This window comes from Paenibacillus puldeungensis, from assembly GCF_042678945.1.
In the GTDB taxonomy this organism is placed as follows: domain Bacteria; phylum Bacillota; class Bacilli; order Paenibacillales; family Paenibacillaceae; genus Fontibacillus; species Fontibacillus puldeungensis.
Genome location: NZ_JBHTLM010000004.1, coordinates 230,686 through 286,686, shown reverse-complemented (window position 1 = coordinate 286,686; position 56,001 = coordinate 230,686). Strand labels below are relative to the sequence as shown.

General features: G+C 48.0%; 66 protein-coding genes (2 of these 66 cut by a window edge). 6 read left to right on the top strand and 60 right to left on the bottom strand.

Going from position 1 to position 56,001, the window contains the following annotated elements:
• From spoIIAB to ACFQ3W_RS08185, 13 genes are all read right to left on the bottom strand, one after another.
• Window positions 1–424: the 5' portion of an anti-sigma F factor gene (gene spoIIAB, locus ACFQ3W_RS08245; RefSeq protein WP_379318658.1), read on the bottom strand. Its footprint begins 5 nt before the window's first position; only the first 424 of its 429 coding nucleotides appear in the window; it begins with the start codon at window positions 422–424; its stop codon lies off the left edge, out of view.
• Between the two features lie 20 nt (window positions 425–444).
• The gene (gene spoIIAA, locus ACFQ3W_RS08240) at window positions 445–798 is read right to left on the bottom strand and encodes an anti-sigma F factor antagonist (RefSeq protein WP_379318483.1); all 354 of its coding nucleotides are present in this window, start codon (window positions 796–798) and stop codon (window positions 445–447) included.
• An 88-nt stretch (window positions 799–886) separates the two neighbouring features.
• Window positions 887–2,077 (bottom strand): D-alanyl-D-alanine carboxypeptidase family protein, encoded by a 1,191-nt coding sequence (locus ACFQ3W_RS08235; protein WP_379318481.1) that lies wholly within the window; start codon window positions 2,075–2,077, stop codon window positions 887–889.
• 181 nt (window positions 2,078–2,258) lie between these two features.
• Window positions 2,259–3,593: a pyrimidine-nucleoside phosphorylase gene (locus ACFQ3W_RS08230; protein ID WP_379318479.1), complete on the bottom strand. Its 1,335-nt coding sequence runs from the start codon at window positions 3,591–3,593 to the stop codon at window positions 2,259–2,261.
• Between the two features lie 17 nt (window positions 3,594–3,610).
• The gene (locus tag ACFQ3W_RS08225) at window positions 3,611–4,438 is read right to left on the bottom strand and encodes a purine-nucleoside phosphorylase (RefSeq protein WP_379318477.1); all 828 of its coding nucleotides are present in this window, start codon (window positions 4,436–4,438) and stop codon (window positions 3,611–3,613) included.
• Between the two features lie 19 nt (window positions 4,439–4,457).
• On the bottom strand, window positions 4,458–5,642 hold the full coding sequence (locus ACFQ3W_RS08220) for a phosphopentomutase (RefSeq protein WP_379318475.1): 1,185 nt from the start codon (window positions 5,640–5,642) through the stop codon (window positions 4,458–4,460).
• 6 nt (window positions 5,643–5,648) lie between these two features.
• On the bottom strand, window positions 5,649–6,590 hold the full coding sequence (xerD, locus tag ACFQ3W_RS08215) for a site-specific tyrosine recombinase XerD (RefSeq protein WP_379318473.1): 942 nt from the start codon (window positions 6,588–6,590) through the stop codon (window positions 5,649–5,651).
• A 125-nt stretch (window positions 6,591–6,715) separates the two neighbouring features.
• Window positions 6,716–6,955 (bottom strand): DUF4227 family protein, encoded by a 240-nt coding sequence (locus ACFQ3W_RS08210; protein ID WP_379318471.1) that lies wholly within the window; start codon window positions 6,953–6,955, stop codon window positions 6,716–6,718.
• Window positions 6,956–7,143: 188 nt separating this feature from the next.
• A complete protein-coding gene (fur, locus tag ACFQ3W_RS08205) occupies window positions 7,144–7,614 on the bottom strand; it encodes a ferric iron uptake transcriptional regulator (RefSeq protein ID WP_379318469.1) in 471 nt (156 codons plus the stop codon).
• Window positions 7,615–7,851: 237 nt separating this feature from the next.
• Complete coding sequence (locus ACFQ3W_RS08200; RefSeq protein ID WP_379318467.1) at window positions 7,852–8,070, bottom strand: hypothetical protein; 219 nt, start codon at window positions 8,068–8,070, stop codon at window positions 7,852–7,854.
• A 56-nt stretch (window positions 8,071–8,126) separates the two neighbouring features.
• On the bottom strand, window positions 8,127–8,753 hold the full coding sequence (gene spoIIM, locus ACFQ3W_RS08195) for a stage II sporulation protein M (RefSeq protein ID WP_379318465.1): 627 nt from the start codon (window positions 8,751–8,753) through the stop codon (window positions 8,127–8,129).
• Window positions 8,754–8,868: 115 nt separating this feature from the next.
• Window positions 8,869–10,062 (bottom strand): endonuclease Q family protein, encoded by a 1,194-nt coding sequence (locus ACFQ3W_RS08190; RefSeq protein ID WP_379318656.1) that lies wholly within the window; start codon window positions 10,060–10,062, stop codon window positions 8,869–8,871.
• Window positions 10,059–10,625, bottom strand: a complete 567-nt coding sequence (locus tag ACFQ3W_RS08185) for an NUDIX hydrolase (RefSeq protein WP_379318463.1) — start codon at window positions 10,623–10,625, stop codon at window positions 10,059–10,061. The genes ACFQ3W_RS08190 and ACFQ3W_RS08185 overlap by 4 nt, the downstream gene beginning before the upstream one ends.
• A 114-nt stretch (window positions 10,626–10,739) precedes the next feature.
• Between ACFQ3W_RS08185 and ACFQ3W_RS08180 the strand changes: the two genes are divergently transcribed.
• On the top strand, window positions 10,740–10,907 hold the full coding sequence (locus ACFQ3W_RS08180; protein ID WP_379318461.1) for a Z-ring formation inhibitor MciZ: 168 nt from the start codon (window positions 10,740–10,742) through the stop codon (window positions 10,905–10,907).
• 59 nt (window positions 10,908–10,966) lie between these two features.
• On the top strand, window positions 10,967–11,533 hold the full coding sequence (locus tag ACFQ3W_RS08175) for a tetratricopeptide repeat protein (protein WP_379318459.1): 567 nt from the start codon (window positions 10,967–10,969) through the stop codon (window positions 11,531–11,533).
• 58 nt (window positions 11,534–11,591) lie between these two features.
• Here the strand turns inward: ACFQ3W_RS08175 and ACFQ3W_RS08170 are convergent, their stop codons facing one another.
• Entirely contained in the window at window positions 11,592–12,716 is a 1,125-nt protein-coding gene (locus ACFQ3W_RS08170; RefSeq protein WP_379318457.1) for a M20/M25/M40 family metallo-hydrolase, read from the bottom strand.
• 68 nt (window positions 12,717–12,784) lie between these two features.
• On the opposite strand from ACFQ3W_RS08170, the gene prli42 reads away from it, so the two are divergent.
• Window positions 12,785–12,883 carry a stressosome-associated protein Prli42 gene (gene prli42 / locus ACFQ3W_RS08165; RefSeq protein ID WP_379318455.1) on the top strand — a complete coding sequence of 33 codons (99 nt, stop codon included), beginning with the start codon at window positions 12,785–12,787 and terminating at the stop codon, window positions 12,881–12,883.
• Here the strand turns inward: prli42 and lipB are convergent.
• From lipB to lpdA, 5 genes are all read right to left on the bottom strand, one after another.
• Window positions 12,873–13,586 (bottom strand): lipoyl(octanoyl) transferase LipB, encoded by a 714-nt coding sequence (gene lipB / locus ACFQ3W_RS08160; protein WP_379318453.1) that lies wholly within the window; start codon window positions 13,584–13,586, stop codon window positions 12,873–12,875. The genes prli42 and lipB overlap by 11 nt on opposite strands.
• Before the next feature lie 72 nt (window positions 13,587–13,658).
• Window positions 13,659–15,002: a dihydrolipoamide acetyltransferase family protein gene (locus ACFQ3W_RS08155; RefSeq protein WP_379318451.1), complete on the bottom strand. Its 1,344-nt coding sequence runs from the start codon at window positions 15,000–15,002 to the stop codon at window positions 13,659–13,661.
• A gap of 18 nt (window positions 15,003–15,020) precedes the next feature.
• The gene (locus tag ACFQ3W_RS08150; protein WP_379318449.1) at window positions 15,021–16,007 is read right to left on the bottom strand and encodes an alpha-ketoacid dehydrogenase subunit beta; all 987 of its coding nucleotides are present in this window, start codon (window positions 16,005–16,007) and stop codon (window positions 15,021–15,023) included.
• 2 nt (window positions 16,008–16,009) lie between these two features.
• Window positions 16,010–17,035, bottom strand: a complete 1,026-nt coding sequence (locus tag ACFQ3W_RS08145; protein WP_379318447.1) for a thiamine pyrophosphate-dependent dehydrogenase E1 component subunit alpha — start codon at window positions 17,033–17,035, stop codon at window positions 16,010–16,012.
• Window positions 17,036–17,179: 144 nt separating this feature from the next.
• Entirely contained in the window at window positions 17,180–18,601 is a 1,422-nt protein-coding gene (gene lpdA, locus ACFQ3W_RS08140; protein ID WP_379318445.1) for a dihydrolipoyl dehydrogenase, read from the bottom strand.
• A 186-nt stretch (window positions 18,602–18,787) separates the two neighbouring features.
• Between lpdA and ACFQ3W_RS08135 the strand changes: the two genes are divergently transcribed.
• Entirely contained in the window at window positions 18,788–19,075 is a 288-nt protein-coding gene (locus ACFQ3W_RS08135; protein WP_379318443.1) for a DUF2627 domain-containing protein, read from the top strand.
• Between the two features lie 71 nt (window positions 19,076–19,146).
• On the opposite strand, the gene ACFQ3W_RS08130 is transcribed toward ACFQ3W_RS08135, so the two are convergent.
• From ACFQ3W_RS08130 to ACFQ3W_RS07965, 34 genes are all read right to left on the bottom strand, one after another.
• Window positions 19,147–19,356, bottom strand: coding sequence for a hypothetical protein (locus ACFQ3W_RS08130; RefSeq protein WP_379318441.1), 210 nt, complete (start codon window positions 19,354–19,356; stop codon window positions 19,147–19,149).
• Window positions 19,357–19,489: 133 nt separating this feature from the next.
• Window positions 19,490–20,452 carry a cation diffusion facilitator family transporter gene (locus tag ACFQ3W_RS08125; RefSeq protein ID WP_379318439.1) on the bottom strand — a complete coding sequence of 321 codons (963 nt, stop codon included), beginning with the start codon at window positions 20,450–20,452 and terminating at the stop codon, window positions 19,490–19,492.
• Window positions 20,453–20,464: 12 nt separating this feature from the next.
• Window positions 20,465–20,773 (bottom strand): ArsR/SmtB family transcription factor, encoded by a 309-nt coding sequence (locus ACFQ3W_RS08120; protein WP_379318437.1) that lies wholly within the window; start codon window positions 20,771–20,773, stop codon window positions 20,465–20,467.
• Window positions 20,774–21,007: 234 nt separating this feature from the next.
• On the bottom strand, window positions 21,008–21,814 hold the full coding sequence (gene spo0A, locus ACFQ3W_RS08115; protein WP_379318435.1) for a sporulation transcription factor Spo0A: 807 nt from the start codon (window positions 21,812–21,814) through the stop codon (window positions 21,008–21,010).
• A gap of 239 nt (window positions 21,815–22,053) precedes the next feature.
• Window positions 22,054–23,385, bottom strand: a complete 1,332-nt coding sequence (gene spoIVB, locus ACFQ3W_RS08110) for a SpoIVB peptidase (protein ID WP_379318433.1) — start codon at window positions 23,383–23,385, stop codon at window positions 22,054–22,056.
• Window positions 23,386–23,484: 99 nt separating this feature from the next.
• Complete coding sequence (gene recN, locus ACFQ3W_RS08105; protein ID WP_379318431.1) at window positions 23,485–25,224, bottom strand: DNA repair protein RecN; 1,740 nt, start codon at window positions 25,222–25,224, stop codon at window positions 23,485–23,487.
• Window positions 25,225–25,255: 31 nt separating this feature from the next.
• On the bottom strand, window positions 25,256–25,705 hold the full coding sequence (gene ahrC / locus ACFQ3W_RS08100) for a transcriptional regulator AhrC/ArgR (protein WP_379318429.1): 450 nt from the start codon (window positions 25,703–25,705) through the stop codon (window positions 25,256–25,258).
• Between the two features lies 1 nt (window position 25,706).
• Window positions 25,707–26,207, bottom strand: a complete 501-nt coding sequence (locus ACFQ3W_RS08095; protein ID WP_379318427.1) for a hypothetical protein — start codon at window positions 26,205–26,207, stop codon at window positions 25,707–25,709.
• Window positions 26,208–26,362: 155 nt separating this feature from the next.
• Window positions 26,363–27,226 carry a TlyA family RNA methyltransferase gene (locus ACFQ3W_RS08090; protein ID WP_379318425.1) on the bottom strand — a complete coding sequence of 288 codons (864 nt, stop codon included), beginning with the start codon at window positions 27,224–27,226 and terminating at the stop codon, window positions 26,363–26,365.
• A 60-nt stretch (window positions 27,227–27,286) separates the two neighbouring features.
• Window positions 27,287–29,197, bottom strand: coding sequence for a 1-deoxy-D-xylulose-5-phosphate synthase (gene dxs, locus ACFQ3W_RS08085; RefSeq protein WP_379318423.1), 1,911 nt, complete (start codon window positions 29,195–29,197; stop codon window positions 27,287–27,289).
• A gap of 101 nt (window positions 29,198–29,298) precedes the next feature.
• Window positions 29,299–30,174, bottom strand: a complete 876-nt coding sequence (locus tag ACFQ3W_RS08080) for a polyprenyl synthetase family protein (RefSeq protein WP_379318654.1) — start codon at window positions 30,172–30,174, stop codon at window positions 29,299–29,301.
• Between the two features lie 25 nt (window positions 30,175–30,199).
• Entirely contained in the window at window positions 30,200–30,439 is a 240-nt protein-coding gene (gene xseB / locus ACFQ3W_RS08075; RefSeq protein WP_379318652.1) for an exodeoxyribonuclease VII small subunit, read from the bottom strand.
• Between the two features lie 88 nt (window positions 30,440–30,527).
• Complete coding sequence (gene xseA / locus ACFQ3W_RS08070; protein ID WP_379318421.1) at window positions 30,528–31,907, bottom strand: exodeoxyribonuclease VII large subunit; 1,380 nt, start codon at window positions 31,905–31,907, stop codon at window positions 30,528–30,530.
• Window positions 31,908–31,986: 79 nt separating this feature from the next.
• Window positions 31,987–32,844: a bifunctional methylenetetrahydrofolate dehydrogenase/methenyltetrahydrofolate cyclohydrolase FolD gene (folD, locus tag ACFQ3W_RS08065; protein ID WP_379318419.1), complete on the bottom strand. Its 858-nt coding sequence runs from the start codon at window positions 32,842–32,844 to the stop codon at window positions 31,987–31,989.
• Between the two features lie 24 nt (window positions 32,845–32,868).
• Window positions 32,869–33,321, bottom strand: a complete 453-nt coding sequence (gene nusB, locus ACFQ3W_RS08060; protein ID WP_379318417.1) for a transcription antitermination factor NusB — start codon at window positions 33,319–33,321, stop codon at window positions 32,869–32,871.
• Window positions 33,322–33,588: 267 nt separating this feature from the next.
• Window positions 33,589–33,822 (bottom strand): DUF2273 domain-containing protein, encoded by a 234-nt coding sequence (locus tag ACFQ3W_RS08055; protein ID WP_379318415.1) that lies wholly within the window; start codon window positions 33,820–33,822, stop codon window positions 33,589–33,591.
• A gap of 15 nt (window positions 33,823–33,837) precedes the next feature.
• Complete coding sequence (gene amaP, locus ACFQ3W_RS08050) at window positions 33,838–34,377, bottom strand: alkaline shock response membrane anchor protein AmaP (RefSeq protein ID WP_379318413.1); 540 nt, start codon at window positions 34,375–34,377, stop codon at window positions 33,838–33,840.
• Between the two features lie 111 nt (window positions 34,378–34,488).
• On the bottom strand, window positions 34,489–34,896 hold the full coding sequence (locus ACFQ3W_RS08045) for an Asp23/Gls24 family envelope stress response protein (RefSeq protein ID WP_379318411.1): 408 nt from the start codon (window positions 34,894–34,896) through the stop codon (window positions 34,489–34,491).
• Between the two features lie 113 nt (window positions 34,897–35,009).
• The gene (gene accC, locus ACFQ3W_RS08040; RefSeq protein WP_379318409.1) at window positions 35,010–36,353 is read right to left on the bottom strand and encodes an acetyl-CoA carboxylase biotin carboxylase subunit; all 1,344 of its coding nucleotides are present in this window, start codon (window positions 36,351–36,353) and stop codon (window positions 35,010–35,012) included.
• 72 nt (window positions 36,354–36,425) lie between these two features.
• Complete coding sequence (accB, locus tag ACFQ3W_RS08035; protein ID WP_379318407.1) at window positions 36,426–36,923, bottom strand: acetyl-CoA carboxylase biotin carboxyl carrier protein; 498 nt, start codon at window positions 36,921–36,923, stop codon at window positions 36,426–36,428.
• A 165-nt stretch (window positions 36,924–37,088) separates the two neighbouring features.
• Complete coding sequence (locus tag ACFQ3W_RS08030) at window positions 37,089–37,889, bottom strand: SpoIIIAH-like family protein (protein ID WP_379318405.1); 801 nt, start codon at window positions 37,887–37,889, stop codon at window positions 37,089–37,091.
• A gap of 135 nt (window positions 37,890–38,024) precedes the next feature.
• Entirely contained in the window at window positions 38,025–38,669 is a 645-nt protein-coding gene (gene spoIIIAG / locus ACFQ3W_RS08025) for a stage III sporulation protein AG (RefSeq protein WP_379318650.1), read from the bottom strand.
• 21 nt (window positions 38,670–38,690) lie between these two features.
• Window positions 38,691–39,488, bottom strand: a complete 798-nt coding sequence (spoIIIAF, locus tag ACFQ3W_RS08020; RefSeq protein ID WP_379318403.1) for a stage III sporulation protein AF — start codon at window positions 39,486–39,488, stop codon at window positions 38,691–38,693.
• 41 nt (window positions 39,489–39,529) lie between these two features.
• Window positions 39,530–40,726, bottom strand: coding sequence for a stage III sporulation protein AE (gene spoIIIAE, locus ACFQ3W_RS08015; RefSeq protein ID WP_379318648.1), 1,197 nt, complete (start codon window positions 40,724–40,726; stop codon window positions 39,530–39,532).
• 20 nt (window positions 40,727–40,746) lie between these two features.
• Window positions 40,747–41,136: a stage III sporulation protein AD gene (gene spoIIIAD, locus ACFQ3W_RS08010; RefSeq protein WP_379318401.1), complete on the bottom strand. Its 390-nt coding sequence runs from the start codon at window positions 41,134–41,136 to the stop codon at window positions 40,747–40,749.
• A gap of 11 nt (window positions 41,137–41,147) precedes the next feature.
• Window positions 41,148–41,351 (bottom strand): stage III sporulation protein AC, encoded by a 204-nt coding sequence (gene spoIIIAC, locus ACFQ3W_RS08005; RefSeq protein WP_009225775.1) that lies wholly within the window; start codon window positions 41,349–41,351, stop codon window positions 41,148–41,150.
• A gap of 62 nt (window positions 41,352–41,413) precedes the next feature.
• Complete coding sequence (spoIIIAB, locus tag ACFQ3W_RS08000; RefSeq protein WP_379318399.1) at window positions 41,414–41,932, bottom strand: stage III sporulation protein SpoIIIAB; 519 nt, start codon at window positions 41,930–41,932, stop codon at window positions 41,414–41,416.
• Window positions 41,925–42,923 carry a stage III sporulation protein AA gene (spoIIIAA, locus tag ACFQ3W_RS07995; RefSeq protein WP_379318397.1) on the bottom strand — a complete coding sequence of 333 codons (999 nt, stop codon included), beginning with the start codon at window positions 42,921–42,923 and terminating at the stop codon, window positions 41,925–41,927. The genes spoIIIAB and spoIIIAA overlap by 8 nt, the downstream gene beginning before the upstream one ends.
• A gap of 93 nt (window positions 42,924–43,016) precedes the next feature.
• Complete coding sequence (locus tag ACFQ3W_RS07990; protein ID WP_379318395.1) at window positions 43,017–43,283, bottom strand: YqhV family protein; 267 nt, start codon at window positions 43,281–43,283, stop codon at window positions 43,017–43,019.
• Window positions 43,284–43,514: 231 nt separating this feature from the next.
• Window positions 43,515–44,768: an aspartate kinase gene (locus tag ACFQ3W_RS07985; RefSeq protein WP_379318393.1), complete on the bottom strand. Its 1,254-nt coding sequence runs from the start codon at window positions 44,766–44,768 to the stop codon at window positions 43,515–43,517.
• 216 nt (window positions 44,769–44,984) lie between these two features.
• Window positions 44,985–45,542, bottom strand: a complete 558-nt coding sequence (gene efp / locus ACFQ3W_RS07980) for an elongation factor P (protein WP_379318391.1) — start codon at window positions 45,540–45,542, stop codon at window positions 44,985–44,987.
• A 155-nt stretch (window positions 45,543–45,697) separates the two neighbouring features.
• Entirely contained in the window at window positions 45,698–46,771 is a 1,074-nt protein-coding gene (locus ACFQ3W_RS07975) for a M24 family metallopeptidase (protein WP_379318389.1), read from the bottom strand.
• A 60-nt stretch (window positions 46,772–46,831) separates the two neighbouring features.
• The gene (gene aroQ / locus ACFQ3W_RS07970; RefSeq protein ID WP_379318646.1) at window positions 46,832–47,272 is read right to left on the bottom strand and encodes a type II 3-dehydroquinate dehydratase; all 441 of its coding nucleotides are present in this window, start codon (window positions 47,270–47,272) and stop codon (window positions 46,832–46,834) included.
• Between the two features lie 74 nt (window positions 47,273–47,346).
• On the bottom strand, window positions 47,347–47,970 hold the full coding sequence (locus ACFQ3W_RS07965) for a YqhR family membrane protein (RefSeq protein WP_379318387.1): 624 nt from the start codon (window positions 47,968–47,970) through the stop codon (window positions 47,347–47,349).
• A gap of 147 nt (window positions 47,971–48,117) precedes the next feature.
• Here ACFQ3W_RS07965 and ACFQ3W_RS07960 point away from each other — a divergent pair, with 147 nt between their 5' ends.
• Window positions 48,118–49,116, top strand: a complete 999-nt coding sequence (locus ACFQ3W_RS07960) for a DUF1385 domain-containing protein (RefSeq protein ID WP_379318385.1) — start codon at window positions 48,118–48,120, stop codon at window positions 49,114–49,116.
• 7 nt (window positions 49,117–49,123) lie between these two features.
• Window positions 49,124–49,441, top strand: coding sequence for a hypothetical protein (locus ACFQ3W_RS07955; RefSeq protein WP_379318383.1), 318 nt, complete (start codon window positions 49,124–49,126; stop codon window positions 49,439–49,441).
• 49 nt (window positions 49,442–49,490) lie between these two features.
• On the opposite strand, the gene ACFQ3W_RS07950 is transcribed toward ACFQ3W_RS07955, so the two are convergent.
• The 7 genes from ACFQ3W_RS07950 to ACFQ3W_RS07920 all read right to left on the bottom strand — a co-directional run.
• A complete protein-coding gene (locus ACFQ3W_RS07950) occupies window positions 49,491–50,477 on the bottom strand; it encodes a patatin-like phospholipase family protein (RefSeq protein ID WP_379318381.1) in 987 nt (328 codons plus the stop codon).
• A gap of 89 nt (window positions 50,478–50,566) precedes the next feature.
• Entirely contained in the window at window positions 50,567–52,198 is a 1,632-nt protein-coding gene (locus ACFQ3W_RS07945; RefSeq protein ID WP_379318379.1) for a family 10 glycosylhydrolase, read from the bottom strand.
• Between the two features lie 138 nt (window positions 52,199–52,336).
• Window positions 52,337–52,762, bottom strand: coding sequence for a transcriptional regulator MntR (mntR, locus tag ACFQ3W_RS07940; RefSeq protein WP_379318377.1), 426 nt, complete (start codon window positions 52,760–52,762; stop codon window positions 52,337–52,339).
• 110 nt (window positions 52,763–52,872) lie between these two features.
• Window positions 52,873–53,586, bottom strand: a complete 714-nt coding sequence (locus tag ACFQ3W_RS07935; RefSeq protein ID WP_379318375.1) for a cytochrome c biogenesis CcdA family protein — start codon at window positions 53,584–53,586, stop codon at window positions 52,873–52,875.
• Between the two features lie 66 nt (window positions 53,587–53,652).
• Entirely contained in the window at window positions 53,653–54,456 is an 804-nt protein-coding gene (locus tag ACFQ3W_RS07930) for a metal ABC transporter permease (protein WP_379318373.1), read from the bottom strand.
• Window positions 54,457–54,564: 108 nt separating this feature from the next.
• Entirely contained in the window at window positions 54,565–55,332 is a 768-nt protein-coding gene (locus ACFQ3W_RS07925) for a metal ABC transporter ATP-binding protein (RefSeq protein ID WP_379318371.1), read from the bottom strand.
• A 34-nt stretch (window positions 55,333–55,366) separates the two neighbouring features.
• Window positions 55,367–56,001, bottom strand: partial view of a metal ABC transporter substrate-binding protein gene (locus ACFQ3W_RS07920; protein WP_379318369.1) — the 3' portion only. The gene runs 337 nt beyond the window's last position; the window shows 635 of its 972 coding nt (coding positions 338–972); its start codon lies beyond the right edge, outside the window; the stop codon is at window positions 55,367–55,369.

Here is a 56,001-nt window from a genome sequence, read left to right as displayed (position 1 = left end):
TGTATAAAGCTTTCTTAGATACAATCCTTTTCTTCATCCGAATGCGGGTTCCCCCGCCGATCTCACTAGTCACATCAAACTCATCCATGAAGTTCTCCATAATTGTAAAGCCCATTCCGGACCGTTCCAACTCAGGTTTGGAAGTATACAGCGGCTGTTTAGCCAGCTCTACATCTTCAATTCCTCGCCCTTGATCCTCGATGACTAACGTCACCGTATCTCCCTCAATGGCAGTTGAAATAGTGACAATTCCTTCCGGATTCCCGTCATACCCATGAATGATGGAATTGGTTACCGCCTCAGAAACGACGGTCTTCAAATCCGTTATTTCGTCCATGGTCGGATCAAGCTGGGACACGAATGCTGCGACCGTCACGCGGGCAAAAGACTCGTTTTCCGACTTGGCCGCAAACTGCAGCGACATGAAATTACGGTCATTCGTACTCACAGGGCCACCTCCAAATCCGTAAGCGCCAGTTCCTCATTGTCGTAAATGGACATGATTTTAAACAAACCCGACATCTCGAACAATCGGTAAACTGAAGGATTTGCGCCAGAAAGAATCATTTTCCCGCCTTTTTGCTTGATCAGTTTGTATCTCCCGAGTATAACGCCAAGGCCGGAGCTATCCATGAACTGCAGCTCACCCAGGCTCAAGATCAGATTACGGCAGTTCCCACGGCCGATTTCCTCATCCATCCGTACCCGAACCCCATCAGCCGTATGATGATCCAATTCGCCGCCCAAACGCACAATGAGCGTATCGCGAAGCCTTTCCATTTCTAAATCCAACTTCATGTCTGTTCACTCTCCTCCCTGACATGAACACACATTTCTACGCACCAAAGCCCGATTCCTGCCTATTGACAAAACTAGAAGAAAAGCCCTATGAATCTACAAAAAACAAGTGTGCCGCGGTTCGTTTAAATAATGTCCACCAGCCTGCCTTATCCACATCAGCGGGAGCAGTAAGCTCGAACTCCGTCAATACGCGTCCATCCTGGTAAACGACAAGCTTGCCGACAGGTTGCCCGGCTTTTATCGGAGCCGCCAGTTTTTCCGGCAAAACAAGCTTGTGCGTGATATTTTCCGCCGACATCCCTTTCTTGACCAGAACGTTCAGTGTCTTCCCTGCGGCCAATTCGATTTGCGGGGTTTTCCCTTTTTGCACCTTCACTTTTCCGATCATTTCCCCAGCTTTATAAATCGGCTGCAGTGCATATTGAGAGAAGGCATAATCAAACATGCCAGAAACTTCGCTGTTGCGTGTTTTCGTATTCGGCTCGCCAAGAACGACGGCGATCACACGCAGGCCGTCACGCTTTGCCGTTGCGGCCAGACAGAATTTTGCCTCCGAAGTGTATCCCGTTTTGAGTCCGTCCGCTCCGCTGTAGAACCGGACTAACTTGTTCGTATTAACCAGCCAGAACGGCTTTTCCGAGCCTTTCCGTAAATGGTCTTGATAGGCTCCGGTATACTTTGTAACGCCATCATGCTTCAAAAGCTCCCGGCTCATAATTGCGATATCATGGGCCGAGCTGTAGTGATTTTCTGTCGGCAGACCATTGCAGTTCGCAAAGTGCGTATCCTTCATCCCGAGCTGTTCGGCTCGTTGGTTCATCATCTTGATAAAGGCCTTCTCCGAACCCGCTAATTTCTCAGCTAGCGCTACAGACGCATCATTTCCCGATGCCATAGCTACACCCTTCAGCATTTCGTCCACGGTCATGCTTTCACCGGGCTCCAGAAAAATTTGTGAACCGCCCATCGAAGCGGCATATTCACTAGCCGTCACCTTGTCGGTGAGCTTCAGTGTCCCTTTGTCGATAGCTTCCATGGTTAGCAGCATGGTCATAATTTTTGTAATGCTTGCCGGTGGCAGCTGCTCATGGGATTTCTTCTCATAGATAACCGTTCCGGTATCTGCATCCATCAGCACCGCCGAGCGGGCATTTTCCGCTAAGGCAATCTCGTCGTCACCATCATGAGGCCCCCCGTCCTCAGCCTGTATATAGGTAGGCCAGACCGAAAAGGCTAATGCCAATGCGGTGAACCAGATCAATACCTGTCTTTTCAAGATTAGTCCCCCTTTTTGACATAAAACTGGATTCTGCTAACCTAGTATCGGTCACAATGTGGGAGTTTATTCCTTTGTCTGCAAAAAAAAGCGTATCTTTAGATCGTCATCGAACGATCATAAAGATACGCTTTAAGCTAGATATTTATTTGTCTTGGCTATAAGCTTACAACGCCCTACGCTATAAAAAGCGCTTCACACCATCTTTTGTCACCAGTGCAAACACAAGAGGTCTTTTGGGCGGCTTTGTTTCGGAAATGCCATACGCACCCAAAATTCTCTGCTCCGCCTCGCCTTTGCCTTCACGATGCTCAGGATTGAAATGTAATACGGCGAGAGCTTCCCCGGCAACTACGGGATCGCCTATCTTTTTCCGCAGCTCCACGCCGGCGGCAAGATCAATTTTGGAATCCTTCGTCTCCCGGCCTGCGCCGAGCACCATAGCGGCAATGCCGATTTCCTCGGCCTGAATCGATTCTATAAATCCACTGCGCTCAGCCAGCACCTCGACCTGTATCTCGGCTTGCGGCAATAGTTCGGGATTGTCGATTTGCGTCGTATCCCCTCCTTGGGCAGCCACCATTTTCTTGAGCTTTTCCAGTGCTTCTCCGCTGCGAAGATGCTCAAGCAGTATAGCTTTGGCTTCTTCCTCGGAGGATGCTTTCCCGCCTAGAATTAGCATGTGTGATGCCAGAATGAGGCAGACTTCCTCCAGATCGGCTGGGCCTTCCCCGCGCAGAGTATCGACTGCTTCGCGGATTTCAAGCGCGTTTCCGATAGCGTAGCCCAGCGGTTGATCCATATCGCTGATAACAGCTACCGTCTGCCGCCCGACCTGAGTGCCGATCTCAACCATCGCTTTTGCTAGACGAATTGAATCTTCCAGCGTTTTCATGAATGCACCGCTGCCGGTTTTGACATCCAGCACGATCGCATCAGCGCCCGCGGCGATTTTCTTGCTCATGACACTGCTCGCGATGAGCGGAATCGAATCGACCGTAGCTGTTACATCCCTCAGAGCATAAAGCTTCTTGTCGGCAGGCGTCATATTGCCACTTTGCCCAACGACCGCAATTCCAATGTCGTTGACCTGGCGGAAAAACTGCTCCTTGGCCAATTCGACGGAGAAGCCGCGGATCGCTTCGAGCTTGTCGATCGTTCCTCCGGTATGGCCGAGGCCTCTGCCGGACATTTTGGCAACTGGTACTCCAGCGGCTGCTACCATCGGACCAAGCACAATGGTCGTTTTATCGCCAACTCCACCTGTAGAGTGTTTATCAACCTTTATGCCATGGATAGAGCTTAAATCGATGGTATCTCCGGAGGACGCCATCTGCATCGTGAGGTCCGCCGTTTCGCGCGCACTCATGCCCCTATAAAATACGGTCATGGCCCAGGCGGCCATTTGATAGTCCGGAATCTGGCCCTCGCTATACCCTCGAACCAGGAAGCTGATCTCTTCAGTCGTCAGCTCTTGGCCGTCCCTTTTTTTACGGATTAGATCCACAGCTCTCATCGTTCTTCCCCCCTCCTTTACAACTCAGGAATAATGGACAGAACTAGACTTAGAAACTTTTCACGAACGCGGTCGGTCGTTTCAATAACTTCATTATGCGATAACGGTTGATCCAAAATACCTGCGGCCATGTTGCTGATGCAAGAAATTCCAAGAACTTCAAGGCCGGCGTGTCTAGCCACAATTACCTCTGATACAGTAGACATGCCTACCGCATCAGCACCGAGCGTGCGTAGCATCCGGATTTCCGCAGGAGTTTCGTAAGTAGGGCCAAGCAGCCCGGCATATACACCTTGTTGGAGGGAGATGCCTTTTTCGCCCGCAATGCGATTCGCTAATTGACGTAGGTTCCGGCTGTAAGCCTGGGACATATCCGGGAATCGAACGCCAAGCTCGGCATCATTAGGCCCGATCAGCGGGTTTTTGCCGGTAAGATTGATGTGATCCGAAATCAGCATCAAATCACCAGGCGAATAAGACATATTAACTCCGCCAGCGGCATTCGTAACAAGCAGCGTCTTGACGCCAAGCTCCTTCATCACACGTACAGGAAAAGCCGTTAATTCCGGGCCGTATCCTTCATACATGTGAAACCGCCCTTTCATTAGAACGACCGGTGTATTTTGGACTGTCCCGATCAGCAGCTCGCCGGCATGCCCTTCAACCGTGGATTGAGGAAAATGCGGAATATCGTGATACGGGATGCTAACCGCCTGCTCAATATGATCGGCAAGAACGCCTAATCCCGAGCCCAGAATCAACCCAACCTTAGGCGAAACCTCCGACCTGGAGCGAATATACTCAGCGGCCTCTCTAATCATGCTTATCGTTAATGTTGTTGTCATTTCGTTATCCTCCGTTTAATTAAATCAGCTCTCGCAAAAAGCTGCGCCCATGCTCAGTTGCGTGTACTCCAAAATTGTCCGCGATCGTCGCAGCAAGATCGGCATAGGTGGCTCTCACGCCCAGGCTTCCCGGATTTTTGAGGCTCGGCCCGTAAACGATAAGCGGCACGTATTCGCGCGTATGATCGGTCCCGGCATGTGTCGGATCGTTCCCGTGATCCGCAGTAATTACCAGCAGGTCATTTTCTCCCACTTTATCAAGAAGTTCTGGCAAAGCAGCATCAAATTCCTCCAGTGCACGGGCATAGCCTTCAGGGTCGCGCCGGTGGCCGTATAGGGAGTCGAAATCAACCAGATTTGTAAACAAGAGTCCAGAGAAGTCTTGGTCCAAATGTGCTAATGTCTCCTGGATGCCATGCTGGTTGCTCTTAGTCGGGTGAGAAGCGGTAATTCCCTCTCCTGAGAAAATATCCCCGATCTTGCCGACGGCAACGACTTCTTTCCCCGCATTTTTCAGAGCGTTTAGCACGGTAGGCTCCGGTGGCTTAACGGCATAATCGTGCCGATTCGGCGTACGCTGCCAGTTGCCTGGCTTGCCAATGAATGGACGGGCGATGACACGGCCCACGGAGTGCTCCGGCTCCAGCGTGAGCCGTCTTGCAACTTCACAAGCCCGGTACAGTTCCGGAAGTGGAATCACTTCCTCATGCGCAGCAATTTGGAACACGCTGTCTGCCGACGTGTAAACAATCCATGCTCCCGTCTTCATATGCTCTTCCCCGAGCTCAACTAAAATTTCCGTGCCGGAAGCTGGCTTATTACCGATGATCTTGCGTCCGGTTTCCTGTTCAAAACGGGCGATTAAGTCTCGAGGGAATCCGTTCGGATACGTTTGGAACGGGGTTTCGGTTTTCAGACCCATCAGCTCCCAGTGTCCGGTCATGGTGTCTTTGCCCGAAGAAATTTCATTCATTTTGCCGAAATAAGCGGCAGGATTTGATACTGGGCTCATTTTCGGTAAATCGGCAATATTGCCTAGCCCAAGCCGCTGCAAATTCGGCAGCTTCGTATCCACAGTTCCTAAAATGTGACCGAGCGTATGCGCTCCCTCGTCTCCGAATTCTTTAGCATCAGGCAATTCTCCAATACCGACACTGTCCAGCACGATCACGGAAATTTTTCTGAATTTGTTTTCAACTTGCATCTAATATCACTCCTTTTTCAATGGATCATCTGTATTGCGAATAGTCGCATCCTGCGGCTCGCCAGCCCTAGGATGAAATGCATCATAAACAGTTTTTAGATTTGGCCTTGAGCGGTTCAAATACATTTGAATGTTTGATATATCGGCGATTCCTAGCATCTCCTGCACCGACCTCACATCAGCCCCCCGATCCAGCATGTGGACGGCAAAGGAATGTCGCAGCGTATGCGGCGTAATATCCTCAGGAATTCCCGCTTCAAGACTATACTTCTTAATCGTTTTCCAGAAGCCTTGACGACTGATCCGTTCCCCCCGCCGATTCGGGAACAGTGCTCGGTTCTGTGGAACCCTGACGAGTTGAGGTCTGCCTTCGTTTAGATAGCGCTCTAACCACCCGGACGTAACCGTTCCGAACGGAATTATGCGCTCCTTTCCAGCCTCCCCGCAGCAGCGGAGAAATCGAAACTTCGTATCGACGTGATCAACATCCAGCGCGATTAGCTCAGAAACGCGAATGCCCGTAGCATACATAAGCTCCAGCATCGCCTTATCCCGAAGACCCAGAGGTGTTTTAGAATCTGGCGTATCAAGAAGCTTTTCTGTCTCTTCAACGGATAGAATTTGTGGAGGCTTTTTGTCGAGCTTGGGCATATCCAGCATGAGAAAAGGGTCCTGCTCAATGACCCGTTCCCGCTGTAAATATTGAAAAAAAGAGCGGAGCGTCACCGATACGCGTATGACGGTCGCAGGAGCTTTGCCTTTTTCCTTTAATGCCGAAAAGTACAGTAGGATGCCCGCCCGGGTTACCTCCCGGAAGTCATAAATTTGCCGCTCCTGCAAATAGGCTATGTACTGCCTTAAGTCTCGCGCATAGGATTCCCGAGTCGCGCTGCTTAATCCCCGATGCTCTGCTGCAAACGAAATAAAAGAGGCCGCAAATTGCTCCATGCTCCGCGCCTCCTCCCTTGTCGAAAATTGTGCCTTTGGAATAAGAAAAATTCCTTAAGTATACATATTCCACATTCCCCGTCCTTTTCCCTGCAATTTTTAAGGATTTGAGAAAGTTAACTGCCTTATTCCCCGTACCAGAAAAATAACTTTAGCCGTTCAGCTATCGATCCCATTTCACGGCTTCCGTCCATCTCAGCATGGAACACTTTAACCGCAGAACCCTCTGGAATCCGATATTTATTCTCTCTTAGAAGATAATTATCCATGACGCCCAGCACTCTATACAAAGTATAAGCAAGAGCTACAAACAGGAGCAAATATTTGGCTGCGCGCAGCCATTGACGAATCGATATGATCATCATAATACCACCTTTTCAACATACTAATTCATAGGACGGACAAACTCTCTGGCGTCTCTCTTATTAGTATATAGGTACAGATGGACGAGTATGCGGCAGAAGGCTTTTTCTGAATTAGTTTAGAACATAAGGTGGGAGTAAAAAAGCCTCACACGGCTAATAAACCGCATAAGGCTTTGATTTCACACGTTCTACTTATCTTCAGTCCCTGTCGGGTTGTTGTTCTTGTCTTTGCACCGATAACATATACCTTGAAAATCCAACCGATGATCCAGTACCTTAAAGTTGAACTCCTTCTCCAGACGTTCTTCTAAAGGTCCTAGCCAATCCTCTCGAATTTCATCCATAGCCCCGCACTGCACACAAATCAAATGATGATGATGATGTTTGGTTGTATCTGTTCGCAGATCGTAACGAGCCACGCCATCGCCGAAATTGATTTTCTCAACCACATGAAGCTCACTAAGCAGCTCCAAAGTCCGATAAACGGTCGCCAGACCAATTTCAGGCGCCTTGTCCTTAACGAGCATAAATACATCTTCCGCACTTAAATGGTCGTCTTCGTTCTCGAGCAACACGCGTACCGTGGCTTCCCGCTGGGGCGTCAATTTGTAACCGTGGGATTGTAACTGCTGTTTGATTTTTTCGATCTTTGCTTTCATGTTCTCCCTCCCCCAGCCATCGCCGCACATCCAAAAAATGTTCAATGACCACTTCTTTCATTATAGGGGGATAGAATCGTTAAAGTCAAACATTTTGGTAGAGTCTATATCGTTGGTAACAATCTTTTACGCAAAAACACCTTCAAGTTTATCTGCATATCATCCGACATACCTCGATTTTCTTGAAGGTGTTTTGATTTGTCTCACGGTATATGATTCAACTTAGGGAATCCAGAATTAAACTGCCTTGGCTTTCGGTCTGGGCTTGGCCTTGGCAACGCCTTCGGTAATATTTACAAAAAGCACATTCTCAGAATTAATTACTTTATTGTCATTGCCAAACCATTTTGTATCCTTAGACTTAATATCCCTAGCAATTTCAGCTGCTGAATCTGCCTCTCGTATAAAACTAGCTTTCTTATCCCCAACAAAATGAACGGTAACTGTAAATTTCATGATATATTTCATCTCCTTATATCATAATTCGACATCAGGAATGATTTTCCTGCCCTTCACGCAACTAAAGGTGTAACCCAGCTCATCATCACCGGAGTCACCCATGTTTCAAACGAAGATATAGCAAGCAGCACGACGGCCATGGCCAGCGTAAGCCCTGTATAAGATAGAAATGGGCGGGATATGCCTCCGCTTCTCCCGAGCAAAACCCTGGATCTGATCATGTTCAGCGAAAATCCGACAGCCGCCACGCTAGTGATCAATAACGCCGGAATGACGATCAAATTATGCGGAGCTACCGAAACGAGGGCGAATAACAGCCCTTTCCACGTATACTGGCCAACAAGGCACCCCACGGTAAAGCCGATCAAGACCCCTTTCAGAAAATCCAGGATTAATATGCCAGGAAGCCCGATGACGGACAATCCCAGCAGCCAAATCAAACCGAGCCATTTCAGATGAAGGATCGCGACCTCCCAATAAGATTGGCCTAGAAATTCCGTTCCACCTTCATTGAGGGAAATAAAAAAGTTACCGAAATAGCGTCCTAAATCCTGCTGCTGCTCAAGGGTTAATGCATTGACCATCAAGGCCCCAAACACGACGCCCATGAGAAATAGCGCTGAAACGAAGACATATAGCGGTGTTTGATCCTTTAACGCATGACGAAACGGTTGAAGCATATGGAAGGTCCCCCCTGCTTGTTCATCGAAAGAGGATGTGCGAGACAAAGTTGTCTTAAGAAAACATATGAACAAGCAGTCAGCGTTATGCGTTATAAATCATTCTACCGAAATATCATTTTTTTACCTTGCCGTAAACCCCGCCGCCCCCGGCAGCCAGCTCCAGTTTACCAGTACGGGCATCACAAATGCGCTCTGCCAGCTCGGCCCCAACCGCTTCTGCAAGCGCCTCGCAAGACATTTGATTCAGCACGTTCATTTCCGTACCAAAGGTACGCAGCAAAAGCTCAAGCTTGGCCGGTCCCAGACCCGGAATGAATTCCAAAGGCACTTGATAATGATAAGGTGGCCGATGCGCAGGAATTACCGGTTCTTTACGGTCCGCAATCGAACGGATTCGATCAAAAACACCGCGCACCAATTTTGGACTGCCGCAATATGGGCATCTTTCTACCGAAATTTCCGCCTCGTCAATACTGTAGCTGCAGCCGCTGCAGTATGTCCGGTGATATTTGCCGAGCCTTGGGTTCAGCCCATAGTTTCCGATCACGCCCCGGCCATCCTCACGGTTTAGCACCTTGGCAAATTCCCTGTAGGTTGGCTTCTTCAGCAAAAGCTCATTATACTCTCTACCGATCTTGCCGAGCGAATGGGCATCCGAGTTGGTCAAAAATGTATAGTGATCGAGCTCGCTGATAAGCCCCGCCATCTCGCTGTCCGCGCTTAGTCCAAGTTCAACGGCGCTGATCAGTGCCGTATCCAGCACGTCCGCCATTCGCGGAGCACAGCTTCCGTAAATGCTTCGATGAGGGGTGAAAATATGCGCAGGAATAATCATCCCACCTCTGGCGTAGACCTCTTCCTGGAGCGCTTTTGCCGGGGAATACACCCGCTGCGAGCTAAGCGATACATTTTTCATCCTCTTTTCAAGCCAGCCTGTAAAGGATCTAATCGTGTCGAAAAACGGGAAGAAGGCCAGCAAATGCGCCGGCCCCATTTCTGGCTCGCGAATTTCGAGCTCTGTACCAAGCAGAAGGGTCGTCCCCTTATACGCGATTCCGCCATCCTCCAGTTCATCCATCTCCCCACGTCCAAGGCACTCTGCTATATCTTGCTGAACGCCGGGGGAGTGGCAATCGATAATACCTAAAAGCCCAATTCCCTTTCGATCATGAGCCTCCTTGGCGATGTTGGAGAATGTTAGATCACGGCTTCCGCTGATTTTTACCGGTTCTCCCCGCCCGGTCCGGCCGATATGAATATGAAGATCCGCATAACAAGGCACTAATTCCTCGGCTCTTTTCTTCATACTTCCCGGTCTGCCGCCTCTTTGGCGAGACGCTGCTGCCATATGTAGACCGCCATAATCGTTTTGGCATCGGCAATTCGGCCTTCAATGATATATTGCTGCGCTTCCTCCAAAGTAACTTCGTATACTTCGATAAATTCATCCTCGTCCAGCGCCATCTCACCTGCGGTTAATTGATCCGTCCAGTACAGGTGAATGATTTCGTCCGCAAAACCCGGGGAAGTGTAGAACGAATGCAAATGAGTTATTTTATCGCACCGATAACCTGTCTCTTCCTGAAGCTCGCGTTTTGCCGCTTCCATCGGATCTTCCCCTTTTTCCAGCTTCCCGGCAGGGATTTCAAGCTCACAGCGTCCCATGGCCTGACGGTATTGATCCACGAGCAGTAAACGATCGTTACGTAACGCCAGCACGGCGACCGCTCCAGGATGCTTCACGATCTCCCTTGTAGCTAAAGCCCCGTCTGGAAGCTGCACTGTATCAATTTGCAACGAGATAACCTTTCCCGTGAAAACGGGCTTTGTTGACACAGTCGTTTCTTTTAGTTTGTCAGTCGATTTCATGATCCAAACCTCCTAATTAATAACCAACCCAGAATGAATGTTCGCTCATAACTTGTCCATGGCGGACATATGGTGTTATTATATCAAACCTTCCTACAAAAGGAGCAATCCGTGATGAAAAGCTACTTTACTCCAAGCTGTATCCGTGCACAAGGCAAAGCATGGCAAATCCGCATTCTTCTCTCCCAATGGCTGCATGAAGCCGGCGCTACCGCTAAGGTCACCGACCTAATCCATATTCGCATGCTGCCTGAATCATCTGCTGCAGGAGCCCATCAATAACAAAAATAACATTTTCTAATTCAGTTGTATGTATTCCGGTTAATGAAAGGAGGGGGTGAATGATGCGCGGCGTGGTGGAACAAACTCAAGGCATAAACCAAAAAATAGAACTGATTCAAAATGCGGTATTAGCGGGACAAATTGATCAAGCCGAGCTGTTGGCAGGAGAAAACGATATGTATCTCCTCAGCGTACTCGTTCAGGCTCTGTATAAAGAGGGCTACGTTACTGTTGCCAAGGAACGGCTGTCCCGAATGGATTCCGGCTTACTTAAAAAACCTGTCCGACCGTTTCTAGAGTTAAGCTATATTTGGGCGGAAATTTGCTATGATGAAGGGCGTTTCGCGGAAGCTGCTCCGATCTTTGAAGAAATTGCATCACAGAGCCCTGTCATGGCCTCTGCCAGGTATGGAGCTGCATCCTGTTACTTGCAAGAAGCGATGTACAATCTACAGAGAAGAATCGAATTATACCATCCACCCCAAGCTGAACAAGAAAAAATATACAAGTACATAAGGGACTACAACCAAGCCCTTCATATCATTCAAGCTTCGGGTTGGCATACGGAATGGTCTTCTACTCAGGCCCAAAATTTGCCTTTGCACAAATCAATCTTAGTTCATTAATAAAGCCCGGATAGCCTTAAATAGGCACCCGGGCTTGTATCAAGTGTGGTTAATTTAATCAAGACAGCGATTGTCGGATGATCTCCAGAACAAATTCCGTCGTTTTAATAATATCGTCTTTTTTAATTCTTTCCTTGGTCGTATGAATATCTTCGTATCCAATAGCCAAATTAACAGTAGGGATCCCTAGACTATTGAAAACATTGGCGTCACTCCCGCCGCCCGACACAAAGGTTTTTCCCGACAAGTTCAAAGCGGCTGCAGCTTTACGGGCGAGCTTCAAAACAGGCTCATCATCCGAGATGTGAAATGCCCGGTACAAAACTTCGCTATGGAATTCGCCCCGCGCTCCAAAAGCTTGGCAGACCGACTCGAGGGCCTCTTTCATCTCAAGCAATTGTTTATCCACTTTCGCTTGGGACATGCTGCGCGCTTCGCCATACAGCTTCGCATGATCGGGAACGATATTCGTGGCGCCTCCACCTTCGAATTTCCCAATATTGGCGGTGGTTTCGTGATCAAGTCGTCCAAGATTCATACGTGCAATCGCTTTGCCGGCGACTTGAATCGCACTGATTCCGTCCTCCGGATTCACCCCGGCATGAGCAGCTTTGCCAAAAATTTCGATTTCAACCTTCGCTTGAGTCGGAGCACCTACGCAAATGGTGCCGACCTCACCGTTTGTATCGATGGCAAGACCAAATTTTGCTCGCACATACTTGGACTCCAAAGCTCGGGCCCCTCGCAGACTGGATTCTTCTCCAACCGAAATTACGAATTGGATTTCTCCGTGGGGAAGGTGCTGATCGTTGATGGTTTGAATCGTCTCAAGCAGCACAGCAATGCCCGCCTTATCATCGGCACCAAGAATCGTTGTGCCATCGCTGCGAATCCATCCGTCTTCACCAATAACCGGTTTTATTCCTTTCCCCGGCGTTACCGTATCCATATGGCAGGTAAACAAGAACGGATCTACCGTGACGCCTTCCGTGGCCTTCAGCGTAGCAATTAAATTGCCGGCTCCATGTCCCGTCTCGGCTTGAGAAGCGTCCTCCACCACATCAAGTCCTAATTCGCTGAATTTGTTTTTCAAATAATCTGCGATTTGGCGTTCATGTTTCGTCTCGCTATCGATCTGTACGAGCTCCACAAACTGTCCGATGACTCTTTCCTGGTTAATCATTGGACTTTCCTCACTTTCTTTTTTACGATAATATATACAATATACGTCTATCCGAAGGAGTACAATGTATGCGAAAAAAATGGCTAAAAATCGTTGTTTATCTCATGTTGTTCGCAATGGTCGCTTCCACACTTCTTGCGTTTTTGGAGCCGTTGTTCATTCGTTAATCAGGGTCGAGAACGACCCTTCTAACCCTTCAAAGGATTTGATTCCGAACACCTCGCAAAATAACGGAACGATATCTCTCGCTACCTGTTCAACCATAAACTTTAGTCCGGTAATATCCTCCAGCGATGTAACCCCATACTCCTGAATACCGCAAGGGATGATGCCTTGAAAGCCATCGTTTTGGATGCCTGACTTCACATTAAAAGCGAAGCCATGGCTCGTAATAAACCCTCTTTTGCCTCGGCATTTATTGAACTTCACGCCGATCGCGCATATTTTAACGTCCCCAACCCAAACGCCGGTATATTCCGGTTTTCTTGACCCCTCAATACCGAACCGGGCTAAATAGTTAATAATCACTTGCTCTATACTCCGCAAATAGCCGTGAAGATCGAGTCCTCGTCCGGCATCCAGCCAAATGAGCGGGTAACCGACCAGCTGCCCTGGTCCATGGTATGTAATATCTCCGCCACGGTCGATTTCAAATATTGAGATTCCTTGCTCCTTCAGCTCCTCCGGACTTAACAGTAAATGCTCGGGGTGGCGCTGGGATCCTATCGTATATGTCGGCGGATGCTGAAGCAGCAGCAGGTGCTCCTGCTGCTGCTCTCCATCAATCGCCTTAACCAGTTGTTTTTGCAAATCCCAGGCTTCCCCGTATTCCATCATAGGATAATAGCAGACTTTTAAGCTTGCATTCATTGCTTTTTCGCCTCTTCCTTTACTTGTTGGAGTACGCCGCCTTCCTTATCGGTTCGTTTTCCCGCAAGGCTATTAATACACCTGGGTTTCCAGATTATAGCTCTCCATGTTATCTTTCACACGCTGCATGAACCGACCGCAAATAACGCCGTCCAAGATGCGGTGATCAAGCGACAGGCAGATATTGGCCATCGAGCGAACGCCGATCATATCGTTGATGACAACCGGCTTTTTTACAATGGACTCAAAGGTTAAGATAGCAGCTTGCGGATAGTTGATAATCGGCTGCGACAAAATAGAGCCAAAGGACCCTGTATTGTTGACGGTAAATGTCCCGCCCTGCATATCCTCAAGCTTCAGCTTGCCGGAGCGGACTTTAGATGCCAGCTCTTCAATTTCGCGAGCCAAACCGGCGATGTTCTTCTGATCGGCTTTCTTGATGACCGGAGTCAGCACGGAATCCTCTGTTCCGACGGCAAGCGAAATATTGATATCCCGTTTGACGATGATTTTATCGACCGCCCAAACCGAGTTCATAATCGGGTAATCCTTGATAGCGCCAACGACGGCTTTCAGTAAGAAAGCTAGATAGGTCAGGTTGACGCCTTCTTTTTTCATAAAATCGTGCTTCAGCTTGTTGCGCAGTTGGACGAGATTCGTCACATCGACCTCGATCATCATCCAGCCATGCGGAATTTCCGAAACGCTTTGTCGCATATTCTTTGCAATCGTATTGCGGACCGGGGTGACATCGATGAAGTATTCAGACCGATCACCTTCCACTTCGATCGTCGGAATCCGTGGCGTCTCCGTCAAGTGAAGGCCGGAGTGGCGTACTGGCTCGGCGGCCGCACGGCTCATCTCAGCTTGAATCCCTCCATGCACCGGAGAAGGAGCCGCAGGCTGTACTGGAGCTTGGGAAGCAGTTAATGCAGCCGGCTGTCCACCCTTTTCTAGGTAAGCCAGAACATCCTTCCGCGTAATTCTTCCACCAAGCCCGGTACCTTGAATCTGACGCAGATCAAGACCATGCTCGGCGGCCAGCGTTTGAACCGCTGGTGAATACCGGCTACGCTGGGACTGGTCCCCTGCTGGGGCCGCCTCACTAGCTTCTTGTGTAACAGCGGAAGAAGCGGATTGTCCTTCTGGCGTCGCTGCAGCTGAAGCTGTCTCAATCCGACATATGACTGTGCCAACCTGGATTTCTTGACCTTCTTCGGCCAAAATTTCACCCATAACCCCATCTAACGTCGAAGGGATTTCGGCATTTACTTTATCCGTGATAACCTCGCAAATCGGCTCATATTGCTCGACTGGATCCCCCGGCTTTTTGAGCCATTTTCCGATCGTCGCCGAGACGAGCGATTCCGCAAGCTGAGGCATAACAACATCGGTTAACGTTTTATTCGATGGCATCGCTGAACTCACTCCCAATTAATAAAGCGCCAATTGAAGCATCGCTTCTTTGACTTTATCTTTGCTTAGCATAAAGAATTTCTCCATGGGCGGACTAATCGGCATCGCCGGAACGTCAGGTCCGCACAATCTTTGAATCGGCGCATCGAGTTCGAACAGGCATTCCTCGGAAATAATCGCCGACACTTCGGCACCGATGCCACCCGTTTTGTTGTCTTCATGGATGATTAGCACTTTGCCTGTTTTCCGAGCAGCATCTACAATAGCCTCGCGATCCAAAGGCTGGAGGGTGCGAAGGTCCAAAATGTGAGCACTAACACCATGCTCGGTTGCCAGCTCTTCAGCCGCCTGCATCGCAAAATGCAGCGGAAGACTGTAACTGATAACGGTAATGTCATTACCTTCACGCAGCACCTTCGCTTTGCCGATCGGTACGACATAATCGTCCTCAGGCACATCCTCTTTGATGAGCTTGTAGCACTTTTTATTTTCAAAAAATAACACAGGATCCGGGTCGCGAACGGCAGCTTTTAGCAATCCTTTAGCATCGTAAGCCGAATAAGGCGCAACGATCTTCAGCCCCGGGGTGCCGAAGAAAATCGATTCAGGGCACTGCGAGTGGTACAATCCGCCGAAGATCCCGCCGCCAATTGGCGCACGAACGACGACAGGGCAGCTCCAGTCATTGTTGGAGCGGTAGCGGATTTTTGCCGCTTCACTGATGATCTGATTCGTAGCCGGCAGCATAAAGTCGGAATACTGCATTTCCGCAATTGGCTTTAATCCATACATAGCTGCACCGATCGCAACGCCGGCAATCGCCGACTCCGCGAGCGGCGTATCGATGACGCGCATTTCGCCGAACTGCTCCTGCAGCCCTTTTGTTGTCGTAAACACGCCACCTTTTACCCCGACGTCTTCCCCCATGACAAACACGTTTTCATCGCGTTCCATTTCTTCTTTCATCGCCAAGCGAATCGCGTCGATATATTCCATAACCGGCATGATTAATGCACCTCTCCTTCGCTGGCGTATACATGAAGCAGCGTATCTTCCGGTTTAGGGAAAGGCGCATTGTCCGCTGCCTCAACGGCTTCCTTCAACTGCTGCTTCATATCGTTTTGCAGCGCGATGTCTTGTTCTTCGCTCCACAAACCGTGTTCGATTAAATAAGACTTCATTTTCGGAAGCCCATCTTTTTTCCAGTTCTCGTCGACTTCTTCTTTGGTACGGTAAGCCAAATCATTATCTGAGGTCGAGTGCGGAGACAGTCGGTACATCATGGATTCGATCAACGTCGGTCCTTCGCCCCGAACGGCTCGTTCGCGCGCTTCCTTCACGACGCGGTACACCTCAAGTGCATCGTTTCCGTCCACACGGATTCCCGGAAAGCCGTAGCCCTGGGCCCGGTCGCAAACTCTACCGCCCAGCTGTTTACTGACGGGCACGGAAATGGCATATTGATTATTCTCGCACAAGAAAATGACCGGAAGCTTTTGTACGCCGGCAAAGTTCAAGCCCTCATGAAAATCGCCCTGATTGCTTGAGCCTTCACCAAACGTAACGTAAGAGACGATGTCTTTCTTTTGCATCTTTGCCGCCAAGGCAACACCTACGGCGTGCGGAACCTGGGTCGTTACCGGGCTTGAACCAGTGACGATGCGCAGCCGCTTGCTGCCGAAGTGCCCCGGCATTTGACGGCCGCCGCTGTTCGGATCATCCGCTTTGGCAAACGCCGACAGCATAAGCTCCGTAAGTGTCATGCCAACCGTCAGTACAAAGCCGTAATCACGATAGTAAGGCAGGAAATAATCTCGCTGCCGATCCAGCGCGAATGCAGCAGCTACCTGAGTAGCCTCCTGCCCAACACCGGAAACATGAAAGTTGATTTTGCCAGCTCGCTGGAGCAGCAAATTACGCTCATCGAATTTGCGCGCGAGCAGCATATATTTGTACATTTCGATTACTTCGGCATCTGATAATCCAAGCTGCTCATGTTTGGGTTTCGTTTGTAATGAACTTTTTGCGTTCATGGGAGTTACCTCCTTCATTTAAGGCCCTCGTCTTTGTATTAAAAGTTTATTCTTACTTAATCTTAAAACCTGGTACTAAGACTTGGGATAACCTTATTATAATCGCTTTTACCGTAAAAGGAAAACGGTTGTTCACCATACCCATTAAGTGGCTAAAGACAAGCCGTCTACCGCCAATGCTGCCTCACCTAAAATTTCAGAAAGTGTCGGGTGTGCAAACACGGCCTGACCGATTTCCCAAGGGGTTGCATCTAGAAGCTGGGCGAGCGCAGCTTGTCCGATTAGCTCCGTTACATGTGGTCCAATCATCTGAACACCGAGAATATCGTTAGTGTGAGCGTCCGCCACCATTTTTACGAATCCTTCTGTTTCCCCTTGTACCAGCGCTTTTCCGACCGCCGAAAACGGAACTTTTCCCTCTTTAACCTCATATCCTTTGGCCCGAGCTTCTTTGGCCGTAAGTCCGACAGAAGCGACCTCCGGGCGGGTGTATACGCAGCGCGGCACCTGGTTCGCGTGATATCCATAAGAAGCTTCCCCAGCCAAATGATTCACAGCTGTGATTCCTTCATGACTTGCTGCATGTGCCAGTTGAAGGCCTCCGATGCAATCACCGATGGCGTAAATATGCGGTTCCGTCGTCTGCATAAATTCATTAACGCGAATAAATCCGTGCTCCAATGAGACATCCGTATTTTCGAGCCCAATGTTCTCGACGTTAGCCTGACGTCCGATAGACACCAATAGTTTGTCTGCCAGGAGCTCCAGCACTTCATCGCCACGCTGGGCCGAAATGTGTACTTGTTCATCATTTATCATAAAGGTATCTGGCTTAATCGAAACGTTGGTCATGACAGTGATGCCGCGTTTTTGCAGCTGTTTCAGCAGCCCGCGCGCCACCTCTTCATCTTCTGCCGGCAGCAACTGATCCGCCGCTTCGACGATGGTCACTTGAACCCCAAAATCGTTAAGGAGTGAAGCCCACTCTACGCCGATAACGCCGCCTCCAACGATGATCATCGAGCTTGGAAGCTGCTCCAGAAGCAACGCTTCATCACTGCTAAGCACGTATTTTCCGTCTGGAGTAAGGCCAGACAATGTCCGCGGCCGAGATCCTGTTGCAATGATCAAATTCGTCGGCACGATCGTTTCCATTTCCCCATCATTTAATTCAACGGCAACAGCTCCGCTTTTGGGGGAGAAGATCGATGGCCCGATAACCCGTCCCTTGCCTTGAATAACTTTAATTTTATGCTTGCGCATCAAATACTGGACCCCTTTGTGGAGCTGGTCTACGATCCCTTGCTTTCTTTCCTGTACTTTAGGAAACACCAGCGACAAGCCGCTCGTCTCAATGCCAAAGCTTGCACTATTTTTCATTTGATCGTACAGCTCCGCACTGCGCAGCAGTGCTTTACTTGGAATGCATCCTCGGTGTAAACAGGTGCCGCCAAGCTTGTCCTGCTCGATGATCACTACTTCTTTACCGAGCTGGGCTGCGCGTATTGCTGCTATATAGCCCCCCGTTCCTCCTCCAAGTATCGCAACATCGCATGTTACCGCCATATCAAATCTCCACCCATTCATCAATATTGCTAATTCATACTTTCTTAATCAATCATGCCTTTTTCATACAACTCTTATTTTACCTTGTTTTGTCGCGATTACAAATGCAGGTACAAATGGACATCGCGAGCTGAAAAAGGTATGATGGATGTGATAATTGTTATGGAAAGGACGAATCGGATCCTTATGAAATTATTGTTTTCCCGGTTCATTGCAATCATACTGCTGGTCATTCCTGGGATTGCTGCGACAATCGGTTTTCTAAAAATGAAAGACGCGCTTTTTGAATATCTTTCCAAGTATGGAGCTGGTTCGCATTCGCAAATTTCATTCGATTGGCTGCATTTTGGGATTGGTTTATTATTATTTGCTGCAGGCATCGGTTTTTTAGGTGGCTGGATTTTCTTCCGCGACCGTAAACGAAACTATATTGGTCCAAGATTTCGAAGTAAAAAGGCATCTGCAGCAGAGTAAGGTAATCCACACTTTCACGCCAAAAAAAAACCTCTTCCCGCAGATTAGCATTGGAAGAGGTTTTTGTTTTTTTATTCGTATAAGGCATCCTTCAATTTTGTCGACATTCTCGAGCCACTATGAGACGAGGCTCGCAGGAGCGCCTTGCGCAGCCGGATATTTTCAGCAGCAAGCTGCTCTATCTTTACGACCAGTTCCTCGATTCGGACTTTATCGTTCTCCTCAAAACCTGCCTTCGCAAGCCACTCCCTGTATTCTTTACAATCAAGGTCACTATTCATTTCTTACTCATTCCTTCCACTCTACTACCTGCAAATGAATTCTGCGTTTCTATTTTAGCACAGATTTCAGATTACAGATTGCTGGACTTGGAATTCGAAATATATGAGCTTATCTTTAATCGTTAATCCATGTTTAAACCAGCAGCTTTTCATGTTGAATTAGCGATGTCTCGACTTGAATCGTCGAATGCGATATCTTAAACGTTTTCTCCAGAATTGTAATTGCAGCTTGCAGTACGGATTGACTATCGTGACCTTCTTCGATTATAAGATGACAGCTTAATGCATCCATACCCGAAGTGATTGTCCAAATATGGAGATCATGTACATTAAGTACCCCAGGGATAGCTACCAAGCTCTCCTTGACTTCCACTTGATCAATTGAAGCCGGAGTCCCTTCCATAAGGATATGAACTGATTGCGAGATGACTCCCCAAGCCCCTCGTAAAATAAGCAGGGCAACAAAAACTCTAATGATTGGATCAAAAATATACCATCCAAACAGTGACATTACAATCCCTGCAGCTATAGCACCTACTGATCCGAGCGCATCCCCTAGTACATGTAAATAGGCGCTTTTCAAATTCACATTACCTTTGACATCACCTTTTTTGATTAAGGCCGCCGCGCTGGCCAAATTGGCGATTAAGCCAATGATAGCAATAACAATCATTATGTTGCTGGACACGGTCGGCGGGTTAAGGAAACGTTGATAGGCTTCCCAAATGATTAATCCAGCTATAACAAATAAGGTAACTCCGTTAAGCAGGGCGGCCAATATTTCAATGCGGTAAAAGCCGTACGTTTTCCGCCCGGAAGCAGGCCGAGCTGCAAACCAAATGGCAAACAGGCTAAATAGGAGCGAGCTCGTATCGCTTAACATATGACCGGAATCAGAAAGAAGTGCCAAGCTATTCGTAAATAATCCGCCGAAAAACTCAAGCACAGCAATGCATGCCGTGATGAGTAGCGCGATCAGTAGGCCCTTCTTATTTCCGGAACGGGCGTCAAAATGCTGGTGCCCTAAACCATGAGAATGTCCGTGATGATCATGATGGTCGTGGTCTTGATGTTCATGCTCGTGTTTGTGATCCATAGCAAACCCTCCCTAATCGCATTTCGCGTGTTGAACAGCCTGATTTAGTAAAGAAATAACATGCCCGTCATCGCAGCTATAGTACAATGTGTTAGCCTCTCTTCGATATTTGACAAGCCTGAGATTCCTTAATAGGCTGAGTTGATGAGAAACCGCAGATTGGGTTATGCCGAGTACCTCGGACATATGGTTCACCGAACACTCTTCCTCGGAAAGCAAATACAAAATACGAATTCGTGTAGGATCAGAAAGAGCCTTAAATGTAGTTGATACTTTCTCCATCGTTTCAGGGTTTAGAAAGGAATGTAAATCTTTTTTCATGATTAGTTGCCCCTCTTTGAAAACTGTATATGATCATATGCTCATATGCAGAATAATCTCACCGGTACAATTTGTCAATGTTTGAATGAAATTTGTAGACATAAAAAAACGGCCACTCATCGGCATGGAAGGCCGAGAGGGACCGCCTCTTGCTACATAGCATATGACTGAATTCAACGGTAGGGTGCACTAACATTAAAATAATCATCGTTATTTCCGTTATTCTTTACGCTTTCACGATACTTTATGCTCAATTCTGAGCTTATCCGCCACCATCGCGATGAATTCGCTATTGGTCGGTTTGGATTTGCTGATGTTGATTGTGTAACCGAACAGGTGGCTGATGGAATCAATATTGCCTCGTGTCCAGGCTACTTCAATCGCGTGACGAATAGCACGTTCCACACGGGACGGTGTCGTTTTAAATTTTTCTGCAATGGCTGGATACAGGGTCTTGGTGATTGCTCCAAGGATTTCAATGTTGTTATAAACCATTGTAATCGCTTCACGTAAATACTGATATCCTTTAATATGAGCTGGGACTCCAATTTCATGAATTATGGAAGTGATGTTAGCATCCAAATTTTTCCCTTTGCCCAATGGTACTACATTTGATTTGACAAAAGAGGAGGATGGGGTTCCACTGGTCATCAAATTCTGTACACCAACCAGTTGACGGATTCGGTTGGCAAGTACCTCCATATCAAAAGGTTTCAAAATGTAGTAAGAAGCGCCAAGCTGAACGGCACGCTGTGTAATGTTCTCTTGGCCGAAAGCGGTCAGCATGATGATTTTAGGCTGCGGAGACAAATTGAGCTCCCGTATCCGTTCCAATACTCCGAGTCCATCCAGATGAGGCATAATAATATCCAGGATGAGCACATCAGGAACTCTGGTCGCATTTTCGATCATCTCCAGCACTTCTTCGCCATTATAAGCTATTCCTGAGACGATCATATCGTCCTGCTCCGAAATGTATTCCGCAAGCAAATTTGTAAATTCTCGATTATCATCAGCCAACAACACTTCGATTTTTTGCACTGCTTACTTCCTCCTTCAAATAAATGGATAGGTTTTTTATAATTTCTCCTCTTCCAGAATAAGGATTCGACACAAAAAAGTAAATTCCTTCTGTCGAAAATTATTTTCTTTATTTTTTTACTTTGTTAAGTTATAATTATTTATTTGTTTACATAAAGCGATGTAGTTCGTAACAATTCGACAAATGTATACATCTCCTCTTTAGCGATCAGGATTAACATAAAAAAATCTTAAGGCACTTAGCTCGCCTTAAGATTTTGGTTAGCTCCTTGATGGCTTTCTAAAATGCCTGCATCCTGCAGCATCCATTCGATAAAACATCCGTAACCCGATCTCGGATCATTTACAAACACATGGGTAACAGCACCGATCAGCTTGCCGTTTTGTATAATGGGGCTACCGCTCATGCCTTGAACGATGCCTCCTGTTTTCTCCACCAGCCGTGGATCCGTTATGCGAAGCACAAGCCCCTTGGTTTCGGGAGCACTTTGTTTCGATACATGAACGATTTCGACCTTAAACCGTTCAACCCGCTGGTCCTCGACCACAGTTAAAATTTCAGCTGGACCTTCCTTAACCTCTTCAGAAAAAGCAACCGGTATTGGCTGTTGGTACACGCTATGGTCAGGATTCTCCTTCATTTTTCCAAAAATTCCGAAGTGCGTATTACGTTCGATATTTCCAAGCATCTTGCCTTCTTTCAGAAAATGAGCCCGCTTTTCGCCAGGTTCCCCGCTTTCGCTCTTGGAGATGGAGGTAACACTAGACTGTAAAATTTGCCCGCTTCCCACAACGATCGGGGTCTGCGTATTCATGTCTGTGATGATATGACCTAAGGCGCCGTACACCCCTTGATCTGGAGCATAAAACGTTAATGTTCCTACTCCTGCAGCTGAATCGCGAATGTAAAGCCCCAGTCTCCATGCGCGGTCCTGTTTATCGAAGGCAGGGCTTAACGTTGCGGTAAATTCTTTATCGTTTCGTTTGTAAGTAACTTGCATCGTTTGCTTGTTTTTCCCTGCTTCTGTAGCAATATCAGCAACATCTCTGACATCATTTAGCTTGATTCCATTAATATGCGTAATTAAATCTCCAGCTTGAATACCTGCTTCTTCTCCAGGGGATATTTTTTGGCTATCGGTCATAACTTGGTGATGACCGACCACTAAAATCCCGGCGGATTTTACTTTAACGCCAATCGTTTGACCGCCGGGAATCACTTTCAAATCAGGAATTACATTGACCTTAACTGTCTTTAGAGGAATTTGACCGAATAATTTCATGCGGAGTTTTGCTTCTCCGCTCCGAAGCGATGAAAGCTCAAGCGGATGGTCCAAAGACACTTTCATGGAAGGGTTAGCTTGACCATTCACCATTACAACATCCGGTCGATCGACACTGACTTCTGCTTGTACAGGTAATGCTAAACGAATTTGAGTTCCCTGTCCCTGAAACAGACGCAGCTCGTCCGGCAGAACTGGCGTATGGCCTTTAGCTACGGAAGTACCGATGAAACAAAAGAAGAAGGCAAGAAAAAGACCCAGCATTCTTTTCCTGAGGTTCGGGTTCAATGGCTGTCACGCTCCCTTTGCTTCTTTCGCTTGACGAAAAGGTGGTCGCCAATTGCGTACCTATAAGATACCCCGGGGTGGGTCTTTTATTACTGTCAATCATTGTGCCGGACTTAACAAACCATCCTTTTGTGCCTGTGCAAGCTTGAGCATTTCTTGAGCGTGATGCTGCGTTTTCTCTGTAATTTCAACACCGCCAAGCATGCGTGCCAACTCATTAATTCGCCCTTCATCATTCAAATGCTCGATATGTGTCATTGTACGACCATCTTCAACCACTTTCTCAATCAAGTACTGCCAATCCGCCATGCAGGCCACTTGAGGAAGGTGAGTAATGGAAAACACCTGGCATGTATCTGACAGCCGGGACAGCTTATTCGCGATGGATTGGGCTGCCCGTCCACTTACTCCAGTATCAACTTCGTCAAAAATAAGTACAGGAACCTCATCATGTCTTGCGAAAATACTCTTCAGCGCGAGCATAATTCGTGACAATTCACCGCCCGAAGCAATTTTGCTTAACGGCCGAAGCGGTTCGCCAGGGTTTGGTGAAATGAGGAACTCAGCACTGTCGATTCCCTGTTTCCCAGGGCGGATTTTCTTACCTTCCCATTCCACTCCATGAGGATCCTCGTTCCAAGTCACCTTCACTTGCATGTTCGTCCGTTCCATTTGTAAATCCTTAAGTTCATTCTCGATTTGAATTGCCAATTCCTGAGCAATTTGGCGACGAGTCGAGCTCAATTCACTCGCCTCGATAAGTAGCTTGGACAACAATTGATCCCGCCGGGCTTGCAATTGTTCAAGCAGATCATCTTTATTCTCCAACATGTCCGTTTCTTTGCGGATCTTCTCATAATAAGCAAGAATGCCTTCAACATCGTCTCCGTATTTGCGGCGTAAGGTTGAAATCAAATCAAGCCTTTCTTCCACTTCCTCTAAACGGTCAGGGTTAAATTCAATTCGCTCACGATAATTCCGTAAACTAAAGGAGGCGTCCTCCAGCTGATAATAAGCAGATTGAAGCTGTTCAAGAAGAGGGGAAATTCCCTTATTGTCATAACCCGCTACCTCATTAAGTCGGGAAATCACTTTAGCGATTGCTTCAAGTCCTTGGTTACCATATAAAAGTTCGTATGCCTCAGAAACGGAATCCATCATCTTCTCACTATGGGATAGTTTCACCTTTTCTTCAGCCAGTAATTCATCCTCACCAGGCTTTAATTCAGCTGCCGCAATTTCGTTCAGTTGAAACCGATATAGGTCAAGCATTTGCAAAGCCTGTTGACTTGTATTCCGTAATTCATTCCATTCCCTATCAATTTTCGCAAAAGTGGCATAGGTTTTCTGGTATCTTTCTTTTATTGGATCAATCGTATCGGCACCATAGGCATCGAGCAATTCCAAATGTCGTTCAGGGCGGAGTAATGTCTGGTGGTCATGCTGCCCGTGAAGGTTGATCAGTTCATCGCCAACCTCCCGAAGCATTGATAAATTGACCAGCTGACCATTAACTCTGGCAGAGCTCTTGCCTTGAATACTAATCTCCCGGCGTATAATGAGCTCCTCCCCAGGTTCTCCGCCTATCCCAAGTCGGGCAAGAGTAGCCCATACCGGATGATGTTCCGGCAAATCAAAGGAGGCTTCCATTTCAGCTTTATCACAGCCATAGCGAATTAATTCAGCCGAACCCCTGCTGCCGGCAATCAGTCCTAAGGCATCAATAATAATCGACTTACCGGCTCCCGTCTCTCCTGTCAGAACATGAAAACCGGAATGAAATGTTACGTCAACAGCCTCAATAACAGCCAAATTTCGAATGGATAAATGAACTAGCATCGGTGAAGGCAGCCCCCTTCTAATCAAAAGGTTAAGAAATGAACCCCATAATTTGATCAATAATAAACTGACTATAATCTTCATTTCGGCAAATGAGCAGTATTGTATCGTCCCCGCAAATCGTACCAAGCAAATCTGCCCATTCCATATTATCGATTAACACGGCTACTGAATTTGCAGTACCCGGAAGGCATTTCAAAACGACCAAGTTGCCTGTATGGTCGATGTGTACAAAGCTGTCGATCAGTGCTCGCTGCAATTTCTGCACGGGATTGTACCGCTGAGCCGTCGGCATGGAATATTTATATGTTCCTTCATCGGTTGGCACTTTGATGAGCATCAGTTCTTTAATATCACGGGATACCGTAGCTTGTGTTACCTGATATCCAGCCTGGCGGAGCGCTTCCACCAGTTCATCTTGAGTTTCAATCTCTTGGGCTGTAATTATCTCTCGAATTTTAATATGTCGTTGACCCTTCATTCTACCCTCCATAGCCCTCTAAGGCTGTATCGTCTTCGTCTTCATTATCATCCACGATCATACAGATTTTCTTGATCATTCCCTGCTCTGCATCAATATATAACACACCCGCACTATCGGGGTAAAGAAGCAGATAAGGCAAAAGCTCTCTACGGACCCCGCTGCCTGTCCAATCGATCGCTAGTCGTTCCCTTGCGGTCTTTACAAGATAGAATTCCCCGTTTCTTACTGCAATATAGTCAATAAACAATCGACTATACAGAACATCGCGATTCACCTGAAAAGATAATGGAACCTTAAGTCTGTCGCTTATAACTTCATACCCCGCCTGTTCCAGCAATTCTACCGCAGGATGATCTAAAATATCTGTATTTAGTTGATAACGGATGCGGGATCGTAATGTAAGAGGCTTGCGAACCCAGGAGCGAAAACCACGATACAGAAGATAAGCCGCAATCCCGGCAATTAGCAGCATTAATAAACCGTCAGAGTACGCTCCCATCGAAATCACCTCAAGAACTATTTCGACGCATTCCTTCAAGCTCCTGTCAGGCAAACAATAATTTATTTGTAAGCATTTTACTTATAGATTCAGTTAATATTCATTATAGGGAACAAACGTTCGTTTTTCAAGAGATAACAAACAAAAAAAGCCCATCATTTTGATGGGCCTCCCGTAAAGGTCTGTGTCGCTTCTTGAACAACACTACCAGCCAATTGACTAATCAGCTTTGACTGCTCTAGCCCCTGGCTGCTTTCTTGGCCTTTCTGTGGTGTATCCTCAAGCCGAAGATGTGCCAAAAATTCAATGTTTCCTTCACCGCCGGTGATCGGCGAGTAGGTTAAGCCTTGAAGTGAGAACCCAAGCTCCACCGCATAAGACAATATCGTCTCCAGCACTTCCTGATGGACCTTCGGATCACGTACAACCCCTGATTTTCCTACTTTTTCACGTCCCGCTTCAAATTGCGGCTTTATAAGGGCGGCTATGTCTGCTGGACGTTTAAGTAAAGTAAGTAAAGGCGGCAAAATGATCTTTAAGGATATAAATGAAACATCGATGCTGGCAAAATCCGGCCTCGGGCCATCCAAATCCTCCAGGATCATATAACGAAAATTCGTTCGCTCTTTCACGTTTACTCGCTCATCATTGCGGAGTGACCAATCCAGCTGATTGTACCCAACGTCAATAGCGTATACATAGCTAGCTCCATGCTGAAGCGCACAATCCGTAAACCCGCCAGTGGAAGAGCCAATATCTAGCATCGTTCTTCCTTCCAGATTGATTTCAAAGCGCTTCAGCGCCTTTTCAAGCTTCAACCCGCCACGACTAACATAAGGATGTACCGCACCTTTTACGGTAAGCACAGTATCGCGCGGAATTTTGGTTCCGGCTTTTTCAATCCGTTCCTGTCCACCGAAGACAAGCCCGGCCATGATGGCGGCTTTTGCTTTTTCCCTGCTATCGAAATACCCCTGCTCCACCAGCAGGACATCAATGCGTTCCTTGGAAACAGACATCTTTTGAATCTCCTGTCTTTCAACGAGGGATTGACCCCAGGCTGAATCTAAAGCTGTACTTTAATATGGTTTTACTTTCTTTCCGAAGGCAAAATGTTGGTCGGTTCGGAATTTCTGGACTTCTCTTACTACTTCATCCGCGGTAAGCCCAACTTCCATAAGCTGATCCTTAATGCTTCCATGCTCAATGAAGCGGTCGGGAATACCCATCAACGAAATGTTCAGGCCATTAATATCATGAGCCGCATAAAACTCCAGCACCGCACTGCCAAGGCTTCCTGCCTGAGAGGCCTCTTCCAGCACGATGATTTTGCTCGCCCCATTTGCCAGCTTGAGCAGCATATCTTCATCTAGCGGCTTAAGGAATCTGGCGTTGACTACAGCAACCGAGACACCGTCCCGTTTTAACATTTCCGCAGCTTCTTCTGCGACCTGCACCATCGGTCCAACGGCGATGATTGTCACGGTATCTCCTTCACGAACCAATTCCCAGCTGCCAATAGGGATGGAAACTAGCTCTTCGTCCAGGGGCACACCGGGTACATTGATTCTCGGATAACGATAAGCAATCGGCCCATCATTATAATCTAACGCCGTCTTCATCATATGACGGAGTTCATTCTCGTCTTTAGGCATCATGAGGACGATATTGGGAATATGTCTCATAAAAGCGATATCATAAACGCCTTGATGCGTTTCTCCGTCAGCTCCTACAAAACCAGCCCGGTCGATCGCAAACATGACGTTGGCATTTTGCCGGCATATATCGTGCACGATTTGATCATAAGCCCGTTGCATGAACGTTGAATACACGGCAAACACCGGTTTCAAGCCTTCCATTGCGAGTGCTGCACACATCGTTGCCGCATGCTGCTCAGCAATCCCAACATCAATCATTCGCCCTGGAAACCGTTCTCCGAATTTCACCAATCCCGACCCTCCGGGCATAGCTGGCGTAACCGCAACGATCCGCTCATCCACCCCGGCCAGTTCAATCAGGGTTTGCCCGAATACATCAGTGTATGTCGGATTGCCAACCGCTTTTATCAATTGACCCGTTTCAATTTTGTAAGGTGTGGAAAGGCCATGCCATTTGTGAGAATCTTCCTCGGCAGGTGTATAGCCTTTTCCTTTTGTAGTAAGTACATGAACTAGTACCGGTCCGTTTACATTGTTCGCTTGTTTAAATGACTCGATTAATCCCGGCAAATCATGTCCATCCACCGGACCCAAGTATTTAATGCCAAGTTCCTCGAATAGTACGCCAGGGACCATCATGTATTTCAAGCTGTCCTTCATTCGCTCCGCGGTCTTAGCAAGCTTGCCGCCGATCGCTGGAATGCGCTTGAGCAGCTGCTCGACTTCATCCTTCGCCCGTAAATAATTACGGCCAGAACGGATTTTCGTTAAATAATTGTGTAACGCTCCAACATTAGGAGCAATAGACATCTCATTATCATTTAAAATGATCATTAAGTTTTTCTTCTCATGGCCGATATGGTTAAGCGCTTCAAACGCCATTCCACCCGTCAAAGCGCCATCTCCAATTACAGCGATGACACGATGCTGTTCGCCTTTTAAATCCCGGGCCAGTGCCATGCCCATAGCTGCCGAAAGCGATGTACTGCTGTGCCCTGCCTCCCATACATCATGTTCACTTTCGCTACGTTTAACAAATCCGCACAAACCGTTATGCTTGCGCAGGGTGTCAAACCGATCCATCCGGCCTGTCAAAATTTTATGCACATAGGCTTGATGCCCAACATCAAAAATAAACTTGTCCTGAGGGCTGTTGTAACAATAGTGCAGGGCAATCGTTAATTCCACTACGCCCAAGTTAGGTGCCAAATGCCCTCCTGTCACCGACAGCTTTTCAATCAGAAACTGGCGGATTTCCGCAGCAAGCGGCGTCAGTTGCTCCAGAGACAATTTTTTTAAATCGGCAGGCTCATGAATTTGTGAAAGCAGCACAGGAATTCCCCGCTTTCCTTAATTGGTTTTCTCTGTTGATAATAGCATTCATTATACCATATGAATCGGTGTAATCGAAATCACTTTTGGTCATATGATCCTTAATGATCCCTTCGAAGCAAAAAGTCTGCAATTTCCAGCAAACGTCCAGGGTAGGGGATAAAGCCATCACTGAGCGCTTTTTTCGCAGCGTGAGTTAACCGATCAACTTCCTCACGAGACTTGTCCAAGCCGAGAAAAAACGGATAAGTCACTTTCTGCTGCTTCACATCACTCTGCGTCTTCTTGCCAAGCTTGCTCTCATCACCGACCAAATCCAGAATATCATCCTGAATTTGAAATGCAAGCCCCAGCCCTCGGCCATAAGTCTCGAGTGCCTTAAGTTGTTCACTTGAAGCAGAGGCAATCCGGCCTCCCGCTTTAAGGCAGAAAACGATCAAATCCCCGGTCTTATGCTCATGGATGTATTTCAGTTGGTTAAGTCCTGTGATCCCTTGTTCACCCTCCATGTCGGCCACTTGACCGCCAACCATTCCAGCCGGCCCGGCGTACCGGGACAGATCCTCAATGATCGCGAGAGCATTTGCAGCAGGCACATCGTGTTCTTTGCTTGCTTGAACGACACTATAGAACGCATGAGTGAGGAGGCCATCCCCGGCTAAAATCGCCATAGCTTCCCCAAAAACTTTATGGTTAGTTGGCTTGCCGCGGCGGAAATCGTCATCGTCCATAGCCGGAAGGTCGTCATGGATCAGCGAATACGTATGCACCATCTCTACGGCGCAGGCGACGGGCAAGGCCGCCTCTCGGCTCGCCCCCAGCGCCTCCGCCGCAGCCACGACAAGCAGCGGTCTAAGCCGCTTCCCACCGGCCATCAGCGAATAATCCATGGATTTCAAGAGCGTTTTGGGAACGTCCCACCCCTCAGGGATGAAATTTCTCAGTTTGTCGACCACCAAAACGGTGATGTTTTCCATATACTGATCAATCGTCATTTTTGAATTATCCAGCGTACTCACCGCTCTCCTCCATAGGCGGCTCAAACGGTTTCTTGCCGAGTTGACCGTCCTGTTCAACAATCGTTTCAATTTTACGTTCAACCTGCGTTAGCTTCTGGCTGCAAAGCTGGGAAAGCTGCATTCCTTGCTGGAATAAGTCGATCGCCTTCTCCAGCGGCACATCCCCGCGTTCAAGCTGGGAGACGATATCCTCCAACTGATTCATCGCCTCTTCGAAGTTGATCTCCGGCTTTTGGGCTTGCTTCGGTTTCTTATCCTGTTTGGTCTTTCGTTCTTGCGGCTCCGCTCCTGGAACCTGATCCAAATCCGATTCAAGATTTTGCGTTTGTTCCTTCAACTTCTCCAGCTCCTTCCCGCCTCATGCCCCATACTTGGCAATCGAGTTCCCCATCGGTCATTTTTATAGTGATCTGATCGCCTGGTTCAACATCACCCAGCGATTTGATAAGTCTTTGTCCATGCTCATCATATACAAGGCTATAGCCTCGACCCATAACCTTGAGTGGACTTAGTGCATCCAGCTGTCTGATACCGGATGTCAGCTGCCGTGATTTCTCCTTGAGCGTTCCAAGCATAGCCTGGCGAAGCAGCCGGTCTGCTTCCTGTCGCCGCCTATTGGCGAACTGAAGCGCTTCCTGCGGATGAAAGCGTAGCAGCCGCTGATGCGTCCGGTCATAGGACGCCCGGCTTAGCTGCAAGCGCATCTCCATCCGGCTCTCCAACCGTGAGGAGAGCCGGTCCAGCCGCTGCGCATGCTGCAGCAGGCTGCGCTGCGGCTGCTGCAACGCCGGCGAGCCCTGCAGCCGGCGTAGCCGTTCGCGCGCCTGCTGTAGGCGGTGCTGCAAGCTTTGCTGCAGCACCTGCTCGCGCTGGCGCAGCTGCGCTCGCAGCTCGGCCGCGTGCGGCACGGCGAGCTCGGCGGCGGCAGTGGGCGTGGCGGCCCGCAGGTCGGCGACAAAATCGGCGATGGTGAAGTCCGTCTCGTGGCCTACGGCCGAGATTACGGGTATCGCCGATTCATAAATCGCACGCGCGACCTGCTCCTCGTTGAACGCCCACAGCTCCTCGAGCGAGCCGCCGCCCCGACCGACGATCAATACGTCGGCCTCGCCCATGGCGTTCAGCGCTCGAATCGCTTTCACAATCGACGGCGCCGCGCCCTTACCCTGTACCAAAACCGGGTACAGGACAACGGAGGCTAACGGATAGCGGCGCTGCAGGGTCGTCAGGATATCGCGTACGGCTGCGCCCGTCGGCGACGTGACGACGCCAATCGTGCGCGGAAACCGCGGCAGCGGCCTTTTCCGCTCCGTCGCAAACAGCCCTTCGTCTCCAAGCTTTTGCTTTAGCTGCTCAAAAGCGAGATACAAGCTGCCGATTCCATCCGGCTGCATATGCGTAGCATAGAACTGGTACTGCCCGTCCCGTTCATATACCGATACGTTGCCCCGGGCAATCACCCGGGAGCCTTCCTTCGGAATGAAAGGCAAACGCTGGTTATGCGAGGCAAACATGATGCATTTGATCCGGCTGTCGGCATCCTTCAAGGTGAAATACATATGGCCGCTGGAGTGGTGAGTAAAGTTGGAGATTTCCCCGCGAATCCACACTTCGGCTAATAATGAGTCCGATTCGAGCTTCATCCGGATATACCGGTTTAGCTCCTTCACCGTCAAAATCCGTCGGTCCATCGTTTAGCCTCCTCTCCCCGATCCTACAGTTCCCTCATCTATGCAATACAGCAACAAAGCTGCAAGCTACTTGTGAAAATTAAGCCAACCCAGCCAAACGTTTTGCTGCAATCAGCGTATTCTGCATAAGCATCGTAATCGTCATCGGGCCAACCCCACCTGGAACCGGCGTAATCGGACCGGAAACTTCCTTCACACTTTCAAAATCGACGTCGCCAGCCAGCTTTCCGGTTTCCAAACGGTTCATGCCGACATCAATCACAACCGCTCCCGGCTTCACGTAGGAGGCATCTACAAAATTGGCACGGCCAATGGCCACGACAAGAATGTCCGCCTGCTTCGTCAGCTCCTTCATGTTCACCGTACGAGAGTGGCACATTGTAACGGTAGCATTTTCACGCTGTAAAAGCAGAGAGACCGGTTTACCCACGATATTGCTGCGCCCGATCACAACCGCATGCTTGCCAGCTAATTCTATGCCGGTTTCTTTGATCAGCTCGATTACTCCGGCCGGGGTGCATGGAAGCAGGCTGTCGTCACCAATCACCAGATTCCCGACATTTACGGGATGAAAACCGTCAACGTCTTTTTCGACTGAGATGGCATCAATCACTGACTTCTCATCGATATGTTTAGGTAGCGGAAGCTGCACCAGAATCCCATGGATGTTCTCCTGCCGGTTCAGCTTGTCCACTAAAGCCAGCAGATCCTCCTGAGAAGTAGTTCCGGGTAGACGATGCACCTCGGAATAGTAACCTAACTCAACGCAAGCCTTTTCTTTATTTCGCACATACACCTGCGAAGCCGGATCCTCGCCTACAAGAACGACAGCCAGCCCGGGCTTGAACCCTTGTGTCGAAAGCTCCTGAACCTCCTCACGAAGTTTAGCGCGAATATTTTCGGAAATTTGTTTTCCGTTAATGATAGGTGCTGACATGTCATCCTCTCCTCTGCGTATTTTTTATATTTTACTTTTCAGCTGTTCCACGTCTTGAATCATTTTACCGAGAACCCCGTTTACGAATTTGCCAGAGTCTGCCGTACCAAAATGTTTAGCAAGCTCAATTGCTTCATTAACGGCAACCTTTCCCGGAACATCATCGCGGAAAATCATTTCGTAGGTAGCCAAACGGAGAACTTGCCGATCCACTCTAGACAAACGGCTTAGCTGCCAACCCTTCAAATAATCGGCGAGCAAACCGTCAATCGCCTCTCGTTGATTCCAAGTGCCTTTTACGATCTCCAGCACAAATTCTCTCGTGGCATCAACATCAGACAGCTTTTCAACCTCGCTCTCGTTGTCACCTGCCGCTTCTGCAAGCAGCATCGTAACTGCCTCTTCCGCCTCAACCTCGTTCATTTCCATATGGTACAAACTCTGTATTGCTATTTCTCTTGCTAACCGCCGTTTCATGTGCTTCCTCCTTTTATAACTATCCCTATCCCGTTCCGGGAACATTGGGATGTGAGCATAGATCCGATAAGATGATGCCCGAAGCAAAACCTTTTACCTTCAGCATGGACCAAACGATGTCGATATAACACTTCAGTTCCCTTGAAGATTGTCAGTTTCTATAAATTCAAATGCTAATAAACAAAAAAACCCCCGTAATAGGCTTCCTCCACAAAATGGGCAAGGGCGAGTCGCAGCTCTTTTTCCGGAGAAAGCATATCACAGGAATCATTTAAAAGGACGCCAGCGCGAAGACAGCCATTCCCACATCTCCCCCCAGGGCAGTAATGGGCCTTGGTCCAAATCTTTCTGCTTACCGATCGAATATCCGATGAAGAGAAGCAGAGCACAGAAGAGCATATTCCAAAATCCGAAAAATAGATAAATGGGGCATAGGAAAATGGCTCCAGCCAGTCCTAGTAAACGTCCCTTGTGACTCTCCCACAATTGTTTCCAGAACACCTTCGCTACTCACCCCTATTCTACCCGGCTTTTGATGACAGGCGAATGAACCAGGTTGGCGATGTATACCGAAACATTAGATACGGGGATACCCGTAATATCCTCGACGTAATCATGAACCTGCTTTTGTACTTCTTCCGTCAAAGCCGGAATGGACGTTTCACCATCTACAAGCGCACGAACCATAATCTCTAGTCCTGCATCCGTTATGCGGATCCGAGTCTTAATTTCCTTGATTCCCCGTACCCGGGAAGCCGCCTTGAAGGACAGGTTCTCGATCGTTTCTGTGGAAATCTGAATGTCCCCGTATTCGGTCCGCTGATCGATGGACGACAGCGATTGACGGTCTCTACGAACCGATATGTAGAAGAAACGAAAGCTAAGAAGCAGCAATACAACAGCAACCACCCATGCAGCGATATAAAGATTTCTTTGTCCAATCACACTTAGATCTATCGGGATGACATCCGCCAGCAAAAGGATGGCGATTACGGATAAAGCTCCGATAAACAAGCTGTAAATAAACAGCAAGATTCTGTCTAATATTTTTGCCACGACGAGTGCAGCCTCCTTAGTAGAGGTAGGTAGTTTCAAAAATGGGTCGAACACGTTGAAAAATTACAGTAAACCCCTGACGCGCTTGGTCGGGGGTTCATCACAAATTATTTATTTTACTCTGTGGTTAGGCTCCGTCTCTTCCTGCTTTTCGGTGGTTTTGAAAATAACATCGTGAATATGCACATTCACTTCAACCACGTTCAAGCCAGTCATTGTTTCGATCGAACGCTTTACATTGAGTTGGATTTCAGAGGCAACTTCAGGAAGACGGTTGCCGAACTCCACGATAACGGAAACATCCACAGCCGCTTCACGCTGTCCAACTTCAACCTTCACGCCTTTGGATAGGTTTTTTCTTCCCAACAGCTCGGCGATCCCACCGGCAAATCCACCGCTCATTCCGGCAACGCCCTTCACCTCAACCGTAGCCAGACCGGCAATCACTTCAATTACTTCTGGAGCAATTTGAATCTCACCAATATCCGTACGTTCGAATTCCGTAGGCAAAGTACTCATTCTATTCATCCACCTCTCAATAAGTATGACGCTGCTCTGACGATAGATACCGCGCACTTATTATACATACTATATCATTTTGGGTTCATTATGACAAACTTATAGCAGCGATGCTATATCTCGTTTTCTTCCAAAAATTTGATATCAAAGTCACCCTTGATAAAGGTCGGATGTTCCAGCAGTTTTTGATGGAATGGGATTGTCGTATGGATACCCTCAATAGCAAATTCAGCCAACGCACGCTTCATTTTGGCAATAGCCTCGTCCCGTGTAGCTCCCCAAACGATCAATTTTGCAATCATTGAATCGTAAAATGGAGTAATCGTATATCCAGGAAAGGCCGCGCTGTCCACTCGAACTCCGGGACCCCCAGGAGGCAAATAAAAACCGATCTTACCAGGTGATGGCATAAAATTGCGAGCCGGATCTTCTGCATTGATGCGGCATTCAATCGACCAGCCGTTTAATCGCACATCTTCTTGTCTGAAGGAAAGCGGTTTCCCTTCCGCCACCCATATCATTTCCCGAATCAGGTCGATGCCAGTCACCATTTCCGTAACCGGGTGCTCTACCTGAATTCGCGTATTCATTTCCATGAAATAAAATTGTCCATCTGGTCCGAGCAGAAACTCAAGTGTTCCCGCACCGGAATAACTGACGGCTAACGCCGCCCGTACCGCAGCCTCGCCCATTTCTTGGCGTTTCTCCGGCGTTAATACAGGACATGGCGCTTCTTCAACAAGCTTTTGGCGGCGACGTTGCACGGAACAGTCACGTTCCCCAAGATATACCGCATTGCCATGCTTATCGGCCATGATTTGAATTTCAACGTGCTTCATGCCGGTCAAATATTTCTCCAGGTAAACGCCTGCGTTGCCAAAAGCTTTTTGTGCTTCCTGCTGCGCTGTTGTAATCTGCTTGACCAGCGAAGCTTCATCTTCTGCGATGCGGATCCCTTTGCCTCCTCCGCCCGCAGTTGCTTTAATAATGACCGGATATCCGATATCCCGGGCAACCATTACCGCTTCATCCAAATCCTCAATCAGTCCATCGGAACCTGGGATGACTGGGACTTTTGCATTTTTCATCGTTTGCTTCGCCACTGCTTTATCACCCATGCGGGTAATTGCTTCCGGGGAAGGTCCGATGAACGCTACATTACATGAACCGCAAATCTCTGCGAAATCCGCGTTCTCAGCTAAAAAGCCGTATCCCGGGTGAATCGCATCGCACTCCGTTAAAGTTGCTACACTCATGAGGTTTGTCAAATTCAGGTAGCTATCCTTAGAAAGCGTAGGTCCGATGCAATAGGCTTCATCAGCAAGACGGACATGCAGAGAATCCTTGTCTGCTTCGGAATATACCGCTACGGTTGAAATACCTAATTCACGACAAGCTCTAATTATTCTAACCGCAATTTCCCCACGGTTGGCAATCAATATTTTATGAAATTTCATGATTCTCCCTCATCCTCCTTGGAAAGCTAGATCGCGGCCCTGTTTGCAAAAAAGTAGGGCTGCCATTCATGTTTACTCCGGCTTCACCAGAAAGAGAGGCTGTCCGTACTCTACCAGTTGGCCGTTTTCCACGAGAATGTCAGTGATTTCGCCCTTCACCTCGGCCTCCAACTCGTTCATCAATTTCATGGCTTCAATAATGCAAACCGTTGTCTTCTCCCCAACCTTGTCCCCTATATTGACAAAAGCCTGGGCATCTGGCGACGAGGAGCGATAAAACGTTCCTACCATCGGTGATACGATGGTATGCAGGTTTGTTGGCTTCTCGGCAGGAGCCGCCGACACGACAGGTTGGGTCGTATTCATCATCGATACGGTTTCAGCAGCGGGCACTGCAGCCGTTGTCGTTTGAGGAGCAGCGGCTACAACCTGTGGTTGTACTTGAATGATTTCGCTTTTTCCTGGTTTGCGGATGCATAAACGAGCACCCTCGCTCTCAATCTCTAATTCATGGACGGATGTCTTGTCCAAGAGTTCAATCAATTCTTTAATTTCATTCAGTTTAAACATATTCACTCTCTCCTTCAGCTTTATCGGAAAAGCCTTGGCGTATTACTGCAAATGCACATAACTTTATGTATTATATCATAATCGATCAAAATGGAAAGAGTCCATGATTGCTCTGGACTCTCCCCAATTTCGTGTTCTATTTGCCCGTTTATCGTCTGCTTTTCCTTACTGCTTAACATACTGGACGCTGACCTTGTCCTGGGATACTCCTAATTCCTTGATTACCATGTCCATAATGCTCACCGCTTCTTTAGCCGCCATTTTTTCACTTACAACCACTACTTTATATTTGTTGTCGGCTTCGGTGACGACCGCGTTAGAGTATTGCTGAAGGAGCTTTTCTTCGATACCGTGGATTTTTTCCTCTTTTTCTTCCAGGGCATCTAGTTGCTTCTGCGCCATGGCTGCTTCTTCAAGCGATTTTTCACTGCTGATCGCTTTCATAAGCTCTTCCGTTTTCTTCACATTTTCCTGGTTACGTTCAAACTGATAAGCCGTTAGAGAATCTCCCGAGGAAATGCCCTGCGACTCCATTTGTTTGAGTACATCCTCGTCCGTAGCGGCTGGTGCTTGCTTGGATGGCTCTTTCGAACCGCCCGTTTCTTTGTCGGACTTAGTTTGTTCTCCTTGCTGAGACTTTGTATCGGTCTTATCTTTAGTTGTTGCATCAGGTTGTGTCGATTCCGCAGTGTCCTTTTTCGTATTATCTGCTGCAGTCGAGCCATTATCATCCGTCACGGCCGTTTCGCCTGCTGCCCCTTCATTCAATACCTCCGACAAGATAACCCCATCGTCCGATGTTGCTCCGTTGGCGACCGTTTTCGGAGTCTGATTCGTCGTGCTAACCTGTTGCCCTTCAGTCGTTGCTGCCGGCGGAGTATCTTCTGTGAAAAGGTAATAAGCGGATAATACAACCATTAAGCTGAGCATCGATACGAGCCAAATCGTTTGTCTTTTGGATTTCATGAAATATTACCTCCTAAAAGTTTTGTGAGCGTTACTTCTTAGTTAATTCTTCGAACAAAACTCGCTTCGAAAGCATTAACTTAAGTTTTGTGGAGCTAAGCTTCTTTAAAATACTTCTCTAAATATCTCCCCCGCCTACTGAGACTGCTTGCGCGGAACAACGGATATCCGAAACGCCGGAACGTTGAGCCCTTTCTCAACGGCATCAACGATTAGCCCTTTCACCGTTTTGTTCTCGGCACCTCGGGCCACGATCAGCACCCCCCGAACTTTGGGCTTGATCTTCTTCGTGACGATAGGCTTCTCATTGCCCGAGGAATCGTAAGTTACGATTTGACCATCCCGCGAATATTGGGTGACATGGCGCTTTCCCCCATCCGCATCGCTTTCCTCCGTCAGTTCTTGGGTGTCCTTTATGTTGCGTTGAACGACGATTTCTTCCGTTGAATCAATGGTGACGAGCACATCGACCGCCCCAACTCCGACAATTTTCTCTAATATCTCTTTCGTTTTATTTTCAAGCGACAATTCCAAGCTGCTAAACTCGTTATCTGACGAACTGTTATCCAACTGGGCTGTTCCGGAAATGTCCTGCATCACCGGAGGCTCTCTGCCCTCTCCCTCGGTATCAACTTGCTTGACATGCACAAATGAATTAAATAGCATGATGGCGATCCCCACCAATCCGAGAATTAGCAAAAGGCGGAATGCATTGATATTCTTCTTTCCCTCTTTACCTCGCCCTAACCATTGTTCGAGCTTCTTGAGCCAACCAGGCATCATCTTCACCTCCTACCGCATTTATTTAGTTTCCATAACGGGATCCATTACGGTTACCGCTTCCTTGGCAATACCCCAGTTTCGGCTTAACAGGTCGCTAATTTGCGCCTTCAGGTGCCCGTCATTCTCCTTTTGAGCTCCCGTTTCCCCTCTAGTTTCCGCCATGGCTTCATTCGTCTCCGGGCTTGCTTCGATCTCCGCATTAGGGTCGTTCGTGTTCTTTTTAACACGGATCTCAACTTTCTCTATCGGTGTTATCGATATCTCCGCCCCCTGTTCGGAAACACCGTTTTCCGGATCAGCCTGCCTTTGCTCCGACTTGGCCTCAGCCAAAACAACCTCTACTGCGGAAATCGTAGGATTCATTTCTTCAGTGGGCTTACCCTCTTTTTTCTCCCCTGAGGAACTCTTCACAGGCTCCGCCACCATTTTCACGGATACCCGCTGCACGGGCTGCCCGGTCTCCCTTACAATCTGCTCTTTCATCTGCCTTGCTGCCTCCTCACCAGCCCACTCCAGCGCTTCGGATTCTCTTTTTTTTCGAAGCTCCTCCCCCTGCTGCAAGATCATTTCCGTGCTATGCCTCGTCTCGTCGCTGCTTAGGTCGCCTATACTTCTTGAAAAGGCAGCCTCCAGCTGCTTGCTTGCATCCCCCGAAAAAAGCCGCATTACCGGCGAAAGCATCGTTAGCAAAATGAGCAGGCTGACCACAAACTTTACATACCGCTCCATGGCGCGGTTTGGGAGCAGCAAATCAATAAACACCGCAATTAGCACGATTAGTATGAGTTCCTTGAGCCATTCTCCGAGCCAGGACATCTGACGATCACCTTCCAGTCACTCTTTTCTCCGGGCTGAATCTACCTCATCATCACGGTTATGTTCCCAGCGGTCAGCATGATCGTAATCGCCAGAAAAAACATCATTCCGACCGCAGCCAGAGCCGCAAATACATAGATCATGCTCTTTCCGATCGTTTCTAGGCACGTAATGACCGGCGAATCGCCGAGCGGTTGCATGGCCGCTGCCGATAGATTGAAAATCAGCGCCAAAGTAATGATTTTGATCGCCGGAAAGGCGCACAGGAACAGTAGTATGATCACACCTACCAAGCCGATAGAGTTCTTGACGAGCAGTGAGGCCGAAATAACTGTGTCCGTTGCATCGGCGAACACTTTTCCGACAACCGGTACGAAATTTCCTGTCAAATATTTAGCAGCCCGCAAGGTGACTCCGTCCGCTACCGAACCGGTAATTCCCTTGACAGAGATGACGCCCAGAAATATCGTCAGCATGATGCCTAGCACCGCCATACTGATGGTTCTCAGCAAATTGGCCAGTTGGGTTAGCTTGTACTTTTCGGACAAGGAACTAACAATATGCAATACGGCAGAGAAGAAGAGTAGAGGAAACACGACCCTGTGAACAACAGTTCCGACGGTATGAACCATAAATACAACGAGCGGATGCGTGACAGTAACCGTTACGGCGTTTCCCATTGAAGCCAGCAGCGTGAAAAGAAGCGGAACCATCGCCATCATAAAGTCGATCATGCCCGTAATTGCTCCGGTTGCATAAGTTATCGCCACATGGAAGCTATTTATCGCCAGCACCAGAATGACCATATAGCAGATGGAGTAAGCGACCTTGCTGACCTGTTTTCGTTCAAATGCCGTTTGTAAGGTTTCCAGAATCATACTGAAAATCGACAGCAGCACGATCGTGACCAAAATGTGCCCGTTGTAAAGTACCTCATGCCACATGTACCTCATAAGTCCCGTTAACCCGGACTTTAAACTGAAGCTTTGATCCTGCTGCAGCAGCATATCCATAAACGAAGGAACCTTCTGGTCCGGAAAAAAGCCGCCGTAGTCTTTCATGAGTTGCTGCCAGTACGTTTCGACCTGGTCAGTTGGCAGTTCCTCCGCTTGTCGCTGGATCCACCCGTCATCGGTTCCTTCTGCAGAGGAGATGATGGGAAAAAGCCAGAACAGCATCACTCCAAGCAAAATCAGAATTAGTGTTTTGCCGCGCCATGCTTCATTTGACGACCCCATCATCCTTCTCCCACCCTTATTTAAGCCGGCAGCAGCTTAATTACTGTCTCAATGATGATGCTGATGATTGGAATGGCCAGTACCATAATTAGCACTTTCCCCGCCATTTCGATTTTTGAAGCAATGCTTTCCTGTCCCGCATCTCGGACAATTTGAGCCCCAAATTCAGCAATATAAGCGATTCCGATGATCTTTAGAATGGTTTTGAGATAAACCATTTGAACGCCGGAAGCTTCTGCCAAATCCTCTAGCACTTTAATAATTCCGCCGATTTTTCCAATTAAAAATAAAAATATGATGATTCCTGTACTGGCTGCGATTAAAAAAGCGAACATCGGCTTTTGTTCTTTGAGTACCAAGATAAGTACCGTCGCAATGAGCCCGAGTCCCACAATTTGAATGATTTCCACGGAGAGCTCACCTACTGAAATAAGAAGATCGACTTAATTTCCTGAAACAAACTGTCCAGCAGCCGGATGACCATAAACAGCACAACGACAAATCCGATCAGCGTCACCCAATGTGCCATGTCTTCTTTTCCCATTTGCTTCAGCACTGTATGGATCATGGCGATAATAATGCCGATGCCCGCAATTTGAAAAATGGCGTTCACTTCTATGTTCATTGATTTGGCACCTCACTATCGATTTCACTGGCGACAACCAGTCTTGGGAGGGGGAATGGATTTCAGTAGAACAGTATGACGATGAACGCTCCGCACAGAAGTCCGAGACTTCGATACATTTTTTCATACCGGGCTTGTTCCTCTCGTGCTGTGGATTCCTCGCTTTCAAGCTGCCGCACCGCCGTCGCCAGGTGACCGAGTTGATCCTTCCGATCGCTCGTTCCAAGCGTGTAGCTTAGTTGACGGATCACTTCCTGCTCTGGAGCTTTCATTGCCGTATACTTCCATACTTTTTCCGCGGCCAGTTGCAGGCTTTCCTGGGCAGTGTAACGGTTTGGTGAAGACATGTTATCCGCCGCAGTTGTGAAGACGGCTTTGATTGGCTCCCCGCTTTGCTCACCGATCCGACGAAAAGCATCTGGGAGAGGCGTGAACCCGTACATGATTTCCGTCTCCAGCCGTTTTAGAGCAAGAATGAGCCTGCGAATATGATTCGGGCGGTTCGCAAATTGTCTGGCCTGCAGCCAGCCGGCCAGTGTAGCTGCCAAAAGTACAAGCGCGGCACCCAATATTTTAAGCATGCTCTTCCCTGCCCTTCCAACCGAAAGCCTGCGTCTGAATGCTGCGTCGTTTACCGTCCCATAGCCTGAAAGCTAAGCCTTTCTCCGTACGTTCGAGAACAACATACATTTGGAAAAAAGACGTCTCCGACAGCTTGGACAGCGCGGGGCGCATTGAAAGATCATCCACGCTCGAGCCGTGCGCCGTGGCAATAACACGCACTCCGGCGTGAAGCGCCTCGGCCAGCGCTTCGGCATCCTCAGGGCGCCCAATTTCATCGACGATCAGCACATCCGGCGACATCGACCGGATCATCATCATAATGCCTTCCGCCTTTGGGCAACCATCCATCACATCCGTCCGCGGTCCGATATCAAAGCCAGGAACACCGCGTTTGCTGCCAGCGATCTCCGATCGTTCGTCGATTACCGCTACTTTAAGGCCCGGCCAGCCTGCATCCGGGTGACTCCATGACCCGCTGCTGATTTGTCTCGCCAAGTCGCGAATCAGTGTCGTTTTACCCTGCTGCGGTGGAGAGAGAATCAAGGTGTGAAGGACGCTCTTGTGCTTGAAGTCGAGCAGCTTGGGCAGGATCGGATCGGCTATCCCTTTAACCTCCCTAGCGATCCGTACGTTAAAACCGCTGATGTCCCTCAAATGCTCAACTCTCCCGCCGCTTAGCAAAGCTCTACCAGCCAGTCCAATCCGATGGCCACCTGCAATCGTTATGAACCCTTTGCGAAGCTCCTCTTCCATGGTGTACAGCGAATGGTTGGTAATCTGATCAAGCAGACGATTGCCATCCTGTTTACCGGGTTTATACGCGACTTGCGGATTTCGAGTTAATTCTCCGTCCGGAGTCAAAAAATAGTAACGTCCCCCTGAGTTAATCTCTAGCGGGCGCCCTTCCCGTATTCGGATTTCCTCCAAAGCCGGAAAGATTGAAGGCGGAAGTTTGCGCAGCAGGTCGCGGATGTTGTCGGGAAATACGGTTAACCAACTTGGGTCCATAGGCGTACCCCCAAAACTCTTACTCTTATTTGGATTGTTTTTTGCTATACCTCATGTGTATGCCTGTACTTTGTCTTTATGCCGGGAAATCTATCATTTCTTTAAAATACCTATTAAGAGACAGGTCACGCCGCATGCGATCCACAGCATCTTGCCCCAGGACAGCTTATCGGCCATTCCGGCAAGTCCGATGGATGTCGTTACGATGAGGATCGTGGGGCCAACGAAGGCAAGCGTCGAGTTGACTGCCAGCGCTTTATCAACCCTACCGAGCTTTAGCATCAGGATCGCTGCCAGGATTTCTATCGTTCCCGAGAGAAACCTTAGCGAAGCCATGCTGGTCACAAATTTATCGAGCATAATAACCTCCTTCTTGTCCAAGTTCGCTCTCTTAACGTTATGCCTGAATATCTTTTTTTATTAAAAAAGAGTCTAACTTCTTAGAGAAATTGCATTTACTAGGGGAGGATGGTAAGTCGTGAATAGCGAGAAAAAAAGGCACCTTCAAACCGGCTTCGCGGCTTGAAGATACCTTAGAGGTACACTTAACTATCATTTATAAATAACTAGCTGTTTCTTCCTATCATCTGTTTACCGACGATCCTTCGGACCACCGACAAAAGCTTGGTTTTCCGTATCAAGACCATAAGCGGTATGAAGGGCTTGAACAACCTCACTCAACTGAGCTCCGTCAATCACGCAGGATACCTTGATTTCAGAGGTACTCACCATTTTGATGTTTACTCCCAGCTTTGAAATGACATCAAACATTTGGGCTGCAACACCAGGATGGCTGACCATGCCCGCGCCAACGATGGAGACCTTAACCAGACCATCTTCGGAAGTTACTTCATCGTAAGGCAGTTCAGCATGAATACCTTCCAGAACCTTCAGCGCCTTCTCACGATCAGACAAGGCCACAGTAAAGGAGAAGTCAGCCTTTCCACTCTGTACACCACTTTGGACGATAATATCAACGTCGATTTTTTCTGCAGCCAGAGAACCAAACACCTTCGCAAGTACGCCAGGAACGTGGGATACCCCTAAAATACTGATCCGAGCTACATTTTTATCATAGGCAATCCCGCTGACAACAACACCTTGTTCCATATTCGCTTCCTCCTTAACTACAGTTCCTTCATTATGATTAAAGCTCGAGCGGACGATGAGACGAACCTGATTATGCTTGGCATATTCTACGGCTCTGGGATGCAGCACCGCTGCGCCTAAATTTGCAAGTTCCAGCATTTCATCATAGGAAATTTCATTCAGTTTACGCGCATTTTTTACGATCCGCGGATCTGTTGAATACACTCCGTCCACGTCTGTGTATATCTCGCAATAATCGGCGGAAGTAGCCGCAGCCAACGCTACAGCTGTCGTATCTGAGCCGCCCCGGCCAAATGTCGTAATTTCGCCGTCTTCAGTCATCCCTTGAAAACCAGCAACGATGACGATATTCCCCTCTTGGAGCGATTTGAGAACTTTATCCGGTCGAATATCAGTAATTCGCGCCTTGCCGTGAACGGCCTCCGTACGGAAGCCTGCCTGCCAGCCTGTATATGAAACAGCCTTAGCCCCCAACTCTTGAATGGCGATCGAAAGCAGGGCAATGGAGATTTGCTCGCCGGTGGTCATCAGCATATCCATTTCCCTTGATGGCGGCTCTTTGCTCAGCAGCTTCGCTTGATCGATCAGATCATCCGTCGTGTCCCCCATCGCGGATACGACAACCATAACCTGATTTCCTTCTTCTTGCTTCTCGACAACGCGTCTTGCCACACGCTGCATGCGCTCCGTGTCGCCAACGGAACTGCCTCCAAATTTCATAACGTACAAAGCCAAGTCAAGCCCTCCCTAAATATGCTCAATCCAGCCCAAACTTTCAGCTATTTGAACTAGTAACGCTTTAAATCAGTATAATACGAAGAACCTAAGCCAAGTCAATGCTTTTAGTGACATTACAAAAAATTCCTCCACCTCTAAAGGTGGAGGATCGTGCTTTAAGATCCGTATAGTCTAAGCTATTTCGGCTTCAAGGAACTTTAACCTGCCGCAAGACTAGGCACGGGAAATGTATTTGCCCTCACGTGTGTCAATTAGAAGAACGTCGTCTTCATTGATGAACAAAGGTACTTGAACATTAAGACCTGTTTCAACTTTGGCATTTTTAGTCGCACCGGTAGCCGTGTTTCCTTTGATCCCTGGCTCGGTTTCAATAACGCGCAGCTCAACACTGTTAGGCAGGTTGATTCCAAGAATTTCACCTTGGTAGCTGACGATTTTTACGTTCATATTTTCTTTCAGGAAGTTAAGCTCCCACTTCAGTTGATCCGAGGTCAAGCTGAATTGATCGTAGGTTTCGTTGTCCATGAAGGTATGTTCTTGGCCGCTAGCATACAAATATTGTACGTCACGGTTTTCAATTATAGCCCGGCCAATCGTTTCACCGGCACGAAACGTTTTCTCTACCGTGTTGCCATTGCGGAGATTTTTCAATTTGGAGCGAACGAATGCCGCACCCTTACCTGGTTTTACGTGCTGGAATTCAAGCACCGTATAAATATCACCGTCTACCTCGACGGTCAAGCCTGTTTTAAAATCGTTTACTGAAATCACTAATAGTACCTCCTCAAGTAGGGTTAACACCATTTATAAATTGTAAATTAAAAATACCCGAAAATCGAACACTACATACGTAAGTTGCTGCTACCCCACGTTCAAGGAGTACACATCCAACGTGGCAGAGGGGATTTCTAAAATGCGCAATGCCCCTAAGCGATTACTGTATATTCTTTCGTTGATTCCGTCAAGCGGCGGATTCCGGTCTCCGTAATAACGACATCATCTTCGATACGGACCCCGCCGAATCCCGGCAAATAAATACCCGGCTCAACCGTGACAACCATGCCCGGCTTCAGCACTGTATCGCTAAGTTTGGATACGCGAGGCGCTTCATGCACCTCCATGCCTAGTCCATGACCGGTGCTATGACCGAATTGTTCACCATAGCCGTAGCGGGTAATGACGTCTCGGGCCAACGCATCCGCTTCCCGTCCGGTCATGCCGGGACGAAGGAACTCCAGCGTATGCAATTGTGCTTCCAGGACAATATCATAAATCTCGCGATGCTTGGGACTCGGGTTTCCAATACCGACCGTACGAGTGATATCCGAGCAATATCCGTTTAGCAATGCGCCGAAATCCATCGTTACAAGCTCATTACTTTGTATAATGCGCGAGCTTGCCACGCCATGAGGAAGAGCCGAACGTTCCCCTGAAGCCATGATCGTATCGAATGAAGGACCTGAGGCTCCATTTTTGCGCATAAACGTTTCGAGCTCCAGAGCAGCATCCCATTCGCTGATCCCCGGTTTTAATACACTCAGCATATGTACGAATGTCCGGTCAGCCAAATCGGCCGCTTCCTTCATTAAAGCCAGCTCTTGTTCGTCTTTGTAGATGCGCAGTTCCTCAACCAGCCCGCTAAGCGGTACCAACGTGATAGGAGCTAAATCTTCTTCGTACGTACGATAGGTTGCGAAGACGACATTCTCTTCCTCAAAGCCAACACGCTTAATCCCCTCTTGCGTCAGCAAAGATTGAACAGTCCCCGTCACTGAAGCCCCATGGTCTACAATTTCGAATCCGGCAGCCTGTTCGGCAGCTTGGGTCAGATAACGGAAATCCGTCAGCAACCAGGCTTTCTGACCTGTTATCAATACATAGCCTGAAGATCCCGTAAATCCCGTCAAATAGCGGCGGTTCACATCTCCGGTAATCAGGACGGCTTCCATATTTTGAAGCTCCATAGCTTCGCGAAGCCGGACAACACGAGTGCTCACCATAATAAACTCTCCCTTGTATATCAATTTATCCCGCTTGCCGTGTGTCTTTCATGTGCAACACTATTGACACTCCAAATGACGCTTGAGTGCGCTTAGACCCAATTCATACCCGTAAGATCCAAAACCGGCAATTTGCCCTATCGCAATAGGAGCAATCACCGAAGTGTGACGGAAAGCCTCACGCGCGTGTATATTGGACAGATGCACTTCAACGACAGGGATTTTCACCGAGGTCAGGGCATCCCGAAGAGCATAGCTGTAATGTGTCAGTGCACCCGGATTCAGCAGAATTCCATCAATCACACCAAATGCGGCATGAATCCGGTCGATGAGGTCCCCTTCATGATTCGATTGATAAAAAGACAGCTCCAAATCGCTGGAATCTGCCAGCCGCTTCAATTTATCTTCTATATCACGGAGTCTCTCTGATCCGTAAACACCGGGCTCTCGAATCCCAAGCATGTTAAGGTTTGGTCCGTTCATTACCAGGATACGGTACATCAATGCTCCCCCTTCCTGAAAAATAACCAAAAATAATTTTAACATAGAAGAGAGGTGCTTGAGAAGTTTTTTCCTCATTGGAGCGCATTATTCGGCGTTTTTTTCGGTTCCCTCCCCCGTTCATTTGTAAATTCTTCGGCGGCTGTGTAGCCTATGAACAATCCCCACAACACGTACAGACAAAATTCACTGAGGACCGTATTCTTGGACAACTCTACGAGCGGACGGGTTAAATGGTACGTTGGACCAAGGATTGTAAAAATAAACGTCCACCATGCAATGCCATACAGTATCCCAGGCCCAGGCCCTTTAAGCTTGCGGAAAGCGGCCGTATACAGCATCGTGGCCAAAATGGAAAAGACGATAAACGATGCCCATCCGACAAAATACCCGGAGAGACTATGTAAAAACTTACTTTTAAAGAAAGGCTCCACCAGATACCCGGGCAGCACCGTCGTAAAACTCATAAAGTACATAACCCCTTTCAGCCCTCCCCATATGAGCCCGGCAAAGAAACCGACTTCTAGTGAAAACATCCATATATTTGTACGCTGATTGCGCTGCTGCCTCCAGGTCTGAATACGGGTGTCGACTTGGCGCTCGTGCTCCCCACTGTAACGGGATTGCCGTTCCAGCTTCTGCCCTTTTTCCGAGTTGCTCATATTAGCGATCATCCCTCCATATCGAAATATTTCCATCTGTTTTTTCCTCGATAGTATGCTCATTTCCAAAAAGACTAAACCAACTAGAATTTGCCCGCAAAGTTGGGTACAATGGAGTCATCACGAACCATGGTATCCGCCGTCAGTTCGCAAAATTTATATTATTGTAGGAAGGTGAAATGTTTGCCTGATCAATCTGCACCCAAGATTTACGGCGGCCAAGCCGTTATTGAAGGAGTTATGTTTGGCGGAAAACATGTCAATGTGACAGCAGTTCGCCGCAAAAGCGGAGAAATCACTTTTTTGGAAGTGCCCAAACAGGATAAGGATTGGGTGAAGAAACTGCGAAAAATCCCGCTTATTCGCGGGCTTGTCAGCATCATTGATTCGAGCGCCAAGGGCTCCAAACATTTGAATTATTCTGCCGAGGCTATGGCAGATGATGAAATGGAGCCGGAGGAACGCGCCAAACAGAAGGAAAAAGAAGAATCCGGATTTTCACTGACAATGCTAGTCGGTGTGGCGATCGCTGGGGTCCTATCCTTTATCGTAGGCAAGCTAATATTTACGCTTGTACCTGCTTTGATCGAACAGTATCTATTCCAGCATGCATTTGCCAACCAAGCGCTGCATACGCTGGTGGAAGGCGTTATCAAAATCGTCCTTTTGCTCACTTATTTGTGGATCTTATCCCAAACTCCGGTTATCAAGCGGCTGTTTCAATATCATGGAGCAGAGCATAAAGTGATTTCCGCTTATGAAGCCGGAGAGGAACTGACTCCTCAAAATGTGCAAAAATACAGCAGACTGCATTATCGCTGCGGTAGCAGCTTTATCATTTTGACCGTCATTGTCGGTGTCGTTATTTACTCCCTTCCGATTTTCCACTGGGATTCGGTATGGGAACGGATGTATATCCGTGTGCTGCTGCTTCCGCTCGTTATCGGAGTCTCCTTTGAGATGCTCCGGGTAACCAATGCGCTACGTGATATTCCGCTACTTCGTTATTTAGGTTATCCAGGCCTGTGGCTTCAGCTATTGACTACCAAAGAGCCTAGTAATGATCAAGTAGAAGTCTCAATTGCTTCGTTTAATCGTATGCGTGAATTAGACGCTCGTCTGGAGAAGATCAACGTTGTGAATACGCCGGTTAGCTCCACTTTGGATCCCTTGAAAGGATGATGAATGCATGAAAAAACAGCTCTTTGCGTTCTGGATTATCGCTCTTCTTGCCGTTGTCGGAATTATGGATAATCTGTTCGTTAACGGGAACTGGATCAACATCATCGTCCCGGTAGCCGTTGTTGGTATTGTTTTTCTGCTATATAAATATCCGCCCGCTAAATATCGAAAACAGCACCCTAAAGTAAAACCATCAGCCCGTACTATGGCCAAAGTTAGCGCAGAGCGGCGCTCGACCGGAGGGGAAAAGCGCAAGCATTATCCTTTCCAAGTGATTGATGGGCAAAAAGGTAAAAACGAAGACGACCTACCGAAGTACCACTAGATAAATTGAAAGGACGGAGCAAACATTTTGCTCCGTCCTTTTTTTGCTTTTATGCTCTTCTCCCCTGCTCTTGCTCACGCAAACGCTCAAATTTATGATACTGCTCCTCATAATATTGGTTGTTCCATTGTCTAAAGAAACGTTCTCCTGCCTGATATCCTGATTCATACAGCGCCAAGCTTTCCTCTTGACTGATTTCAAACTGTGTTGTTCCGATACCGAGTGTCGGGATTTTTATCGTCCGATAACGGTTTGATTGTTCAATATATCGTTCATCATGAGCAGAAAGCATCGTTTCGACAATCGCCTGGAGCATTGAGAAAGGACCATAAATTTTGTGGGGCTGGTTGCTATTTTTTCCTACCATTTGAAATCCAACAGTAGGAACCAGCTTCTCTCCTTCCCTGAGCTCATCTTGATCAAATAACCATAAAGGGAAATTACTGAGCAATCCTCCGTCCACAATATGCAGAAATTGCTCCGCAAATGGCTTCCCTTTAGCCTGTTTTGGTGGAAGGCGCAGCAGCACTGGATCGAAATAGTACGGGATGCTGCAGCTCATCCGCACAGCGCGAGCGACCTCAAAGCTTTCGGGATTAATCTCGATTTTCTCTAAATCATCGGGGAGCACTAAAATTTTGCCGCTCGTAATATCCGAAGCTATGATCGTCAGTTTTCCCTTTTCCAAATCCCTAAATGTCCGGATTCCTTTGTTTGCCAATACCTCTTTGATCCAAGCTTCCAACGCTTCCCCTGAATACAAACCCTTCTTGAGCAGGACTCGCAAAGCCGGGCCTATTATCGCCGTATTGAAGATCGGTGCTCTTTTTAAGAAACGTACAAATGATGTGGATAAGATGAGATCCTTCATTTCTTCGGCCGTATATCCGGCTGCGATCAAAGATGCAACAATCGAACCGGACGACGTTCCGGCTACTCGGTGAAATTTTCCGCCGGCATGCTCCGCTGCTTTAACTGCTCCAGCTAACGAAATCCCTTTGACACCCCCGCCTTCAAATACGCCGTTTATCAGCACTAGACAAAAACCCCCATCCCACACACAAGTCTCTTGCTTATGTATGATGATAGGGGTTCAAGTATGACTTTCGTTAGCTATGAAGTTTTTTATTTAGATAGACCAAAATAGGATTGTAAAAGTGGAATAAGGCCCAACGGATTTTTTCGCAAGTCTTTTGCGCTAAAGAAGATGCTGCCGCTGATTTCCGGAATCTGACGATTATAGTCCAGCTGGTCCGTAATCTCAGAGGCGCTCGACCAGCCAATTTCGGATGTACCCAGCTTGTAAGGCGCATGGCCAATGTACAGCTTCACATTGGTTCCTTTTACCTCTTTGGCCCACCAGTCGGCCAGAATATCGTATCGAGCCTCTTTACGCGTCATGCTCCAGTAAATTTGCGGAGCAACGTAGTCAACCCAGTCGTTCTGAATCCACTTTCGGACATCGGCATACATGCTGTCATAGGTCGTAACGCCTGCTCTGGTATCCGAGCCCGTCGGGTCAATAGATTTATTTCTCCAAACTCCGAATGGGCTAATACCAAAGGAAACCTTCGATTTCTCGTTATGAATGCGATTATTTAGCTCACGAACGAATTCATTAATATTATCGCGGCGCCAGTCGCCTTTGCTCAGCCCATTGGCATTATATTTCTGATACGCGCTTGCATCATCAAATGGGCTTGATGCCGTTTCTCCGGTCGGGTAAAAATAGTCGTCCAGATGGACGCCGTCGATGTCATATCCTTTGACGACTTCCATAATCGCATCAATAACGTGCTCCCGGGCAGCAGGAATTCCTGGGTTAATGTAAAGCTTGCCGCCGAATTTTACTATCCAATCCGGATGCTGATTTGCAACATGATTAGCCGGAAGCTTGCTGGCATCTCCTCCCGTGCTAGCCCGGAACGGGTTGAACCAAGCGTGGTATTGCATTCCCCTGCGGTGCGTCTCCTCTATCGTAAATTGCAGTGGGTCATACCCCGGATCTTTGCCAGCTGTACCCGTCAAATAAGAGGTCCAAGGCACAAGCTTAGACGGATAAATGCTGTCAGCCGAAGGACGAACCTGAACAAACACAGCATTCATCCCTATACCCTGCATCTCATCCAGCAATTGAGTGTATTCTGCCTTTTGCTCCTCTACTTTTCCGTAAGAGCTCTTATTGGGCCAGTCGAGATTAGCTACAGTTGATATCCATACACCGCGCAGCCCTGCTTGTTGCTCGTTAGGGTTCGGCTTCTGACCTTGATTCCCCGGCTGCGGCTGTTCAGAGGAATTAGGAGAAGAGTTTGAGCCCGTGCCAGATGTTAGTGAGATCGTTCCCTGCTGCTGGTTCCAATCTACATGCAGGCCGAGCTGCTCGCTTACAAAACGAAGCGGAACCATCGTCCGCGCTTGCTTTCTCTCTACTGATACATCTAGAGCTACCGAGCTGCCATTGACTTGGGCCACCGTTGCGCCCATCGTTAAAATCAACGTGTTTCCATCCTTCAAAATCGTTGCCGTTTGAGCAACTTGCGACCACTCTACTTGTGCCCCCAAGCCTTCACTAATGACCCGAAGCGGAACCATCGTTACGTTTTGCTTCGGTTTGATATAAGGTGCAGTATCGCTCGGTAACGATACCCCATCCAAATAGATTTCAATAGTGCCATAAGAAGCTGCCTCAGCCTTCCCGAACACCGGGCAAAGCAGTACTAGTGCAAGAAGAGGAATAAGCCATGTACGAAATTTCATCAGTAACCTCCGAATTATATGATGTACGGACAAACCGCTTTCTTCTTTTTAAACGTTATCCACCACCTAAGAGTTGCGGGGAACTCGTAAAAATGCCAAAATAAAAAAGCATCTGCCTACGAAAGACAGATGCGTTGTTTACGATTCAGCTAGTATTTCCTGGTGAACATCCTCCAGATCGCGAATTCTGGAGCTGTCACGTTTAAAATACTCGACAAGCGTGGCGATCCGGGTGATCGAATCCCAGCTTAAATGGTGCTCAATTCCTTCAACATCCCGATAAATATTCTCATGCTCCACACCGATCAAGCCGAGAAATTCCTCCAATAGCTGATGTCTGTCCACTAGACGCTTCCCGATCTTTTTACCTTTCGAAGTCAGGACCAGACCACGATACTTCTCATAGATCAAATATTCGTCCTTGTCCAATTTTTGAATCATTTTGGTGACAGAAGAAGGATGGACCTCTAAACCTTCCGCGATATCAGAAACTCGCGCATATCCTTTCTCGTCGATCAGTTTGTAGATACGCTCCAAATAATCCTCCATACTGGGCGTTGGCATCTGATGATTCCCTCTTTTCCATGGGTTAAGGCGGACTTAACGTACGCAAAACATTACTCTGTTTATGATACATGGTATGATTGTCCGTTGGCAAGTGCACTTCCTCACACTTAAAATTTTAACCATTCCGGAGTCATCTGCTGCAGCCAAACCGTAATTTGAGCCATCCGGTTCGTAAAGAGCAGTATTCCCATCATTAACAAGAGAGCCCCGCCGATCTTCATCATTATGCCTGAGTAGCGAACAATCCATTTCGTCGATCCGATAAAAAATGCCAATATAAAGAAAGGAAGGGCAAAGCCCAGCGAATAAGCAGTAATCAGATTAAACCAAGTTCCTGGCTCACTTGCGGCCATGGCGATGATCGAAGCTAAAATCGGACCGACACAAGGAGACCAGCCTGCTGAAAAACCAACGCCGAAAATGAACGAGCCTATATACCCGGCTTTTTTGAATTTCAGATCCATTTTTCGCTCTTTCATTAATAGCTGCGGCTGGAAAACACCTAATAGAAACAATCCCATTAACATAATTAAAATTGCCGAGAGCTGGCGGATTAAGCCGCGGTACTCGTTAAAGAACTCTCCAAACAACCCGGCTCCAAAACCCAAGGTGTAGAACACCACGGAAAAACCTAAAATGAACGCCAGCGTATGGGTCATCGTCCGAAAGCGGACCTCACGTTTGTTTTGCTCGGTTCGAAGCTGCTGCACCGACATGCCGGTGATGTAAGACAAATAAGAAGGGTATAGTGGCAGGCAGCACGGGGAAATAAAAGATGCTACCCCCGCAGCAAGAGCAATCCCCACATTGATATCGGCCATATAAAACCTCCTTTACAGTATCTATTTTTATTAGATTCCTTTATGTTGGAAGATATGTATTTTCCGCTATGCGGAAAAGCCCCTCTTGCCGAGTAGCGTTAAAATGAGAATCGAAATGAGCAGCAGCACAATCGTTGCACCAGGCGCCAAATTCCATATGCCAGCGGTTATCAAGCCGATCACAACAGCGATTTCGGAGATGATAACGGAGAAGATCACTGAGGTCTTAAAACTTCTGGCAATCAGCAAGCTGCATGCCGCAGGTATCGTAAGCAGCGCCGAGACCAGCAGAGCGCCGACAATTTTGATCGCCGTACTGATGACGAGAGCCGTCATTACCGTAATCAGCAAGTTAAGCAGCTTGACGGGAAGTCCGCTGACCGAAGCCGCGTCCTCCTCAAAGGTGAGCAGAAAAAATTCTTTGAAAAATACAGCGACTACCGTTACAACGATCAGGGTTACTGCCCCGACCACGTACAAATCAGTCGTATCCAAAGTATAAATGCTGCCGAATAAATAGCTGACAACGTCCGTGTTATAGCCCATTCCAAGTGTGAAGAACAGCGACGCCAGCGCTACCCCGCCCGACATAATGATGGCAATGGAGAGCTCCGCATAGCCCTTGTACGCTTTCCGCAGCTTCTCGATCGCAAAGGAGGCGACCACAGCAAACACCAGTCCCACCCCAACCGGATATACTCCTAAGAGGAAGCCTAAGGCTACCCCTGCAATCGTTACATGAGCAAGCGTATCCCCGATCATGGAAAGGCGCCGCAGCACCAGAAAAATACCGATGAGCGGAGCAGTAAGGCCGATCAGCAGACCACCAGCCAACGCTCTTTGAAAAAAATCAGCTGTAAAAATTTCCAAGTTGAACAACCCCTAAATTGTCGTGCCACAAAACCATTTCGTCTTGTGGAGAAAAACAAGCCTAGCAAAGCTAAGCCTAAGCTTAGTTTTATCAAGCTAGTAATGGTTTTAAATCAATGAATGCTTAAGGTCCGAAATAGCGCAATCCTGTTCATGGGAATGACGCACATAAAACTTGATCGCCCCGCAGCTTTCCCGTGGTTCGCTGCCGAGTTGCTCTTCAATCATCCCGATGTCATGGGAAACCATTAAGAAAGTCATATGATGGTGGGCATGCATGTGAAATATTAAATCAAAAAAGTCAGCTTGGGTTTGAGCATCAATGCCAACGGTAGGTTCGTCCAAAATGAGCAGGTCAGGCTTGTTAACGAGCGCTCGCGCCAGAAACACACGCTGCTGCTGTCCGCCGGAAAGCTGCCCGATCCGCTTGCCCGCTAAGTTGCCGATTCGCATCACTTCAAGCGCGTCATCGCATTTACGCTGCTCCTCCCGGCCGATCCGCCGGAACACCTTTTTGTTACTATATAGACCGGATAACACTACCTCGCGCACTGTAGCTGGAAATAGCGGGTTAAACGCATTTTTCTGCGGGACATAGCCGATGCGTTCCCAATCACGGAAGTGTCGAATCGGTTCTCCGAACAAACGGATTTGTCCTTCCGTCGGAGAGAGCAAGCCCACCATCATACGCAGCAGTGTAGTCTTACCTGCTCCGTTCGAGCCGATAACCCCGACGAAGTCCCTTTCTTTCACAATGAAGCTAAAATCGGAGATCACCTTTTGATCCTTATAGGAGAAGGATACTCGGTCAAGCTCAATAATGTTGTCGTGGCAAATTGCCGGTGAGGCAGAATCAGTTGAATTGTCGGATATCATGTAAGTCTTCCTTCCGATGCTAATAGTCTCTTACTTATTGTAGAGCGAGAATGAGATTTTGTAAATTTTTTTCCATTAATGTGAAATAATTGTCTCTGCCTTGTTCCTGCTCTTTCGTCAGCCCCTCCACCGGATTAAGCACCAGCGTCTTTACGCCGGCTTCCGATGCCAGCGTCTTAGCCAGCTTATCCGAAACCAGCTCCTCGAAGAAAATATACTGAATTCCTTCGTCCTTTACCAGCTTGGACAGGTTCACCAAATCCTGCGCTCTCGGTTCAGCGTCCGGTGACAATCCCATTATAGGGTGTTGTGTAAGGCCGTAATCACGGCATAAATAGCCGAAGGCCTGATGCGACACGACGATTTCTTTATTTGGAGCGGCGGACAGCTTTTCCGTAAATTTCGCGTCCAGCGCCTGGAGTTTGCCGCTAAGCGTTTTATACCGCGTTTCATAATCCGCCTTATGAGCCGGGTCTACCTCGATGTAGCTGTTTTTAATATTTTCCGCGATGATCATCGCCGATTTCGGACTGACCCACGTATGAGGATCAACATGATGATTCGGTGTTTCTTCGCCGTTCTCTGCTTCAGCACCGTGACCATGACCATCATCGTCTTCCGCTTCGATTAATGAAATGCCTTGGCTGACCTCCACTGTCTTTATCTTTG

Bases quoted from the DNA above. Each gene is read 5' to 3' on its own strand.
- spoIIAA (WP_379318483.1), bottom strand. From the start codon at position 798: ATGAAGTTGGATTTAGAAATGGAAAGGCTTCGCGATACGCTCATTGTG.
- ACFQ3W_RS08230 (WP_379318479.1), bottom strand. From the start codon at position 3,593: ATGAGAGCTGTGGATCTAATCCGTAAAAAAAGGGACGGCCAAGAGCTG.
- ACFQ3W_RS08225 (WP_379318477.1), bottom strand. From the start codon at position 4,438: ATGACAACAACATTAACGATAAGCATGATTAGAGAGGCCGCTGAGTAT.
- ACFQ3W_RS08220 (WP_379318475.1), bottom strand. From the start codon at position 5,642: ATGCAAGTTGAAAACAAATTCAGAAAAATTTCCGTGATCGTGCTGGAC.
- xerD (WP_379318473.1), bottom strand. From the start codon at position 6,590: ATGGAGCAATTTGCGGCCTCTTTTATTTCGTTTGCAGCAGAGCATCGG.
- ACFQ3W_RS08210 (WP_379318471.1), bottom strand. From the start codon at position 6,955: ATGATGATCATATCGATTCGTCAATGGCTGCGCGCAGCCAAATATTTG.
- fur (WP_379318469.1), bottom strand. From the start codon at position 7,614: ATGAAAGCAAAGATCGAAAAAATCAAACAGCAGTTACAATCCCACGGT.
- ACFQ3W_RS08200 (WP_379318467.1), bottom strand. From the start codon at position 8,070: ATGAAATTTACAGTTACCGTTCATTTTGTTGGGGATAAGAAAGCTAGT.
- spoIIM (WP_379318465.1), bottom strand. From the start codon at position 8,753: ATGCTTCAACCGTTTCGTCATGCGTTAAAGGATCAAACACCGCTATAT.
- ACFQ3W_RS08190 (WP_379318656.1), bottom strand. From the start codon at position 10,062: ATGAAGAAAAGAGCCGAGGAATTAGTGCCTTGTTATGCGGATCTTCAT.
- ACFQ3W_RS08185 (WP_379318463.1), bottom strand. From the start codon at position 10,625: ATGAAATCGACTGACAAACTAAAAGAAACGACTGTGTCAACAAAGCCC.
- ACFQ3W_RS08180 (WP_379318461.1), top strand. From the start codon at position 10,740: ATGAAAAGCTACTTTACTCCAAGCTGTATCCGTGCACAAGGCAAAGCA.
- ACFQ3W_RS08175 (WP_379318459.1), top strand. From the start codon at position 10,967: ATGATGCGCGGCGTGGTGGAACAAACTCAAGGCATAAACCAAAAAATA.
- ACFQ3W_RS08170 (WP_379318457.1), bottom strand. From the start codon at position 12,716: ATGATTAACCAGGAAAGAGTCATCGGACAGTTTGTGGAGCTCGTACAG.
- prli42 (WP_379318455.1), top strand. From the start codon at position 12,785: ATGCGAAAAAAATGGCTAAAAATCGTTGTTTATCTCATGTTGTTCGCA.
- lipB (WP_379318453.1), bottom strand. From the start codon at position 13,586: ATGAATGCAAGCTTAAAAGTCTGCTATTATCCTATGATGGAATACGGG.
- ACFQ3W_RS08155 (WP_379318451.1), bottom strand. From the start codon at position 15,002: ATGCCATCGAATAAAACGTTAACCGATGTTGTTATGCCTCAGCTTGCG.
- ACFQ3W_RS08150 (WP_379318449.1), bottom strand. From the start codon at position 16,007: ATGCCGGTTATGGAATATATCGACGCGATTCGCTTGGCGATGAAAGAA.
- ACFQ3W_RS08145 (WP_379318447.1), bottom strand. From the start codon at position 17,035: ATGAACGCAAAAAGTTCATTACAAACGAAACCCAAACATGAGCAGCTT.
- lpdA (WP_379318445.1), bottom strand. From the start codon at position 18,601: ATGGCGGTAACATGCGATGTTGCGATACTTGGAGGAGGAACGGGGGGC.
- ACFQ3W_RS08135 (WP_379318443.1), top strand. From the start codon at position 18,788: ATGAAATTATTGTTTTCCCGGTTCATTGCAATCATACTGCTGGTCATT.
- ACFQ3W_RS08130 (WP_379318441.1), bottom strand. From the start codon at position 19,356: ATGAATAGTGACCTTGATTGTAAAGAATACAGGGAGTGGCTTGCGAAG.
- ACFQ3W_RS08125 (WP_379318439.1), bottom strand. From the start codon at position 20,452: ATGGATCACAAACACGAGCATGAACATCAAGACCACGACCATCATGAT.
- ACFQ3W_RS08120 (WP_379318437.1), bottom strand. From the start codon at position 20,773: ATGAAAAAAGATTTACATTCCTTTCTAAACCCTGAAACGATGGAGAAA.
- recN (WP_379318431.1), bottom strand. From the start codon at position 25,224: ATGCTAGTTCATTTATCCATTCGAAATTTGGCTGTTATTGAGGCTGTT.
- ahrC (WP_379318429.1), bottom strand. From the start codon at position 25,705: ATGAAGGGTCAACGACATATTAAAATTCGAGAGATAATTACAGCCCAA.
- ACFQ3W_RS08095 (WP_379318427.1), bottom strand. From the start codon at position 26,207: ATGGGAGCGTACTCTGACGGTTTATTAATGCTGCTAATTGCCGGGATT.
- ACFQ3W_RS08090 (WP_379318425.1), bottom strand. From the start codon at position 27,226: ATGTCTGTTTCCAAGGAACGCATTGATGTCCTGCTGGTGGAGCAGGGG.
- ACFQ3W_RS08080 (WP_379318654.1), bottom strand. From the start codon at position 30,174: ATGGAAAACATCACCGTTTTGGTGGTCGACAAACTGAGAAATTTCATC.
- xseA (WP_379318421.1), bottom strand. From the start codon at position 31,907: ATGGACCGACGGATTTTGACGGTGAAGGAGCTAAACCGGTATATCCGG.
- folD (WP_379318419.1), bottom strand. From the start codon at position 32,844: ATGTCAGCACCTATCATTAACGGAAAACAAATTTCCGAAAATATTCGC.
- nusB (WP_379318417.1), bottom strand. From the start codon at position 33,321: ATGAAACGGCGGTTAGCAAGAGAAATAGCAATACAGAGTTTGTACCAT.
- ACFQ3W_RS08045 (WP_379318411.1), bottom strand. From the start codon at position 34,896: ATGAGTACTTTGCCTACGGAATTCGAACGTACGGATATTGGTGAGATT.
- accC (WP_379318409.1), bottom strand. From the start codon at position 36,353: ATGAAATTTCATAAAATATTGATTGCCAACCGTGGGGAAATTGCGGTT.
- accB (WP_379318407.1), bottom strand. From the start codon at position 36,923: ATGTTTAAACTGAATGAAATTAAAGAATTGATTGAACTCTTGGACAAG.
- ACFQ3W_RS08030 (WP_379318405.1), bottom strand. From the start codon at position 37,889: ATGAAATCCAAAAGACAAACGATTTGGCTCGTATCGATGCTCAGCTTA.
- spoIIIAG (WP_379318650.1), bottom strand. From the start codon at position 38,669: ATGCCTGGTTGGCTCAAGAAGCTCGAACAATGGTTAGGGCGAGGTAAA.
- spoIIIAF (WP_379318403.1), bottom strand. From the start codon at position 39,488: ATGTCCTGGCTCGGAGAATGGCTCAAGGAACTCATACTAATCGTGCTA.
- spoIIIAE (WP_379318648.1), bottom strand. From the start codon at position 40,726: ATGGGGTCGTCAAATGAAGCATGGCGCGGCAAAACACTAATTCTGATT.
- spoIIIAC (WP_009225775.1), bottom strand. From the start codon at position 41,351: ATGAACATAGAAGTGAACGCCATTTTTCAAATTGCGGGCATCGGCATT.
- spoIIIAB (WP_379318399.1), bottom strand. From the start codon at position 41,932: ATGCTTAAAATATTGGGTGCCGCGCTTGTACTTTTGGCAGCTACACTG.
- spoIIIAA (WP_379318397.1), bottom strand. From the start codon at position 42,923: ATGGACCCAAGTTGGTTAACCGTATTTCCCGACAACATCCGCGACCTG.
- ACFQ3W_RS07990 (WP_379318395.1), bottom strand. From the start codon at position 43,283: ATGCTCGATAAATTTGTGACCAGCATGGCTTCGCTAAGGTTTCTCTCG.
- ACFQ3W_RS07975 (WP_379318389.1), bottom strand. From the start codon at position 46,771: ATGGTGAGCACTCGTGTTGTCCGGCTTCGCGAAGCTATGGAGCTTCAA.
- aroQ (WP_379318646.1), bottom strand. From the start codon at position 47,272: ATGTACCGTATCCTGGTAATGAACGGACCAAACCTTAACATGCTTGGG.
- ACFQ3W_RS07965 (WP_379318387.1), bottom strand. From the start codon at position 47,970: ATGGAAATATTTCGATATGGAGGGATGATCGCTAATATGAGCAACTCG.
- ACFQ3W_RS07955 (WP_379318383.1), top strand. From the start codon at position 49,124: ATGAAAAAACAGCTCTTTGCGTTCTGGATTATCGCTCTTCTTGCCGTT.
- ACFQ3W_RS07945 (WP_379318379.1), bottom strand. From the start codon at position 52,198: ATGAAATTTCGTACATGGCTTATTCCTCTTCTTGCACTAGTACTGCTT.
- mntR (WP_379318377.1), bottom strand. From the start codon at position 52,762: ATGCCAACGCCCAGTATGGAGGATTATTTGGAGCGTATCTACAAACTG.
- ACFQ3W_RS07935 (WP_379318375.1), bottom strand. From the start codon at position 53,586: ATGGCCGATATCAATGTGGGGATTGCTCTTGCTGCGGGGGTAGCATCT.
- ACFQ3W_RS07925 (WP_379318371.1), bottom strand. From the start codon at position 55,332: ATGATATCCGACAATTCAACTGATTCTGCCTCACCGGCAATTTGCCAC.